The organism is Nitrospirota bacterium, assembly GCA_016207905.1.
Classification (GTDB): Bacteria; Nitrospirota; Thermodesulfovibrionia; order Thermodesulfovibrionales; family JdFR-86; genus JACQZC01.
The window spans coordinates 1-53754 of sequence record JACQZC010000019.1 but is presented as its reverse complement, the minus strand read 5'-3'; the positions used below and the strand labels follow the sequence as shown (position 1 = coordinate 53754).

At 44.4% G+C, this 53754-nt stretch carries 52 protein-coding genes and 1 tRNA gene; 40 read left to right on the top strand and 13 right to left on the bottom strand.

Translation table 11 applies throughout. The features are described 5' to 3' along the window. Window positions 1-17 precede the first annotated feature (17 nt). Window positions 18-374, top strand: a complete 357-nt coding sequence (locus HY805_02465) for a hypothetical protein (protein ID MBI4823079.1) — start codon at window positions 18-20, stop codon at window positions 372-374. Window positions 375-869: 495 nt separating this feature from the next. Beyond that, window positions 870-967: transfer RNA gene (locus HY805_02460), tRNA-Cys, on the top strand. 281 nt (window positions 968-1248) lie between these two features. Here HY805_02460 and cydB read toward each other — a convergent pair. Together cydB and HY805_02450 are read right to left on the bottom strand one after the other, a co-directional pair. Beyond that, complete coding sequence (gene cydB / locus HY805_02455; protein ID MBI4823078.1) at window positions 1249-2277, bottom strand: cytochrome d ubiquinol oxidase subunit II; 1029 nt, start codon at window positions 2275-2277, stop codon at window positions 1249-1251. A gap of 1 nt (window position 2278) precedes the next feature. Continuing rightward, window positions 2279-3646, bottom strand: coding sequence for a cytochrome ubiquinol oxidase subunit I (locus HY805_02450; GenBank protein MBI4823077.1), 1368 nt, complete (start codon window positions 3644-3646; stop codon window positions 2279-2281). Between the two features lie 325 nt (window positions 3647-3971). Here HY805_02450 and HY805_02445 point away from each other — a divergent pair, with 325 nt between their 5' ends. The 6 genes from HY805_02445 (at window position 3972) to coaBC (ending at window position 7964) form a co-directional block, all read left to right on the top strand. Further along, on the top strand, window positions 3972-4307 hold the full coding sequence (locus HY805_02445; protein ID MBI4823076.1) for a hypothetical protein: 336 nt from the start codon (window positions 3972-3974) through the stop codon (window positions 4305-4307). Between the two features lie 158 nt (window positions 4308-4465). Further along, on the top strand, window positions 4466-5317 hold the full coding sequence (locus tag HY805_02440; protein MBI4823075.1) for a YicC family protein: 852 nt from the start codon (window positions 4466-4468) through the stop codon (window positions 5315-5317). A 156-nt stretch (window positions 5318-5473) separates the two neighbouring features. Continuing rightward, window positions 5474-5773 carry a DUF370 domain-containing protein gene (locus HY805_02435; GenBank protein MBI4823074.1) on the top strand — a complete coding sequence of 100 codons (300 nt, stop codon included), beginning with the start codon at window positions 5474-5476 and terminating at the stop codon, window positions 5771-5773. Further along, window positions 5760-6392, top strand: a complete 633-nt coding sequence (gene gmk / locus HY805_02430) for a guanylate kinase (GenBank protein ID MBI4823073.1) — start codon at window positions 5760-5762, stop codon at window positions 6390-6392. The genes HY805_02435 and gmk overlap by 14 nt, the downstream gene beginning before the upstream one ends. Then, window positions 6392-6796 carry a DNA-directed RNA polymerase subunit omega gene (gene rpoZ / locus HY805_02425; GenBank protein MBI4823072.1) on the top strand — a complete coding sequence of 135 codons (405 nt, stop codon included), beginning with the start codon at window positions 6392-6394 and terminating at the stop codon, window positions 6794-6796. The genes gmk and rpoZ overlap by 1 nt, the downstream gene beginning before the upstream one ends. After that, window positions 6774-7964, top strand: a complete 1191-nt coding sequence (gene coaBC / locus HY805_02420; GenBank protein ID MBI4823071.1) for a bifunctional phosphopantothenoylcysteine decarboxylase/phosphopantothenate--cysteine ligase CoaBC — start codon at window positions 6774-6776, stop codon at window positions 7962-7964. Before rpoZ ends, coaBC begins: the two co-directional genes overlap by 23 nt. Here the strand turns inward: coaBC and cobA are convergent. The 5 genes from cobA to HY805_02395 form a co-directional block, all read right to left on the bottom strand. Further along, window positions 7948-9465 carry a uroporphyrinogen-III C-methyltransferase gene (cobA, locus tag HY805_02415; protein ID MBI4823070.1) on the bottom strand — a complete coding sequence of 506 codons (1518 nt, stop codon included), beginning with the start codon at window positions 9463-9465 and terminating at the stop codon, window positions 7948-7950. The genes coaBC and cobA overlap by 17 nt on opposite strands. A 30-nt stretch (window positions 9466-9495) precedes the next feature. Continuing rightward, entirely contained in the window at window positions 9496-9705 is a 210-nt protein-coding gene (locus HY805_02410; protein ID MBI4823069.1) for a zinc ribbon domain-containing protein, read from the bottom strand. A gap of 211 nt (window positions 9706-9916) precedes the next feature. Continuing rightward, entirely contained in the window at window positions 9917-10234 is a 318-nt protein-coding gene (locus HY805_02405) for a GIY-YIG nuclease family protein (protein ID MBI4823068.1), read from the bottom strand. A 325-nt stretch (window positions 10235-10559) separates the two neighbouring features. Continuing rightward, window positions 10560-11285 (bottom strand): hypothetical protein, encoded by a 726-nt coding sequence (locus HY805_02400; protein ID MBI4823067.1) that lies wholly within the window; start codon window positions 11283-11285, stop codon window positions 10560-10562. 217 nt (window positions 11286-11502) lie between these two features. Then, window positions 11503-13182, bottom strand: coding sequence for a tetratricopeptide repeat protein (locus HY805_02395; GenBank protein MBI4823066.1), 1680 nt, complete (start codon window positions 13180-13182; stop codon window positions 11503-11505). Window positions 13183-13610: 428 nt separating this feature from the next. Here HY805_02395 and HY805_02390 point away from each other — a divergent pair, with 428 nt between their 5' ends. The 26 genes from HY805_02390 to HY805_02265 all read left to right on the top strand — a co-directional run bounded on the left by HY805_02390 (window position 13611) and on the right by HY805_02265 (window position 45385). Next, window positions 13611-13919 carry a DUF1670 domain-containing protein gene (locus tag HY805_02390; GenBank protein ID MBI4823065.1) on the top strand — a complete coding sequence of 103 codons (309 nt, stop codon included), beginning with the start codon at window positions 13611-13613 and terminating at the stop codon, window positions 13917-13919. A gap of 12 nt (window positions 13920-13931) precedes the next feature. Further along, the gene (locus HY805_02385) at window positions 13932-14270 is read left to right on the top strand and encodes a DUF1670 domain-containing protein (protein MBI4823064.1); all 339 of its coding nucleotides are present in this window, start codon (window positions 13932-13934) and stop codon (window positions 14268-14270) included. After that, window positions 14267-16372, top strand: coding sequence for a hypothetical protein (locus HY805_02380; GenBank protein ID MBI4823063.1), 2106 nt, complete (start codon window positions 14267-14269; stop codon window positions 16370-16372). Before HY805_02385 ends, HY805_02380 begins: the two co-directional genes overlap by 4 nt. 55 nt (window positions 16373-16427) lie before the next feature. Continuing rightward, on the top strand, window positions 16428-17393 hold the full coding sequence (locus HY805_02375) for a peptidylprolyl isomerase (protein ID MBI4823062.1): 966 nt from the start codon (window positions 16428-16430) through the stop codon (window positions 17391-17393). Next, entirely contained in the window at window positions 17390-18421 is a 1032-nt protein-coding gene (locus HY805_02370) for a hypothetical protein (GenBank protein ID MBI4823061.1), read from the top strand. The genes HY805_02375 and HY805_02370 overlap by 4 nt, the downstream gene beginning before the upstream one ends. A 30-nt stretch (window positions 18422-18451) precedes the next feature. Further along, window positions 18452-19552: a hypothetical protein gene (locus tag HY805_02365; protein ID MBI4823060.1), complete on the top strand. Its 1101-nt coding sequence runs from the start codon at window positions 18452-18454 to the stop codon at window positions 19550-19552. A gap of 150 nt (window positions 19553-19702) precedes the next feature. Beyond that, the gene (locus tag HY805_02360; GenBank protein MBI4823059.1) at window positions 19703-20488 is read left to right on the top strand and encodes a hypothetical protein; all 786 of its coding nucleotides are present in this window, start codon (window positions 19703-19705) and stop codon (window positions 20486-20488) included. Window positions 20489-20946: 458 nt separating this feature from the next. Then, complete coding sequence (locus HY805_02355) at window positions 20947-23631, top strand: SBBP repeat-containing protein (protein MBI4823058.1); 2685 nt, start codon at window positions 20947-20949, stop codon at window positions 23629-23631. Window positions 23632-23644: 13 nt separating this feature from the next. Beyond that, the gene (locus tag HY805_02350; protein ID MBI4823057.1) at window positions 23645-30724 is read left to right on the top strand and encodes a CxxxxCH/CxxCH domain-containing protein; all 7080 of its coding nucleotides are present in this window, start codon (window positions 23645-23647) and stop codon (window positions 30722-30724) included. 257 nt (window positions 30725-30981) lie between these two features. After that, complete coding sequence (locus HY805_02345) at window positions 30982-31308, top strand: hypothetical protein (GenBank protein ID MBI4823056.1); 327 nt, start codon at window positions 30982-30984, stop codon at window positions 31306-31308. Beyond that, window positions 31280-32758, top strand: a complete 1479-nt coding sequence (locus HY805_02340; GenBank protein MBI4823055.1) for a WD40 repeat domain-containing protein — start codon at window positions 31280-31282, stop codon at window positions 32756-32758. Before HY805_02345 ends, HY805_02340 begins: the two co-directional genes overlap by 29 nt. A 667-nt stretch (window positions 32759-33425) precedes the next feature. Then, a complete protein-coding gene (locus tag HY805_02335; protein ID MBI4823054.1) occupies window positions 33426-33884 on the top strand; it encodes a hypothetical protein in 459 nt (152 codons plus the stop codon). Continuing rightward, entirely contained in the window at window positions 33884-35146 is a 1263-nt protein-coding gene (locus HY805_02330; GenBank protein MBI4823053.1) for a hypothetical protein, read from the top strand. Before HY805_02335 ends, HY805_02330 begins: the two co-directional genes overlap by 1 nt. Window positions 35147-35180: 34 nt before the next feature. Further along, a complete protein-coding gene (locus HY805_02325) occupies window positions 35181-36470 on the top strand; it encodes a radical SAM protein (GenBank protein MBI4823052.1) in 1290 nt (429 codons plus the stop codon). Then, on the top strand, window positions 36463-36942 hold the full coding sequence (locus HY805_02320) for a hypothetical protein (GenBank protein MBI4823051.1): 480 nt from the start codon (window positions 36463-36465) through the stop codon (window positions 36940-36942). Before HY805_02325 ends, HY805_02320 begins: the two co-directional genes overlap by 8 nt. Then, window positions 36942-37547: a DUF4382 domain-containing protein gene (locus HY805_02315; protein MBI4823050.1), complete on the top strand. Its 606-nt coding sequence runs from the start codon at window positions 36942-36944 to the stop codon at window positions 37545-37547. Before HY805_02320 ends, HY805_02315 begins: the two co-directional genes overlap by 1 nt. A gap of 133 nt (window positions 37548-37680) precedes the next feature. Next, entirely contained in the window at window positions 37681-37875 is a 195-nt protein-coding gene (locus HY805_02310; GenBank protein MBI4823049.1) for a hypothetical protein, read from the top strand. Window positions 37876-37908: 33 nt separating this feature from the next. Continuing rightward, window positions 37909-38658: a cytochrome c biogenesis protein CcsA gene (gene ccsA / locus HY805_02305; protein MBI4823048.1), complete on the top strand. Its 750-nt coding sequence runs from the start codon at window positions 37909-37911 to the stop codon at window positions 38656-38658. A 9-nt stretch (window positions 38659-38667) separates the two neighbouring features. Further along, entirely contained in the window at window positions 38668-39492 is an 825-nt protein-coding gene (ccsA, locus tag HY805_02300; protein MBI4823047.1) for a cytochrome c biogenesis protein CcsA, read from the top strand. Between the two features lie 5 nt (window positions 39493-39497). After that, window positions 39498-40064 carry a hypothetical protein gene (locus tag HY805_02295; protein ID MBI4823046.1) on the top strand — a complete coding sequence of 189 codons (567 nt, stop codon included), beginning with the start codon at window positions 39498-39500 and terminating at the stop codon, window positions 40062-40064. An 8-nt stretch (window positions 40065-40072) separates the two neighbouring features. Then, window positions 40073-41392: a B12-binding domain-containing radical SAM protein gene (locus tag HY805_02290; protein ID MBI4823045.1), complete on the top strand. Its 1320-nt coding sequence runs from the start codon at window positions 40073-40075 to the stop codon at window positions 41390-41392. A gap of 90 nt (window positions 41393-41482) precedes the next feature. Continuing rightward, window positions 41483-42814, top strand: coding sequence for a B12-binding domain-containing radical SAM protein (locus tag HY805_02285; protein MBI4823044.1), 1332 nt, complete (start codon window positions 41483-41485; stop codon window positions 42812-42814). After that, on the top strand, window positions 42798-43157 hold the full coding sequence (locus HY805_02280) for a hypothetical protein (GenBank protein MBI4823043.1): 360 nt from the start codon (window positions 42798-42800) through the stop codon (window positions 43155-43157). Before HY805_02285 ends, HY805_02280 begins: the two co-directional genes overlap by 17 nt. A gap of 59 nt (window positions 43158-43216) precedes the next feature. Then, window positions 43217-44674: a cobalamin B12-binding domain-containing protein gene (locus tag HY805_02275; protein MBI4823042.1), complete on the top strand. Its 1458-nt coding sequence runs from the start codon at window positions 43217-43219 to the stop codon at window positions 44672-44674. A 142-nt stretch (window positions 44675-44816) separates the two neighbouring features. After that, complete coding sequence (locus HY805_02270) at window positions 44817-45074, top strand: hypothetical protein (protein MBI4823041.1); 258 nt, start codon at window positions 44817-44819, stop codon at window positions 45072-45074. Then, the gene (locus tag HY805_02265; protein ID MBI4823040.1) at window positions 45071-45385 is read left to right on the top strand and encodes a type II toxin-antitoxin system PemK/MazF family toxin; all 315 of its coding nucleotides are present in this window, start codon (window positions 45071-45073) and stop codon (window positions 45383-45385) included. Before HY805_02270 ends, HY805_02265 begins: the two co-directional genes overlap by 4 nt. Before the next feature lie 136 nt (window positions 45386-45521). Here the strand turns inward: HY805_02265 and HY805_02260 are convergent, their stop codons facing one another. The 5 genes from HY805_02260 to mdh are packed head-to-tail and all read right to left on the bottom strand — an operon-like array spanning window position 45522 to window position 48512. Next, window positions 45522-45767, bottom strand: a complete 246-nt coding sequence (locus tag HY805_02260) for a type II toxin-antitoxin system HicB family antitoxin (protein MBI4823039.1) — start codon at window positions 45765-45767, stop codon at window positions 45522-45524. A 15-nt stretch (window positions 45768-45782) separates the two neighbouring features. Beyond that, a complete protein-coding gene (locus HY805_02255) occupies window positions 45783-45971 on the bottom strand; it encodes a type II toxin-antitoxin system HicA family toxin (protein ID MBI4823038.1) in 189 nt (62 codons plus the stop codon). Window positions 45972-45984: 13 nt separating this feature from the next. Then, window positions 45985-47142: an acyl-CoA dehydrogenase family protein gene (locus HY805_02250; protein ID MBI4823037.1), complete on the bottom strand. Its 1158-nt coding sequence runs from the start codon at window positions 47140-47142 to the stop codon at window positions 45985-45987. A gap of 8 nt (window positions 47143-47150) precedes the next feature. Then, on the bottom strand, window positions 47151-47567 hold the full coding sequence (ndk, locus tag HY805_02245) for a nucleoside-diphosphate kinase (protein MBI4823036.1): 417 nt from the start codon (window positions 47565-47567) through the stop codon (window positions 47151-47153). Between the two features lie 18 nt (window positions 47568-47585). Further along, window positions 47586-48512 carry a malate dehydrogenase gene (gene mdh, locus HY805_02240; GenBank protein ID MBI4823035.1) on the bottom strand — a complete coding sequence of 309 codons (927 nt, stop codon included), beginning with the start codon at window positions 48510-48512 and terminating at the stop codon, window positions 47586-47588. A gap of 296 nt (window positions 48513-48808) precedes the next feature. Between mdh and HY805_02235 the strand changes: the two genes are divergently transcribed. The 6 genes from HY805_02235 (at window position 48809) to HY805_02210 (ending at window position 53266) form a co-directional block, all read left to right on the top strand. Continuing rightward, window positions 48809-48961 carry a hypothetical protein gene (locus tag HY805_02235; GenBank protein ID MBI4823034.1) on the top strand — a complete coding sequence of 51 codons (153 nt, stop codon included), beginning with the start codon at window positions 48809-48811 and terminating at the stop codon, window positions 48959-48961. Window positions 48962-49066: 105 nt separating this feature from the next. Next, window positions 49067-50035, top strand: coding sequence for a tetratricopeptide repeat protein (locus HY805_02230; GenBank protein MBI4823033.1), 969 nt, complete (start codon window positions 49067-49069; stop codon window positions 50033-50035). Beyond that, window positions 50035-51051, top strand: a complete 1017-nt coding sequence (mltG, locus tag HY805_02225; protein MBI4823032.1) for an endolytic transglycosylase MltG — start codon at window positions 50035-50037, stop codon at window positions 51049-51051. Before HY805_02230 ends, mltG begins: the two co-directional genes overlap by 1 nt. Next, window positions 51041-52117 carry a flavodoxin-dependent (E)-4-hydroxy-3-methylbut-2-enyl-diphosphate synthase gene (gene ispG, locus HY805_02220; protein MBI4823031.1) on the top strand — a complete coding sequence of 359 codons (1077 nt, stop codon included), beginning with the start codon at window positions 51041-51043 and terminating at the stop codon, window positions 52115-52117. The genes mltG and ispG overlap by 11 nt, the downstream gene beginning before the upstream one ends. A 3-nt stretch (window positions 52118-52120) precedes the next feature. After that, a complete protein-coding gene (locus HY805_02215; protein MBI4823030.1) occupies window positions 52121-52984 on the top strand; it encodes a pantoate--beta-alanine ligase in 864 nt (287 codons plus the stop codon). Between the two features lie 144 nt (window positions 52985-53128). Further along, the gene (locus HY805_02210) at window positions 53129-53266 is read left to right on the top strand and encodes a hypothetical protein (protein MBI4823029.1); all 138 of its coding nucleotides are present in this window, start codon (window positions 53129-53131) and stop codon (window positions 53264-53266) included. A gap of 25 nt (window positions 53267-53291) precedes the next feature. On the opposite strand, the gene HY805_02205 is transcribed toward HY805_02210, so the two are convergent. Continuing rightward, window positions 53292-53621 carry a hypothetical protein gene (locus tag HY805_02205; protein ID MBI4823028.1) on the bottom strand — a complete coding sequence of 110 codons (330 nt, stop codon included), beginning with the start codon at window positions 53619-53621 and terminating at the stop codon, window positions 53292-53294. Between the last annotated feature and the right edge of the window lie 133 nt (window positions 53622-53754).

Sequence of the window (53754 nt, the reverse complement as noted above, 5' to 3'; positions counted from 1 at the left end):
GCCGAAGCAGGAGTAAAATGAAGGGCTATATCCTTAAGTGTTTTATCCTGTCAATCACCTTTCTTTTAACATTGCCCTATATTGCCTCTCCATTAGAACTTAGTGCTGAAAATACCTGTAATTCCACTCCTTCATCCTATCTTCAGGTAGCATCAGGAGGAGGAAGTAATACCTGTTCTTTATCCATCTCAGGTCCTGATGGGGTCACAAAATCAGGAACTTATCAATATAGCATTGCTAATGCAGTTGGAGATATTAGGTGGTGTGTGGAAGGTTCAGGTGTGAGCATTAATGCAAATGGAGTAATTAGTCTAAGTAGTTCTGCGTGTGGTGCATTCTCTGTAAGTGCAACTGACTCCTGCGGAGGGAACTAAGGTGGAATGGGGTTTCAATGACAGATGAGGCAAGGGCAATCCTTGCAGGGATAAGGGCATCAAAACTTGAGGAAGCTGCTTAATTAGAAGCTATAAAAACCATTGGGAATAAATGCCCTGAGAGAATTTGCAGAAAAGACTTGACAATATCTGGTATAATCCATCCATACTTAAAAAGGGAGGTGAATAGGTGACCGCACTGTTTATAGCAGGGCTATTCAAATCCGCTTTTGGCTGAAGTAGTCCCACAGGAACCTGGTCGAGGTTTACCGGGGAGTGTGCGGTCAATTGCCACCCGAGCCGTTGATGATTTTCCTTAGCTAAGATTCTCTCCTACCGCATCTCCTCAAAGTAAACACTTTTCTCTCTAAAAACTTAAGGGTTTGTAATCAGGCATCGTGGATTCCCCACAATGCGGATTCGACTCTTAGCATTGCTATTTATGTTCAGGAAGAGTCGTGGAATGACAATAGGTTCGATAAAGTGAAGAGAAATGGGGAGCAAGGGGACTGGTGTCCCTCCTGGTCTGCAAAACTTGTGACCCGGCGAAAGAAGTAGCTGGGTGTGGGTTCGATTCCCACTACCCCCCTCCAATAATGCGTAGGGAAGGAGGCGGTGGCTGCCCGATGCAGCCAAAAGGGGTTGTATAGGATTTCAGCTATTACAGGATTGACTCAAGAAAAGGAGGTAACATGATGAAGTCAGGAGGATTGACCGGGTAACGGCAGATGTGGCGATGAAGACAGTCATGCTCCTGAATGACTGGAAAGACGGGAAGTTCAAATCCGACCGCTAAAAAGCATTTCATCCGTTACGGGCGAGATATGAGACGCACCTTATCGTATAGTCTCTCCCGCGTTATCTGCATCTTCCGTCAGTAGGACTCCTCCTCTGTTATATCCTTTGCCGTTATCTTATTTCTGAAGACCCGGTAGACCCATATCTGGTAAGCGATAACGATGGGCACGAAGATAAAAGCGACGGCTGTCATTATCTTTAGCGTATAGGCGCTCGATGAGGAATTGAATATCGTCAGGCTGTACTCCGGGTTCAGGCTCGATGGAATAAGGTTAGGATAGAGCCCTATCACTCCAGTAAATGTGACTGAGAGTATCGTAGTAGCCGAGGAGAAGAACGCTTTAAGATAAGAGCCCCGCGCGGCGAATATCTTTGTTCCTAAGAGTGCGAGCACCGCGGCAAAAGGAACAACAAAGAAAGCGGGCGTCGCAAGATAGTTGGCGTAGAGCTTGGTAGCGAATGCCGTAAAGACAAGAAAAATAACGGCAACGGTCAAAAGAGCGTACCAGAGCTTGCCCGCGACCTTGGCGGCCCTCTCGCTTAGTGGATTATCTATCTTCACGGCAATATAAAGCGCCCCGTGCTCCACAAATAGAAGGACGAAGAACACCCCCGTAAGAAGCCCGTAAGGGTTAAGAAGGGAGATTAGCGAGCCGTGGTAACCTTTATCGTCCATCGGAAGCCCCTGAAAGATATTGCCGAAGGCCACCCCGAAAAGAAGAGAAAGCAGAAAACTGCTTATGCAGACCGTGTTGTCCCATGACCTTTTCCAGCTCGCGGACTCAGCCTTTTCCCTGAACTCAAGCGCTATGCCTCTGAATATCAAAGAGAAGAGTATGAGCAGAAGGGCCGAGTAGAGGTAGCTGAACATTAAAGCATACGCTGTCGGGAATGCCGCGAATGTTGCTCCTCCTGCCGTGAGGAGCCAGACCTCGTTTCCGTCCCAGACCGGGCCCACGCTCCGGCTGATCATCCGTTTTTCGTCGTCGCTTTTGGCTATGAACTTCTGGAGGATGGCCGCGCCGAAGTCAAAGCCGTCGAGCGTGAAATAGACCGCCCAGAGCGTTCCCCAGAGGACAAACCATATCACCTGATAGAATTCCATCTTACACCTCCCCGGCAGGGGTTCCTAACCCCTCTCCGGCATTTTCTGCGACCCGTATGGCCGCGGGCCCTTTCTTTGAGTACTTTGTAAGGAGATATATGTCTATGACGGCAAGAAGGCCGTATATGACAGTAAAGCCAGCGAGGGATGCCATTACCTGAGAGGCAGATACAGCACCGGATACTCCGCTTGATGTCTTAAGCACGCCGTAGACCAGCCACGGCTGTCGTCCGACCTCGGCCACTATCCAGCCGATCTGGGTGGCTATGTACGGAAGCGGAATCGCATAGAGCATAAGCCTCAGGAATAGAGGGCTTGTCTCAAGCCTATTCCTTCTTGCCTTTATAACCGCAACTAAAGAAAGGAGGATAAAGAGAAGCCCCAGCGCTATCATCACCCTGAAGCTGAGAAATACGGGCATGACGGGCGGCCTCTCGTCAACGGGGAATTCCTTGAGTCCCTTTACCTCGGCGTCTCCGCTATGAAAGGCGAGGAAGCTCAGCATCTTGGGGACGCCGATGGCCTCGACCACGTTCCTTTCGTTTGCGGTGTCGGGTATGACTATCATGTTATACGGGACGGATTTTCGGGTCTCCCATACGGACTCCATAGCCGCGAACTTTGTGGGCTGTACCTTCGCGACCTCTGCCGCGTGGAAGTGTCCGATTACGAAGAGCATTATCGAGCTTGCAAGCCCCAATGCGGCCGCCATCCTGAAGGAGCGCCTGAAAAAATCAGGACTGCTCTTTTTAAGGAGATGATAGGCCGAGACACCCATGACGAAGAATGAGGCGAGCACATAGCCGGACGTGAGCGTATGGGTGAACTTTAGCCATCCATAGCTGTTAGTGAGAAGAGCAGTAAAGTCAACCATCTCGGCTCGGTTGTTTCTGAGCACATAGCCCACGGGCTTCTGCATCCAGCCGTTTGCGAGCAGTATGAAGAGCGCGGAAAGGTTTGTGGCAATCGCCACGAGCCACATGGCGAGGGCGTGAGTCCTCTTTGAGACCCTGTTCCAGCCGAAGACCCAGAGCCCTATGAAGGTTGACTCGAGGAAGAATGTCACCGTGGCCTCTATTGCGAGCGGCGCTCCGAATATGTCTCCGACATATCTCGAATACTCCGACCAGTTCATCCCGAACTGAAACTCCATAGTGATTCCTGTCACCACCCCGAGGGCGAAGTTTATGAGGAAGAGCTTCCCCCAGAACTTCGTCATTCCGAGATAGGTCTCGTCTCCGGTGCGGACATATCGCGTCTCCATGTAAGCTACGAGAATAGAGAGCCCCAGAGTGAGGGGCACGAAGATGAAGTGGAAGGCGCTTGTGACCGCAAACTGAAGTCTGCTCAAAGTCACCACATCCATAATCTTTGCCTCCTTTTTGAGGACTTAATCAGTTCTCTTTATTTAAGACCATTTTATTCCTCTTTATTATAGATTTCAAGAAGTTTTATTTGCCATCCCACAAAGATTCCTGATGTGATAAGATGAACCTGAGTTCAGGCGGGGGCTTAGCCCCCGCCTATCTTACTGTGGAGGTAATAGCTAATGCCCGATAAAAAAGTATTATTCAGGAATGCCGGGCGGTTCACTGTCGGTCTTTGCCCAATGTATTTCATTCAGTTCTCTATAATTAGGTAAGATAAGCCATTCTTTTGATGGCGCAGTATAATCGGAACAATTTAAAAAAGTAGTGCTGAAAGCAATAAGTCCTAAAGCCCCTCCTGCTGATTTTAAGCCTTTGGATTTCCTCAATTACATTATTTCCCTAAAGCACGAGGCATCGTCTTTAGGCTGGATAACAAACAAGGGCATAGAGATGAGCTTAGATGCAAAGTTGGAAGCCGCAAAGAAGAAACTTGAACAGGGCCAAAATGGCACAGCTAAGAATATTTTAAATGCTCTAATTAATGAGATAGAGGCACAGGGGTGTGAGACATATGATAATTGCCCTTCTGGCAAACACCTTCTCCCCGAGGCATATGCCTTGCTAAAGTATAATGTCCTTTATTTGATAGAAAGACTGTAAAAGTCGAGAGAAAACAATAGGCACAACGGTTCTAATTATTAGACATCCCCCTCTATGAGCCTTCGGCTGAGAGAAAAATAGGACATTTCTAAATTGGCTTGACATAGCACCACCTTTTTATTGACTAAACTGTTTTTCTACATTATTATTCTAAGGTTATGGCAATACAGGGCATGACAGGTTTTGGAGGGGCTGAAAAAGGAGGCTTTAGGGTTGAGGTCCGCAGTTTAAATCACAGGTTTTTAGATATAACGGTAAAGATGCCTCCAATGCTCGGAAGGCACGAAATGGCATTAAGGGAGATGATTAAGGAGAGGTTCCTAAGAGGCAGATTCGATGTCTTTGTCTCTACTACAGGAGAAGAAAAAGTAAGGTTCAGAATCAACGATGCCATGGCAAAGGAACTCCTCGTCAGCCTCGATAGCCTCAAAGAACAACTCAAGATAACAAAAGAGATAGATATGACTGTGCTTTTGGCATGGAAAGAACTGCTCATTCAAGAGGAGCCATCGTATGATATAGATTCGCTTTATTCTGCATTCAAAGTCAGCCTCGATGAGGTTTTGGCAATGAGGGTGAAGGAAGGCACTGATATAGAAACCGCAATACTTAAAGGCGCAGAAAGGATTCGGAGGATTAATGACGAGGTGCAATCCATTCTCCCACAGAGCATTGAATCTGCACGGAAAAACTTTAGGGAAAGGATAAAGGCATTTCTCGTGGAGGAATGTGCAGACGATACGAAACTCATCCTCGAGGCATCGAAGGCAGTTGAAAAAGTAGACATCGTTGAGGAGACTACACGCATAAAAAGCCATTTAAGTTTTTTTGCTAAAATCCTCGAAAACAGTGGTAAAATAGGAAGAAAGCTCGATTTCCTTCTTCAGGAGCTTTCGAGGGAGGCAAATACGATTGCCTCAAAATCAGAGGATGAGGAGATTATTAAAAAGGCAGTGGATATGAAATCCGAGATAGAAAACATAAAAGAGCTGATTCAGAATATCCAGTAGGCAAGGATAACTATTGAAACCTGTAATATTATGTCCTATACCCTTAGGATTAAGGTCATTCTGGCTTGTCCAGAATCTTTCTTACTTCAAGAAGGATTCCCGACAAGCGGGAATGACAGCGAAAACGGACATTATTATGCAGGGCTCAATAATAATATGACGGAAACTAAGATAAAAAAGTCTTCTTTGCCACCGCTCATAGTTAACATTGGCTTTGGTAATGTCATTGCCTCCTCCAAGATAGTAGCTATCGTGACACCCGGCTCATCTCCAATCAAGAGGCTGAGGGATGTGGCAAAGGAAAAGGGAAAACTCATCGATGCCACATCAGGAAGAAAAACCAGAAGCATAATCGTCACAGACAGCGACCATGTGATATTAAGCGCCCTACAGGCAGAGACCATCTCTCAGAGATTAACCGAAAGCAAGTCCATGGGCAAAGGTGAAGAAGACTAAGCCCAGGGGAAACCTCTTTGTCGTCTCTGCACCATCGGGTGCAGGAAAGACCACGCTCTGCCAGAGGCTTACAGAGACACTTAATGGCATAAGGCATTCCACCTCCTACACAACGAGACCGCCAAGAAAAGGAGAGATAAATGACAGAGACTATACCTTTGTAAGCAAAGAGGAATTTAAAAGCATGGCTAAAAAGGGAGAGTTTGCAGAATGGGCAAGGGTTCACGACTCCCTTTACGGCACATCCAGAGAAAGGCTCGAGGCAATGCTCGATGAGCCGGTGGATGTAATATTAGACATAGATGTCAAGGGTGCATCGAAGATAAGAAACCTCTATGAGGATGCAGTCTACATATTCGTTCTTCCACCCACCCACAGAGACCTCAGGAGAAGGCTCGAGCAAAGGATGTGTAACTCTTCGGAGGAGATACAGGTAAGACTCAAGACAGCACTAAGAGAGATAAAGGAGTATAAAAAATACGATTATGTTATAGTAAATAAGGTATTTGATGAGGCGCTCAGGCAGTTACAGTCGATTGTGATATCCGAAAGACTGTGCTCGTCGAATATAGACCCCTCGTGGGTCAGGAGAAATCTTACCATAAAGGAGAAGGGCTGATGGATATTGTTTCGCTTCCAATAGAGTTTGACAAAAAAAAGATAGACAGCAGGTTCAGGCTTGCGACAATAGCCTCTCAGAGGGCAAAAGAGCTTGCCTTAGGTGTCAAGCCAAAGATTAAGGCAAAGGGCAAAAAGCCAACGACGATAGCTATGGAGGAGACAATAGAAAATGTCTTAGAGTTTCTCGTAGGTCAGGAGGCAATAACTGCAACGGAAGAGGCTAAGAAATTCGACTACAGGAAATTCTTAGAGGAAAGAAAAAGGGAAGCTGTTCCAGAGGACCTCTCTGAGCTCGAAAAAGACCTCAGGGTCTACCTCCATGAAAAAGAAGAGGTAAGCAGGCAGGCATTAGAGGAAATCTTCAAAGAGAAACAAAAGGATGCCTCAGAGCCTGAAGAATAGCTGTATCCTTCTTGGCGTTACAGGAAGCATTGCGGCTTACAAAGCAATAGACCTCTCAAGAAGGCTTAAAGAGGAAGGCGCAGATGTCAGGGTCGTAATGACCAATGCCTCAAAAAACTTCGTAACCTCTCTTTCCCTCGAGATAGCATCAGGCAGGAAGGTTTACTCTGACATATTCGGAGACCCAATGGCTCATATAAGCCTTTCAAAGGATGCAGAGCTTATGCTCATTGCACCTGCCACTGCAAATATCATTGCAAAGTCGGCAAACGGCATTTCAGATGACCTCCTAAGTTTGTGCTTGCTTTCTTTCAAAGGCAGGGTGGTTATGGCACCTGCAATGAACTGGAGAATGTATGAAAGCAAGGCACTCCAAAGAAACCTAAAGCAGGTCATCGGAGATGGGGTAATTATCGTAGAGCCTGTTAAAGGCACTTTAGCATGCGGAGAGCAAGGCATAGGCAAGATGGCAGACATAGAAACCATAATCCATGCAGTTAAATCCGAACTCAGGAGAAAAGACCTCTCAACAGAAAAAATACTTGTCACTGCTGGTCCAACGAGGGAATACATAGATGAAGTCCGATTCATCTCCAATAGCTCAACTGGAAAGATGGGCTATGCAATAGCAAATTCAGGGCATGCAAGGGGTGCAGAGGTTACCCTTATAAGCGGTCCATCCAACCTCAAGCCTGTATCGGGAATAAAGCTCATCATGGTTGAAACGGCACTTCAGATGCGGGATGCTGTAATTAAAAACCTAAAAGGCATAACTACCGTTGTCATGGCATCTGCAGTAGGAGATTTTATGCCTGTGGTAAAGCAGAAAGGGAAAATTCCAAAGGCAGGCGGCATCTCATCTCTTAAACTTAAAAGCACACCTGACATTCTAAAGGAGCTTGGTGGGATGCCTCAAAAGCCTCTTATCATCGGGTTTTCTGCTGAATTTGGCTATAACCTCAAAAGAGCAAAAGAAAAACTCATTGGGAAGGGTGCTGATATGATAGTCTTTAACGATATAAGCAGACCTGATTCTGGTTTTGCAGTTGATACAAACAAGGTGGTGCTCATTTCTAAAAGGAAGACAGAAAAGCTTCCCCTTATGAGTAAGGATGAGGTGGCAGATGCCATCTTAGACAGGATTCCTATGATTAAAGCACAGACTTAATCTCTTCGACCAATGCCTCGATGGTTGCCTCATGAGGCATAATATCCACTTTGAGACCTGCCTTTTCAATTGCCTTCTTTGTGACAGGACCTATAACTGCAATCCTGACACCTCTAAGAAGAGGTGATGCATCTTTGCCCATTAGGTCCATGAAATTATTGAATGTGCTTGGGCTGGTAAATGTAGCGATTGTGATTCTGCCTTCCTTGAGAAATCTCCTTAGTCTTTTGCCTGTTCCTTTGGGCTTGACCGTTCTATATGCAACAGGGACATCTATATGACCGCCAAGGTTTCTAATTGCATCAGGGAAAACATCACTTCCAAGCTCAGCCCTCGGAAGGACAATCCTAAGACCCTTTAGACCTTCTTTTTCATAAAGCCTTTTGAATGACTCTATTAAGCCTTCTGCATGGAATTCGAGAGGCATCAGGTCTACATTGATTCCAAATTTCCTTATAGAGGAGGCGGTCTTTGAGCCAACGGCACAGACCTTTATTCCCTTTAGATTCCTTATGTCTTTTCCAAGCTCAAAGAATCTTCTAAAGAAAAACTCCACACCATTTGAACTCGTAAATATTGCCCAGTCGTAGGAATCTATTCCCTCTATTACACTGTCAAGCTCATCATAGCTTACAGGTGGCTGGATTTCTATTGTTGGAAACGAAATGACCTCTGCGCCAAGCTCCTCAAGTGCCTCAAACCCTTCTACGGTCTCTCGGGTTACAAGAATCCTCTGACCAAAAAAAGGCTTTTTCTCATACCAGTTAAGAGTACTTCTTAGCCTTACAACATCTCCTACGACCATGACTGCAGGTGGCAATATGTCTTTTTCTTTAACCAGAGCTACGATGTTGCCAAGTGTGCCTACAATTGTCTTTTGCTCTGCCCTGGTTCCCCACCTTATGATGGCAGTAGGAGTGTCAGGGGAGAGACCGTTTTCAATTAGTTTTCTCGTAAGGTCTGCTATGTTTTTAATAGCCATCAAAAACACCAGCGTGCCGATTCCTTTGAGCCCTGACCAGTCTATAGAGGATTTCTCCTTTGTTATATCCTCATATCCCGGGATGACTGTAAAAGAGGATGAGTAATGCCTGTGGGTAAGCGGAATCCCTGCGTATGCAGGTGCGGCTATTGCAGAGCTTACACCCGGGACAACCTCAAATGGGATACCTGCCTTTGCGAGGGCAGATGCCTCCTCTCCTCCTCTTCCAAAAACAAACGGGTCGCCGCCTTTTAGCCTGCAAACTATCCTTCCTTTACCTGCCCTCTTAATAAGGATGTCGTTTATCTCCTCCTGTGTCATTGTATGATGTCCACCTCTTTTCCCTGCGTATATGAACTCAGCCGAATGATTGATGTAGTTTAGGACCTGTGCATTAAGGTGGAAATCGTAAACAACTACCTCTGCCTTTTTAAGGCAGGAGAGACCCTTTATGGTCATCAGCCCGATGTCACCAGGGCCTGCTCCAACAAGATATACCTTGCCAATATTTTCAACCATAGGGATTAATTTTAACACATGAAGCCTTGCTCAGTGACAGGTAGTGCAGGTGCTCTTACTGCAAGATGTGCAGGTGGATGTTCCAGAAAAGGGCTTCTCTACACCGCTCATCCCAAACAGAGAGAGCTTTTTCTTTATATTGGATGAATTGCAATGAGGGCATCTCACTACTTGAGAGCCAAAAACAAGCTTCTCAAAGTCTTTTTCGCAGGCAGAGCACCTATACTCATAAATAGGCATAAATTATTATAACATATATATCCGATTCCAAATAAGTCGGAAGGACTCCTGACAAGCAGGAGTGACAAAAAGAAGGACTCCCGACGCGCTTCGCTTGCGGGAATGACATCTACGATAGAGACAAGCTAATGTGCTGTCCCTAACGGTCATTTACATTTTCCTCTGTCATTCGGGCTTATCCCTCGATGTCATTCTGGCTTGTCCCTCGATGTCATTCTGGCTTGTCCAGAATCATTCTTTCTGTGATATCTTCATATAAATCTTTTATTGTAGGATTCACCTGTCTGATAAGCTCTATCTTGCCTTGCCTGCTCATATTCTTAATCTGTTTTTCTCTGACAATAGCACTATGGCTGTTGTCACAAAACTCATAATACACAAGCCTGTGCAGGTAATATCTGGCCGTAAAGCAATGCGGATTGAGATTGTGTCTATGCTCATAGACTCTTCGTATGAGGTCATTCGTTATACCGACATAAAGAGTTGGCCTTGCATTTGCCATAATATACACAGCAAAGCTTTTCTCCATAATACAACTATTATATCCGATTCCGAACAAGTCGGAAGGACTCCTGACAAGCAGGAGTGACAAAAAGAAGGACTCCTGACAAGCAGGAGTGACATCTACGATAGAGACAAGCTAATGTGCTGTTTCTAACGGTCATTTACATTTTCCTCTGTCATTCGGGCTTGTCCCTTGCATGTCATTCTGGCTTGTCCAGAATCTTTCTGAAGAAAGATGCCGAACAAGTCGGCATGACAAAGGAGAGGTAAGCGGGAATGACAACTATGCAGAAAGGACAATAAAAAAAGGGGAGTTTGCACTCCCCTTTTTAAATCCCGAATAATCGGAATTATTTTGCGGTATGACAGTCACGACAGATCTTGCTCGCTGTGATAACTCCGCCTGAATATGCGACGCCAGCATCGTCGAGCTCTCTCATGAACTGAATACCAACTGCCTCGCCTCTGTGGACATCATGGCATGTTGCACACTGCATTGTGGCATTAGAGCCATCATTGTAAAGTGGATACTTGACTGCTGTAACATTTCCGATAACCTTAGGGTCAGTGGTGCTGGCATCTTTTGCCTTTATGTCACTACCTGTTGCGTTTGCGTATGTGAAGTCAACTGGATGGTCATCAGCTAATGTTGAGCCTAAGTTGGCAGTTGCATCGTTGATTGTCAGTGAGCCTAAGGATGCTGATGCACCGGCTTCCTTTGTTCCTTTGATGAAGCCGCCGTCTGCAACTGTACCATCATGGCATGTCATGCAAAGCCTTGAGTACTGTGCTGCATCAGATGTGCCGAGGTTAGTGTCTCCACCCAGAGGTGCCGTTGGTGAGTTGTAGGTCGGAAAGTTTGTGGCTGCTGAACCGTTGATGTTCCAAAGGAGGATCCTCGAGGTGCCATCAGCCGCAACTCCTCTGTGAGGATGGTGGCAGAATACACAAATCTGTGTCGTTGTATTGCCTGTGACTCTTGACCTCATGTCATGCTTTGAACTCAAGACAGTTGCCATTGCAATGCCTGCTACTACGAGGCTTATTGCTAATGTCAAAATTAAAACCTTCTTCATAATTTCTTTTCACCTCCTTTCTGTTTCTTATTTGGTTCCTATCTGGTCCTTTTTGTTCCCCTTCTCTTAAGAAGAAACCTTTAGGTTACTGATTTATATGCAAAGGCTATGCCACGGCAAAAAGACCCTTTAATGCTTGATTTCAAAGGCAAAATTAAGTAAGTTTGACATAAGGTTTGAGAGTAAAGGCATAAATATGCGTGAAATAAAACACCTGTTAGTGAAATGACTCACTACCATATAATGCCTTATAATATAGCAATGCCTCTTTGTTTTCAGGCTCTAAAGACAATGCGACCTTAAATGCCTTTAAAGCATCTGCCTTCATGCCCATCTCTAAATAAAGCACACCCAATGCCACATAGTTTTCAGGAGCTAAAGGAGATGCCTTTATATTAGAAGAAATCAGGAATGTCAGAAATTCCCATATACGGGTCTTGTTTATAGGGTTTTTTGCAAGCTCTGTCCTGACAAATGCTATGCTCTGAAGGTCCCAGTAAACAGGGCTCCATGATTGGTCTTTCAAAAGGCAGAGAACGATTTGCGGCACCCTGCCTTTGTATGGCAGTAATGCCCAGTAAATCACTGTGTTTACTTCATGTTTTTTAAGGGTCTCTTTCCATGAAGAGGTGCAGGTTAGCACATCTAAGTAGTCCTTCATAAGGCCTAATGCCCTTCCATCGATAAAGACCTTGTATTTAGGATGAAGCCTCCAGATTAAATATCCTCCCCATTCGTATGGATGAAAAATGTTTTTAGGAGGAGCTGACGAGAGCATGAAATTCACAGTCTTAACAGGCAGTAGCCTTTCAGGTAAAATAGAGTTTTTTAGTATTGTTCTTGGATAGATAAGGAAAAAACCAGCTATAAGAAAAACTATTAGCATAGCCAATTCAAGCAGGACACTGCGTGCCCTTATGAGCTTTAAGCCCTGCGTCAATGGGGCAAGGTTTTTGCCAATAAAGGCAGTTGCAATTATCGAAAAGAACATGCCTGCCCTGAATGTGGCAATGGATGCAGTCCCTAAGCCAATGAAAAGTATTAGATGGGTAAGGTCAATCTGGATTCTGGGTTGCTTTTCTTTGATGTTAGAGGCAAGCACAGGGATAAGGCTCAGGATGCCCAGTGCTAAGAGGATAAGGATTGAACTACGAAGGTTTCTCTGCCCTGTAAGAGAGGTAAACTCTATAAGTCCGAGATGCTCGTGAATTACCTGAGCGCCCTTTATAGAGCCTAAAAGCATGTTCCATGTCCATGACACCGCTTTCAAGCCATTGGGATTTAAAGCACTTGCGAGAAGAGATAAGACATATGCGAGTAGATGAGACCACTTCTTCTTAATTGCATCCCTTAAGCAATAAAGGACAATCAGCGTAACCCCTGACACATACCCTGCGTGCATGTTAGACCAAAGGAGCATGACAGGAGGAAGAAGTAAGAAAAGCCACTTAGACCTTTTCCTTTCAAGAAGATAAAAAGTGAAAGTAAAAAAAAGGAAAGACACTGTCTGGGGCCTTATTTCATCATAGTAGGTGGCAATAAAAACCGTAGGCAAAAGTAAGATGTATCTTTCTGCCTGAGTCATTCCATAGTCCTTTAAAATGGCATTAAGTAAAAGGACACTGCCGCTAAAAACTAAAGCCTTTAGATATACAAGCCCAGAGATGCCCAAAACACTATAGAGTCCATAAATTATTAGCTGGAAAAGCCAGAAAGGCGTAAGAACTTCTTTGTCAACAGGCGGTGCCAATGAAAACGGGTCGGATGAAGGAAGTTCCTGATTAGCCCATATCAATGAACCTGTTTTAAGATGCCACCATACATCGCCAAGCTCCATTGGAGTAAGAAAGACACTAAAGAGGCAAATCGTAAAGAATATAAAAACCAATTTCTTCATGTCGAATATTATACTTTATTTTCCCATATCTGAGGTCAAAGAGGCTCTGCCCTAATCTCTGGCATACTTTTTGTTATAAGTTAATAGGAAAATCTTTCTAAAATGCCTTCCAAACATAGGCTCATATGAGCTTATGTTTTCAAAAGAAAACCTCAAAAACCTCCTTTTTATCGTATTTGCCTTAGACTCGCTTAAGTCGGGTTGTCTACGAACAATGGCTGACAATAACGGTTTGGTAAGCCTTTAGTATGGCATGATATTTGAATAGAGGTATAAAGGAGTTGGTATGAGGTGATTTTTGCGTCTACTCTAAAGTGGGCTCAAATGAGCCTTTAGAAAGGCTTTGGATAGAAGGGATATGTTAAACAGCATAAGTCATATAACCCTATCATGCGTTATATGACTCACTTAAAGACAGGAGGTGTGTTATGAGTGGAACCCTAACTTACTGGGTTTTTGAGGGTGAAAACAGGTTACGCAGTTTGAAGTTGACTGTTTGCTCGGAAGATGACAGGCGGATAAGCAGACTTGCGGACACGAGAAGGATGAGACTGAGAAGGCTTTTGAGCGAGGCAGCAACTCAAGGAGCAAGGTTAAGCTACAAGGACCTGAGCATTATCACGCTTACTTCAAAGGCAACTCTGAAAAGGGATATCAGTTATTTAAGAAAGCAGGGAGTAGAGATGCTGCTCAGGGGAAATGTCCGAAACCGAGGGATAGGGAGTAAGGCTTTTTAGGAGAATCAGAGAATGGATTTCGGAAAAGTAGAATATATATTCTTCGAGACAAAAAACGGCAATGGCAATGCCATGCGAAAGCTAAAGCTCACCCTTATTGGTCAGGCAGATGACACTGCCCTTCGGGCTGGAGGGCTTGCTAACCTGAGAAGAGAAAGGATACTGAGGCTAACAAAAGAAGCCGAGGAGCAGGGTTGCCTTTTGAGCTATGAAGACATTGCCGGACTTCTGCTGACATCCTTAGCAACACTCAAAAGGGATGTGAGCTGGCTTGAAAGACATGGCTATCGTATTTCACTTCGTGGCAGGAAAAAAAATGGCATGCAGGCAGAAGAGGTGCATAAGCAATGAGGCATAGGTTTGGCATTAAATCCGTCTTTTTATTAGCCCTCATTTTCGGTTTTGCCCTTTCGTTCCTGCCAGAAAATGCAGAGGCACAGAGATTAAGGAACAGAAACCAGTTTTACCGAAATTATACCCTTAGTGCTGGCGTAGCGTTTCAATACAACACTGAATGGGGCACTGCAGGGAAGGGCTCTTCGTTTATTCAGACCTACTCGGCAGGCTTGTCGGGATATGTCTTTGACCCAAGACTGGTATCTTTTGGTTTAACTTCCTCTTTCTCAAATAGGCAAAGCGGATCTTCAGGTGCTAGTGAGTCTTACTCTATAAAAGGACTCAATTTTACTATGAGCTTCTTGAATGCCATAAACCCAAACAGGGGAGTTAAGCTCTGGAATTATGTGCCAAGACCTATTATTCTCAGATTCTCCTACTACGAAGGCACGGACTTCACCAGTTTTGACTATGGAGTAAGCACTTATTATACCCGTCCTGGCTATGTAAGGGTATTTCGGGATAAAAAATTCCTGAGTTATTCTGAAAAAGAAGAAAAGTATGAACCTGACCTTAATAGGAATAGAAATAATGATAACAACAATAATAAAAAGAACCGTTACAGGGTTAAATATCAAGTAAATAATCAAAACGGTAATGGTGATGGCAATGGAAATGGAAACGGAAATGCCAATGCAAATGGAAACAACATGAACCTTAACCGCAATCTGAACAATACGGGAAACAATGCGAACTGGAATAAGAATATAAACAGAGGCAACAGAAACAACAATAACAACAATAATATCAACCTGAACCTACAACAACAGCAACAGGAAAGAGAAAGAAGGAGATTTGTCTTTAAATTCCCAATGGTCTCTTTAGACATATCTAAAGGCACATATACAGATACGAAAGACTCAGAAAGGAAATGGATAACAACCACAGGCAGGCTTTCTGCAGCCATTCAAAACCCAACTGTAAAAACAAAAAAAGGCACTTATGTGTCTTCTTACAACTTTGGATATATCTTCTACGAAACCGAGACCAAGGGCATGATTGCCACTGAAACAAGACGGCGAGATACCATCACCATATCTACCCGACACAACTGGAGCAGATTCAGTCTCAGTAATAACCTCACTGACGAGAAACTTAATGGCAGGGAAGACATTAACTTAAGCTCAACCATTGGCTATGCCAATATGTGGAAAATTCTCAAATACAGGGTGAACGCAGGGGGTTCGTATCATAAGGCAGAGGATGTTTCCTCAACCAATTACGGCATTGGCGGTTCTGTAAGCACTGCATTGGGAAGAGGTCTAAGGGTCAAGCCCACGCCTAAACTAACCCTTGAAACACTTGCCAGTCTGAGTGTTGGCGCATCAGGAGGAAAAAGCAAAGATGACCCTGTGGCAAAAGACTATGGCTATACGATTTCCCTAACACAGACGGCGCTCTCAACCCATTTCAAGAGAGCAACCATAAATGGACATGCAACAGTAAGTTATAATAAAGACGCCACTGCTTTACCATTTAGGGCTGACCTTACTATAACATCTGTTGGCTTCAGGAAAGTAAGCCTTATCGGAAACTATATATTTTCTAAGATATATCCAATAAAAGAAAAAGGCAGTAGGGCATCCCATATCTTCAGAGTTTCAATGAACTGGAGGGTTTTCAGTAGTGTGCAGTTTAACGGCTCGGTTACGCATACCATAACAGAGGTTCAAAACGGTCACGGTTATAAAGACAAAACATCTTCTGCGGATGGAAATGTTTTATGGAGGGTCTCAAGAAGGGGAAAACTTGAGTTCAGTGGGAGAGGAGACTTTTCCGAATCATCCAAATCATATAGTCTTTCGAGCATATATACCGCAAGCATATTTTTGAGAAGCTCTCTTTCTGTGAGTGCCTCAACCTCATGGACCGAGCCCTCAGGTGGTTATACCCGACAGATGAAGGTCTCATATGGCTGGAGATATAGAAAACTGTTATTCGGTGCAGACTATATGCATTCAATATCTGGTAACAAAAACTCGGGCTCAGAAAGCAAAAACAATGTGCTGATGCTGAAGGTTTCAAGGTCATTTGGAAGGTCGTTTAGAGGAAGGTAAGTTGAGATTAATGGGTGAATAGGTTAAAATCTAAAGAAGGGGTGTTAAACCAAAGATGAAATTTACTAAAGCAGTTTTCGCTATAGCTCTTACGACGCTTTTATTTATTTTTCATAGTCTGTCGGTACTGGCAGAGGATAAGCCGGTTGTAAAGGTTAATAACACTGTTTTGACAGAGATGGACTTAGAGGAAATCCTGAATGAGCTTATTCCATCGGTCAGTGTGCATCGCGGCATGAGCCCTGAAAGGAGGGCGTCTTTTATTCCAAAGGCAACGGAGCTTCTTATAGAAAGGGAACTCCTTTATCAGGAGGCATTAAGAAGAGGGATGAAGGTAGACAAAGACAAGGTTGATACCTCAGTAGAGGCAATTATAAAAAAGCTTGGCGGGAAAAAGGCATTCAAAGAGGCACTCAAAAGCCGGGACATCTCTAATGAGGATTTCAGAAGAAGGGTCGAAAAGAAGTTTCTCGTTAATGACCTCTACAACATAGAAGTAGAGCAAAAGGTAGTTGTAACTGTCGAGGAAATCTCTCGGTATTATGAAGACAACAAGGCAGACTTTATGAGGCCAGAGTCAAGGAGGATAAGACATATACTCATAAAGGTCGACCCTGCATCCACTCCAAATGACAAACAGAGCAAAAAGAAAGTGGCAGAGGAGGTCCTCCAGAAGATAAAAGCAGGCGAGGACTTTGCCCAGCTTGCATGGGATTATTCGGATGACCCATATAGGGTAAAAGGAGGAGATTTTGGCATCATCCACAGAGGAAGGCTCGAGAGCCCGCTTAATGAAATTGCATTTAGCCTTCCAGTTGGCTCTGTAAGCGATGTAATAGAGACCATATACGGCTATCACATAATTAAAGTCGAGGAGGAAAAACAGCCCGAACAACTGAGTCTCGAGGATGTCTCCCAGAAGATACAAGGACAGCTTTTAGAGAAAAAACTAAAAGCCATCCATGATGCATTTATAGGAGACCTGAAGGCAGGCTCGAAGATTGAGATTTATATAAAATGATAAGGATACTAAAAGTCATAAGCCTTACCCTGCTCGTTGGATTTGTGTTTTCGTGTGCACCATCGAAGGCACTGATAGATTACACCTTCACAGAGGGTATCGTCTGGCCAGGTCCTCCTCAAAAACCCCGAATAAAATACCTATGGAGCCTTCAGAGGATTAGGGGCGGAGAGACAGAAAGTCCATTTATAAGGCTTCTTACAGGCGAGATCGACTATGACATCGAAAACCCAAGATACTCGGACATACTTATTGGTCCATATGGAGTCTTTGTGGACAAAGACGATGTCCTTTATATAGCAGACCCCGAGGCAGCGAGGGTGAATGTTATAGATCTAAAAAACAACCATTCCTTTACCATAGACACAGCAGGCAAAACTGACCTAATAAGTCCAATGGCAGTGGTTGCAGACGGGGGCAGAATCTATATCACGGACTCGGACCTGAGAAAGGTCTGTATCTTCAATGGCAGAGGCAAGTTTATCAAATTCTTCGAGGGCGAATTTAAAAGGCCCACTGGCATAGCGATATCTTCAAATCGGATATATGTCTCTGACACATGGGCACATAAGATTTATATTTATGATAAAGATGGCAAAAGAGGAGACAGTTTTGGTGAGAAGGGCGATGCACCGGGGAGTCTTCACTATCCCACATTTATAGCAGTTGATAAGGATGGTTTTGTCTATGTTTCCGATACTCTTAACTTTAGGGTTCAGATATTCTCTCCAACAGGTAAGCTGATTAATGCATTTGGCGTGATTGGAGATTCATTTGGAAGTTTTGACAAGATTAAGGGTATATCGGTTGACAGAGAAGGCCATATATATGTGGCTGACTCTGCGCAGGATATGGTTCAGATTTTCGACAGGGAAGGAAGGCTTCTTCTTTTTTTTGGAAAGAATGGACAGTTTTATGGAGACTTTGTTCTGCCCACAGGGCTATATGTTGACTCTAAAAACAGGATATTCGTATCGGACAGCTTGAATATGAGGATTCAGGTATTTCAATTCTTAGGAGGGGACTAATCCCGACCATTCGGGACTAAGGAGGTGGCAATGAAATCTTTGCAGGGGATATTGTCAAGCTCGTTAATCCTTTGCCTTATAGCTGTCCTTGCATGGGCAGCTCCTCCGTGGATAGAAGAGGAATCCGCCTCCCATATGAGCGAGGAGAGGAACCCAGAAGGATGTGCGGGCTGTCATAAGGTCTCTGGAGTTCCAGGCACGCCTCTTCTTAAAAGGTCAAAAGGAGAGATCTGCTATGAGTGCCATGGCTTTTTCTCGAGAGGAAAGGCAAAGGCGGATGTAGAAACGGTTTTTACGAAGTTTTCAAAGCACCCGATACAGGAAACGACTAAATATCATTTTAGAGGAGAGGATTTGCCTGAGAAACTGCCTACTGCACCAAGGCATGTCTCGTGCTTTGACTGCCATGTCTCGCATGTCTCGACACCAAAAAAGCCATGGCAGGGAGCAAGGGGATTTTCGAGAACCCGAATGAGATTAAATAGGGCATCTTTTGAGTATGAGCTCTGCTATCTCTGCCATTCAGATAGTGCAAACCGTCCTTCAGGTGCAAAAAACAAAAGGCAGGAGTTTGACCCATTCAACGATTCATACCACCCAGTTGAGCTTACAGGAAGAAATAAATTCGTACCCTCCCTTATAAGGGAGCTAAATGTCAATTCCATGATAGCCTGCACAGATTGTCACGGAAATAACGACCCAATCGGAGCACAAGGCCCGCATGGCTCTGACTATGCACCAATCCTAAAGGCTGAATACAGGACATACGAGGGGCTTGAGTCCCCAAAGGCATACGAGCTTTGCTATATGTGCCATGACAGAAGAAGCATCCTCGGTGACGAGGGCTTTAGAAAGCACAGCCTTCATATCCTTACAGCATCTACATCGTGCTATACATGCCATGTCTCACATGGAATAGAAAGAGGAAAGCACCTCATAAGATTCAGCGATTACAACGACTATGTAAGAGACATCGAGGATATAAGTAGGCTCGTTGGCTTTTCAAATACAGGTAGTCCGATACAGTACGATAGCCAGAGCATAAGGTGCTACCTTAGATGCCATGACATTGACCATAATATCAATGGCGTCTTTAGAGCCGATGGCACAGAACTGCCAGAAGGATGGTAATTCGGCATAATAATTGCTTTTAAATATTATGGAGATTCTTAAAAATTTGAATTATCATAGGGTTTTATGAAAATTAGGTCCTCGATAGGGTTAATTAGTATTACAATTCTGTGCATTTTGGCACTCTATAGCGGCATTTCACACTCCGGCGTGTTTGAAAGTAAACATGACCTTTCTATTTCTGGAACTTCCAAATTTACATTTGAGACTGAGCAGGTATGTGTTTTCTGCCATACGCCTCACAGGGCAAGACAGAATATCCAGAATGCTACTGCTCCGGAATTAATAATAAGGACAGGGACTGTTTATAACACCACCAATCAGTACCAAGAAGGAACAGGCACACCTTCTCTTCTTCTCTGGAACAGGGGACTTTCAAACCAGACAGAGTTTTTACCTTATACATCATCGACCTTAAATGTAAATATCTATGAGATAAGGATATATTCCCTTCTTTGTCTAAGCTGTCATGATGGAATAAATGCACTCAATGTTCTTGTAAATAATCCCTCTGAGGTTGTGGATGGACAACCACCTTCATTAGAGCCTGTTGAGCCAGGAGGCCCAACAAGGTTTAAAGATGTGTACACCGGAGACTCAACCTATGGCTGGGGACCTAATATAGGAGAAAGGGTTAACCCCGGCGATACGCTTAATCTATCGAATGACCATCCAATAAGCTTTGACTATCCTTCTGACACTACTCATCCTGATGTTGATGCAAAATCTTTAAGAGCTACTGTCTCAGGTTCAGGTTATGTCAATCATACCTCTGTAAGGCTTTTCCCCAACCCAACAGACCCTTCTAAGCTAAACAGCATGGAATGCTCTACATGCCATGATGTGCATAACGAGTATGCAGACACTCCCCAGTATCCATTTCTTGTTATTCCAAACAAAGGAAGCGGTCTCTGCCTCAACTGTCATGTGAAGTAACCCGTTAATGTCCATCTCAATTTTGTAATATGGATGTGCATATTTTTTTCATGGTATCATTCCTGCTTACCTCCCATATGTCATTCCCGCAAGCGAAGCGCGTCGGGAATCCTTCTTTTTGTCACTCCTGCTTGTCAGGAGTCCTTCTGAGTTGTTTGGAATCAAAAGAAGGATTCTGGACAAGCCAGAATGACATCGAAGGACAAGCAAGAATGATGACATGCAAGGGACAAGTCGGAATGACATCGAGGGTTCTGGCACACCTTTTGCAATTATAATTTAGTGAAATAGAATTTATACCGCATTTATGCGGAGTTAGAGAGGCATGGATGGAGAACTTTGCGTCAAAAGCCACAAATATGACTATTATGTGGGTTAAAACCCCATATTGACATTTGTTATATAACATGAGATATTTGGAGAACATATGGTTTGGAGCAGTCAGAGAAGGGAATTTTATGGATAAAAGAGGGGCATTCATAACCGCATTTTTAATCCTCAGTTTAATTGTCACGGCATCTGCATCATCTGCAATATGTCCGGATGTGACTCCTCTTTCTTCCATCACTAATTTGACCGACCCATCCTCGATAGCCATTGACTCAAATGGCAATCTTTATGTTACAGAAGGTGTAAAGAACAGGATTAAGATATACAGCCAGTCAGGAAGGCTCATAGGCAGGATAGGGCACAGAAAGCCCCTCGGCATAGCAGTTGACGGCAATGGGCTTTATGTCACATCCCTTAGTGGAAAGCTAACGATATACGGGGCAGACCTCAAGGTAAAGAAGGTGGTAAACACAGGCATAAGATATGGCTCTTTGGTTGCTGTTTCATCAGGAAGGATTTATGTATCTGACCCCAAGTGGGGAAGCATTCGTGTGTATGACAAAGAGGGAGGGTATTTATCTAACATTAAGGCTGACGCTAATTTTTCGCCTATATGGCTTACAGTAGAGCCATCTACAGGCAATATATATGCAGTGTCAAAGGCACCTGCAGGTGTATATGTCTTTTCTCAAAGCGGCAGTCTAATAAGAAAGTTCTACTCGGATGCGGTTGAGACAGGCGGACTGATGGTTTCGCCGAGAGGCATTCTCCTTGATTCCTCAGATAGGGTATACATCTCGGATGCATTAGGCTTTCAGACATTTGTCTTTGACACTAACAACAGCTATGTATGCTCTTTTGGTGCAGGAGTTCAAATGAATAAGCCATTTGGGATAGCAATGGGCGGAAACAAAATCCTCTATGTGCTTGACAAGGAAGGCAGTAAGATTGCCACGATAGGGATAGATGATTTTGTGAAGATGGAGCTAAGCCCATTGTCGCTTTCCTTTAAAGGCTCTAATTGTGGAGCAGGAACTTCTTCCCAGAAGCTATTGATAGCCAATAAGGGCAAAGGGGTTTTAGACTGGACAGTAAGCTCCGATTTGTCATGGATAACTTTATCTCAGTCATCAGGGCAGATTTCTGGAGGTTCATTTGAGGATATAGGTGTCTCGGTAAACATAAGTGGCTTAAGCGTTGGCACTTACAGAGGCTCTATAACTGTTTCCTCTCAGGGTGCATCGGAAAGTATTCCAGTTACAGTTGAGGTTCTTCCTCCTCCAGTTCTTTCTGTAAATCCAACATCCCTTTCATTCCTCGTAAAGGGAAGCATCATACCCCCTTCTGAGTCTATAAACATAGAGCTTAAAGGAGATACGAGTAACCAGCTTGAATGGACTGCATCCTCAGACAGTAGCTGGCTAAAGGTCTCTCCTTCAAAGGGCCCATCAAACACCTTAGCGATGTCAAATGTATGGGTGGATGTGGCAGGACTTGCTGGTGGTCAATACACAGGCAATATTAAGGTGGATGCAGGTTGTGCCGAAGGAAGTCCTTCTTTTGTAAAAGTAGACATGACATATATAAAAGGCGGGACAGTGAAGGTTATATCGAATCTCGATGAGGCAACATATACAATCACAGGTCCTGCAACATACTCAGGTACAGGAACATCTTATATTGTTGAAGATGTTCCAGAGGGCACATATACAATTACATTTGGTAGGGTAATGGGCTTCAAGACCCCTCCATCATATAGTCTTTTTGTGGCAGGTGGTGGAGTTATTGAGTTTATAGGTAATTATAAGGACCTCAGGAGGCAATTGGAGATAGCAGCAGTAAGGGGCAAGGGGCCTGAATCCATAACTGATGAGGTCAGACTCTTTAGCCATAAAGGAGATCTCCTGAACTCATTTGTAGTAGAGCTTAAGGAAGAGGGTGAGGCAGGCTCACAGATAGTAGTTGGTGATGTTGATGGAGATGGAAAAGACGATATCCTGACTTCAGGCACAGATGGAATTATTAGAGGTTATAAGGCTGATGGAACTTCCATAGTAGGGCTTGCCTTTAAAGCATTTATCTGTAATGATAACTGTGATGATGATGAGATGTCCACTGACATAGCTCTTGCTGACCTAAATGGAGATGGTATAAAGGAGATTATTATTGGAAGGGCAGGGAAAGAAGACCCATCAGAGATCAGGGTTTTTGCCTTTAGAGGTGGTCAGGTCATAGATACAGGCGTTTATTTCCTTGCATATCCTGAAGGCTCAGGGGTGAATGTCTCTTCAGGTGATATAGATGGAGATGACATCTCCGAGATTCTTACTGTGCAGGGCAAGCCCTCTGATGATAATGAGTCTATGAATATTGATATAAGGATATGGGGAGTCAGCACCGAAAAAGGCATGGGTGCGTGGAAGATAGTTCAGAAAGGCTCAATCAGCCCTGTAGATAGCAGAAGACCAGTTGATATCACAGGAGGCGATATTGATGGAGATGGAATTGATGAGCTCATAGTTACTTTAACACCTGAGCCTTCAGGAAAAACCGTTACAGTCAGGGCATTGAGGGCAGATGGCTCATTGGCAGGTGAGTTTACTATATCAGCAGGCAAAGACCTCGTTATATCAGCAGGTGACACTGATATGGATGCTATAGCAGAGCTCGTTATTGGTGACACAGGCAAGCAGAACCCATCGAGGGTAAGGGTATACAGTGCAGTCGGAAGTCTTCTTGAGGAATTTAATGCATTTGGCAATAAAAAGAACATCTCAGGTGTTAAGGTTTCATTAGGCGAGCTGGGGTATTGAAAGGGGGTCTTTGATGAGGCGATATGAGCTAAAGGCATTTTTGATTATAAGCTCATTTCTGCTTTTGCTCTCAGCTCAAGTATATGCGATTGACCCACCGCACATAACTAATACAACAGGCTTTAGCACTGATAGATGCCTAAGATGTCATGATTCGAGCAAGACCCCTGGATTAGTCGCCAATATTGGCACAAGCATAGACAATACCGCCACTAATTTAATATGTAGAGGCTGTCACGAGGGTGTAGCCGCCTTAAATGCAATGACCCATTCAAGCTTGACAACAGACAACTCCTATGGCACATGGACAAGCCAGTGCATAACATGCCATGACCCTCATTATCAAATGCAGTACAGGAAATGGAAATCAGATTCATTTCTTAAAACAGGAACTGTTTTATCGATAAGCTCTCCATCGAACACAATAACAGTGAACACCAGCTTGGTGGCTGGGAACTGGGTGGATTATATCTTAATCCCAAATACAAGATATATGGGATTCAGCTATAGGATTATAGGAAACACAGGAGATACCATAACTGTTCAAAGGAATATGAATACTCGGTATGCAAGGGTAAATGGGACATTTGCCCTTGTCTATGGACAGCTTGTCAAATCCTCTGTCGCTTATAACGGAGTAGCAAACTCAGTAAAGCTTTTTAATGGCTCAGGAGACTTCGGTCCCGGCTCTTCAACTAATAAAAGCACCAGTGTCTGCTATGTATGCCATACCAAGACAACCAAGTGGAGTCCTGATGGAGTTCTTCATTATGACAAAAAGCCATGTCTTGACTGCCATGAACATGCACAGGGTCTAGTTGGTAGCTGTGACGAGTGTCATGGAAACCCACCAGAGTCAAACACCCCTGAGGTAGGGGGCCTTGTATTTTCTCCATCTGTTACAAACTCAAAGACAGGTGCGGCACATATAAAGCACTCATCAGGAGGGACGAATCATAGCTATGTATGCGGGACATGTCATTACAATGGAATGCCTGCCACTCCCGTAGAAGACAATAACAAGATACAGATTGGTTTTTATCTATTTAACGGTGAAAGGAAAGGCACAGGGACCTATTATAAAGGACAAATCCTAAATGACCCTTACAGCTATGAGTTTACAAATGGCACTGCAGTGGGTGGAACTGAGCTTCAGTGCTCTAATATATATTGTCATGGCTCTATTGATAGCTCTGCATGGGGTGGTGGTGCAAATATAACTCCTCTATGGAATGCAGTTGGCCAGGTGGCATGTGGTGACTGCCACAAGGCAACTGCCTCGGTGCCTCCAACCCTCGGAAACCACCCAAAGCATTCAGGTGCAAGTCCGAATCTTAATTATGCATGCTCGCTCTGCCACAGCACATACACGAGTCCATCTGTTCATGCCAACAACCGTGCAAATGTAAGCTTCTCAGGAGACCAGAGGGTTTCTGATGGAAGCTATAGTGGAACTACAACGATGCTCGATGCCTATGGAAACTGCTCTAATATTTATTGTCATAGCAATGTTCAGACATCTCCTCCTGGAGGCTCTGTTACATATAAAACTCCTCTTTGGGGCGGGAGTGTGGCTTGTGGAGACTGCCACAAGGCAGATGGCTCGCCAACCCTTATGAATTCGGGAAGCCACACAAAGCATGTCTCGGATTATGGAGCAAGGTTTAAGACCTGCTCAACCTGCCATACAGATGCAGGTACAGGCACAACAAAGCATGGCGACAGAAGCATAGATGTATCTATAGATTTAACATACAATGGCTCATACTCAGGCTCAAATGGGCCAGGTGATGCTTATGGGAACTGCTCGAATAACTACTGCCATAGCACAGGAGGCACATCACCGACTTATAAAGTACCTACATGGGGCGATGCAGGCACAGGTGCATGTGGAACCTGTCATGGCGCAACTTCAGGCACGCCTCCATCTACAGGCAATCATGCAAAACACGCAGGAAGCACTGAGGTTTATCAGTATAAATGCTACAAGTGTCATACAGATGCTGTAAACAACAATGCCCCTGCAACTATATCAACAAAAGGCTTTAGCACATATCATGTAAACACGACCTCTGATGTTACAATAGAAGCTTATACAGCAAACTCGGTGCCAGGCGGAGGGATCTATAATACGACTGCTGACCAATGCTCTAATAATTATTGTCATAGCAATGCAAAGGTCGAAACCTCGGCAGAGGTATATAATGTTCCTACATGGGGTGGCACACTTTCATGCACATCCTGTCATAGCACTCCTCCTTCTTATACAAACGGAGGGGCAGGAACATCTACTGCAAACAGTCATCCAACACATGGCACAGAGTGTCAGAAATGTCATAACCAGACAACATCTAATGGCACAAGCATCAGGACAGATATTTCTCCTACAAAGCATGTAAATGCAAATATACAGGATGTATTCTTTAACTCTATGAATCCAGATGCAATATATACTGCTGGGACAAAGTCCTGTTCAACGACCTACTGTCATGGAACAGGCACTCCTCAGTGGGGTGGTGTAGCAGACTGTGGAAGTTGTCATAAGGCAAAGACAGGTGTCTCGGGCCAAAGCCTTGCGGCTGAGCATGCTGTTCACTATAACAGCTCAACGAATGCAACATCGAGGGATGCTCAAAACCTTTCGAGTGCCACGAATTATATATTTAACTGTGGCACCTGTCATGATGTCCAGCCTACAGTAGAGCATTTAGATGGCAGTAATCAGGGCAAACTTGGAACTAATGGATATGTGGTAGATGTAATCTTCAATGTCTCGTGGGTATCACTTAAAACAGGCGCCTATAGTAATGGAAGTAGTAGCTCCTCGGCAACAGGGGACAGTGGGCTTAAATACTGGACAAATGGAACATGCTCTAATCTTTACTGCCATAGCGATGCAAAGGCATCACCTACATATCAGTCCGTTACATGGACAGGCAGTGCAATGACATGCAAGTCCTGTCATGGAGGTCCTGAGCTAAATGCGTCTGTTACGCTAAGCGTAAAGCATGCAAAGCATGTGGCAACAGATGCCCTCGCATATGGCTTCAGGTGCATAGAATGCCATACAGGAACAGTTGGACTTAATAATACATCTATAACTGTTTTTTCAAATCATATTGGGATTAAAAATGTAGTATTTTATTCCTCTATGAGAGACTCAGGGGTGGACCAGAGTGGAGGCACATATACATCAGGCACAAAGACATGTTCATCGTTATATTGCCATTCAAATGCTAATCCTCTTGGAGGAGGTAATGCATACCAGAGCCCTGTCTGGGATACGACTACTACAACCTGCTCAAGCTGTCATGGAAGCCCAGGTGGGTCTATTGCATGGAGTCCTGCACACGACAAGCACACAGAGACTTATTGGGCAAACTACACATGCAATAACTGTCATTCCACAACTGCTTCGAGCAATACGGTCATAATTAGTAATGCAGTTCATGTAAATGGCTTAAAGAATGTCTCAATGAGCTCATTCTCAAGTGGAACATACACTGCAGAGACATACTCCTGCTCCAATGTATACTGCCATAGTGCTGGCACAAGCATATCCAATTCAGGAGGTCAGATATACACTGTGCCTGTATGGAGCGGAGGTGCGCTTGCATGTAATGGCTGTCATGGCAATCCACCTGCTTATACGAACAAACAGCCAAAAGGCAATAGCCATGCAAAGCACACGACCTGCGAAAAGTGTCATTACACTGTTACGACAAATGGCACGGCAATAACGAGTCCGTCACTACATGCCAACAACGGTGCATCTTATGATGTAAAGAACGCTCCGGGTGTATCGAACTTCACATATACATTTAAGAATATGCCCGCTTTAAGCACATGCTCTAATACATACTGTCATGCCTCATCCATACCAGAATGGGGTGGGGCATCTATGACCTGCTCGAGCTGTCATAAGGCTCACACAGGTGGTGGTGCAGGCACAAACCTTGCGGCATCCCATGCTTTTCACTATAACACTACTACAGATACAACTGCGAGAACCGCTATAAATAACTCTGTAAATAATAGATATATCTTTAACTGTGGAGTATGCCATGATGTTGACCCGACAAACGAGCATTCCGATGGCAGTAATCAGGGCGCATTGGGAACTAATGGATATACGGTGGATGTTATATTCAATGTTCCATTTGCACCTTCTGGATATAAGAGTGGCAAGTACAATGCAGGCACTACGACAGCAACAGGAGACAGTGGGTTTTTGTATTATGACAACTCCTCATGCTCATCGGTTTACTGTCATAGCAGTGTTCAGGGCACAACAGGAGGAGCGGGACCAGCTTCATATGGTGTTCCATCGTGGCCAATGACCACACTTGCATGTAATCAGTGCCATGCAAATCCTCCTGCAACAGGCAACCATACCACACATACCTCTGCTCCTTTAAGCTATGCCTGCACAGTGTGCCATAAGAACTTTTCTTCACAGAATGTGGGGCATGTAAATGGCATAATAAATGTGACAATAGATACAACGAATTATGGCGCCGCAGCCAATTACACACAGGGCAATAACGCACCGGGCAATGGATATAGCGATTGCTCATCGGTTTACTGTCATGGTGCATGGGGCTTGTCAGGAGGTACAGACAACACACCTGTATGGGGAGATGCAACGACTGGTGATTGTGGGGACTGTCATGCGGCGACGGCTGCAAGCCCGCCTCCGGGTGGCTCTCACACAAGGCATGCAGGTGCAAGTGTTCCGCCTAACCTGAATCTTTTATGCTTTGACTGTCATGGTGCAAATGGAAATGGAGCTATTGGGCATGAAAATTTAAGTGTCTCGTGGGTGATGAATACGGCAAATACAAAATTTAGCTCATATGCGACATACAACGGCACTATAAGTGGACAGACAGGGCTGAAGGCACCAAGTGCCTCATACAAGACCTGCTCAGGCATATACTGTCATAGCAATGTTCAGGCACCAGGCGGACTTGCAGCGCCAACTACATATGGAACTCCAACATGGGGTGGTGCGGTTACCTGCTCAGACGGAGGCTGTCATAGCTCAGTAGACTCTGGAATGCCTGCCTCAGGCAGTCATGGAGCGCATGTCAATGCAACTACATATGCCTATGTATGTAATGACTGTCATAACGGATATGGGGATGAGACCGCTTCGCATGCAAACAGGACGATTAATTATAGTTTCTCGGCAGCCAATGCAGGCACTATTACAAACTACACAGGAGATGGAATACCTAACTCTGGTGCATATGGCAGTTGCTCTAATACGAGATGTCATGGCAAGGTCTTTGGTGCATGGGGTGCTGCGTCTTTAGCACCTTATGATGCATGCACAATCTGTCATGGGACGAAATCTGGGCCATCGGCTGATGGCTCAACTCTTGCGATTCTGAGGGCTCCTGGAGGCAATAATACAGGTGTTGACACAGCAGGGTCGTCTTTGGCATCTGATGCAAATGTCGGTGCTCATGATATACATCTGGACACTGCTGGGCTTTACAACTCCTTAGGTGTGGCTTGTACGGAGTGTCATCAAGTGCCAGCAGTAACAAATGTTGGCATCAATGGACACTTTGGGCAACTGCCTGCGGACATTACATGGGGAACTAATGCCGCAGGAGGCACGGAGTTTCCTCAGACGCCTTCATATGCACAAGCTACCCTTACATGCTCAGGCACATATTGTCATGCCAAAGGGAGCTTTGGCGGCACAGGTCTAAGTCCTGCGTGGAACAACACTGCTTATCTTTCAAACTCTTCCTCACCTTTTTCCAAGGCAGATTGTGGACAGTGCCATGCCTATCCGCCGGGCTCACACGGTGCCGGTGATACGGACTGTTCAGGTTGCCACACTCATACGGATGCGGATGACTACGGCTTCTCAGGCGTTGCAAACAGGGCGCTTCACATAAACAGGATAGTAGAGGGTGGAGACTGTGTGGCTTGCCATAAAGATATTAAGGGCTCCCGTCGAATAATCACAGGCGCAAGTGGTGAGTTTCACCTTGCATGGGGACATGTCAATGCCACGCGCCAGTCTGCTGGCAAGGATGTCAAGCCGGATGACTGCTGTGTTTGCCATATGGAGGGTATTGTGTCCACAGGTGCAATAAATGCGACCCTGCATAAGGACAACAAACTGCAAATAAGGAACGCTGATTCGGGTGATACAATAAGCACTATTGTGACAGGCACTTTTGAGCGTAATCTCGGCAGTGCTACCCTCGAGGCTTTTGCCTTAGCGGTTCAGAACGAGCATTGCCTCAGCTGTCATGATTCAAATGGTGCAAGCTCTACAGGAGCGCAGGTTACGGGTGGCTCGGCTAATGACCCGTTTTTCTCAGGACGAACTGAGGCTATCTTAGATGTGAGAGCGGAGTTCAGCAACACCAATGCCTCTTTCCACCCAGTCTTGTTTAATGGAAACAACGACTACTGCGATGTAAGCACGATGAATACACCGTGGAATCAATCTGCCAAGACGCCCAAAGGGTCGCTTAAATTAGGCAACAAGATTACCTGCTTTGACTGCCATGCCCCTGCAAACTCAACCGGTAACATTACCAAGACGCCAGTAGCACATGGTGCCGCCCAGACCACAAGGAGGCCTTATGATGCGCAGGATAAAATAGCTACACAGCTCTGTATCGTCTGCCATAAGGTTTCGATTTACTGGACTAACACTACACATGTACGGCCCAATAGCGGTAGCGCTTTAACATCAGGTACGAGCAGCGATAGCAACTGGGATACTTACCATCCTCTTACCCGTGGGGAGTATGATGGCTGTACAGTTTGTCACGGAGCTACTACTTTTAATACTACCACTGACGTTGGTGGCACATTGCCTGTCCGGCCCAGGACCCCGAATGTTCACGGCTCTAATGTACTGACTACAGGAGAGACTACTTGGCCTGCAAGCGGTCTAACGGGTGGTCAAGCAACAAAGCCATATTCTTTCTTACGGTACACCAGCTACTTCTGTGACTACTGGAATATCGGAACAGGGTCAGGCACAGCGAGGGGGTTATGCGAGAATATGTGTAATGGTGGCAGGGATTATACCTATGGACCAGCAGGCAGGTATTAATTCATCCTCTGTGTCATTGCGAGGAGCGAAGCGACGAAGCAATCTTAATGCTTTAAACTGAGATTGCCACGCACCCTTTGGGTGCTCGCAATGATAGTGGTCTTTGTCATCCCTGCTTGTCAGGAATCCTTCTTAAGAAAGACTCAGGACAAGCCGGAGTGACAATATAAGGAAATCCTATCGGCAATTTTAGCTGTCCTCTCGATGTAGGAAGATTTTGTGGTATAATCAATCATAAGAGTAAAGGTTGGATTAAAATGGATAAAGACAAGGTAAAAGACATAACAGTGGAAATATTGATCTCCATTAGGGACGAGATTAGAACCCTCAGAGAAGATACGAACAAGCGATTCGAGCAGATGGACAAGCGATTCGAGCAGATGGACAAGCGATTCGAGCAGATGGACAAGCGATTCGAGCAGATGGACAAGCGATTCGAGCAGATGGACAAGCGGCTTGAGCATATGGAGGCTGACATCAGGGCAATAGTAGCCCACTTTGAGAGAGATTATATATTGCTTGCCAATAAGATGGGCACTATAGAGGGAAGACTCGATGCACATTTGCAGGAAACGCACCAGTAGTAGCGGACATTTTGCCCTCCTTCTTCTGTGTCTACTCCTTGTCATCACCAGTTGTAAAGAAAAAGCCCCTCCTAAAGAGGTTCCAAAAGAGACAAGTTTAGAGAAAACCAAAGGGATAAAACTGGAGGAGACAAGGTTAGCCACTATTTCAGAAGACTATGACAGGTGGGGCAACATTTCCTTTAGTGCCGATGGACATCTGGTTTTATATACGGCAAGAAAAAGGGATAAGGAATTTTTGGTAGCTGTATCAGCAGACAGCGAAGATATAAGCCCAGCATATGAGAGTGTTAGTTGGTTAGTCAGGAGTCCTGATGGACGGAGATTTGCTTTTGGCGGTAAAAAGGGAGAAAAAAAGCATCTCGTAATCGACAATAAAGAATTGAAAGAGCCGTATTATGAAGAGGTTGCCCCCGGCTCTTTCAGTCCTGACGGCCGTCTGGTTGCATGCGAAGTGGGGGGCTTAAAGGAAAAGAAATGGTTTATATTTGTCTCTGACGGAGAGAAGGAGGTTTATCGCAGTAAGGTTTACCCCGATACCTATCGTGCGCCATCTTTTAGTCCTGACGGCCGTTTACTTGTTTACGAACTTGGCGATGATAAGCGTGAAGCAGGGAATAAGAAGAGAACCGTCTTTTTTCTTGATTTGTCTGCCGGGAAGATAATCAAGGAACGGCGTTATACGGAAGGCGAAGAATCGGGAAGATTTGCCTTCAGCGCCGATTCTTCGCGGGTCATATACGAAGTTGGAAAAGAGGGCAAAATCTCTCTTGTTTTGCACGATTTTTCCTTGAATGAAGAAAGAGAGATGGAACTTCCTTACGCCTCGATAGGCCGGCTTGCTTTAAGCCCTGATGGGAAAAAGATTGTATATATTGCAACCAAAGAGGGGAAACATTATTTAGTGGAAAGTCTATGGGAATCTCCGGCACAGGGAAAAGAAAGGGGACCCTATGAAGGGATTGGTCCTGCGGTATTTAGTCCTGACTCATTGACAGTTGCCTTTCTTGCAATGGAAAAAGGCAAGTGGCAGAGTGTAGTCGGGGATAAGGAAGGCGCGGCGGTCTACGACGGTGTCGGAAATGCCCCTGTCTTTAGTCCTGATGGCACAATGATAGCTTATCCGGCAATGAAAAAAGGCAAGTGGGTCATGGTCATCTCTCCTGTTGGCAATCCTTCTCTGGTAAAGGAGGGCTCAGCCTATGATATGGTGGTTACGCCTGTGTGGAGCCCGGATGGCAAATATATTACCTATCGTGCAAGGACAGGGACGATGGAGGAAGCCAAGCGATTTATTGTCATTGCGGATGCGAAAACAGGAAAAGTGATTAAGGAGGGGCCGGTATGCGACGAGGTCTGGCCGCCGGTCTTTAGCCCTGACGGAAAATCAGTTGCTTACGGAGTGCGGATTGGAAGTGAATTGTGGTGGAAGGTAGAGCCAGTGCCATAGAGGAATCGTTTGACTTTTATCTCAATTTTTTTGTAAATTAAAAATCTATGATAAATAAGATATTCGGTCTTTTTTGGTCCACAAAAACCGCCTTAGTCTTACTGGCATTAATCCTCATTTCCTGTGTTGTTGGGGTAAGTTTGCCCCCTTATGTGGGCAAGGAGGCTGTTTTTTCTTCCTTATGGTTTAATCTTTTATTAGTCATCTTGATAGTTAATATCGTTTTCTGCACATTCAAGCGGATAAAGGTTTTCCGTTTGTCACGAATCGGAACGACAGTCTTTCATTTAAGCCTCGTTATGCTCTTTGCCGGCGTGGTTTACGACCAGCTTTTTTTTTTGAGGGAGCGATTCGTCTTACCGAAGGGGAAACTCTAAGTTGTGCCGAGCGGTCAAGTTATGATTGGGCAAGAAATGGCAGTTTCTTTAAAAACCCGAAACTTAAAGAGCTGGGCGAGATTTATCTTCATAAGGTTCATACTCCCCCCTATGTGGTAGAAGGGAAAGAGAGGGGGGTCGCCTACGAGATTGCCGTCGGCTCGGATGGCAATCAAGGGAAAAAAGAAATTATTTATGTAACCCAGCCCTTGAAGTACAAAGGGGTTGAGTTTTACCGTGATAAAGAGGGTTATTCTCCATTATTTGTGATACGGGATAATGGGGGAAGGGTGCTTTATGGTGCATATGCGCCTTTACAGAGCATCAAACAGGAAGACGAAACTTATCTTTATACCAGTGGAAGCGCAGATGCCCCAGGGAGCTTCTATTTCCCTCAAGAGCCCGGGCTTCCCACCGTTTTCAGATTGCAGACGGCATATTATCCTGACGAGGAAAAAAAGAGGGCTGGAGAGGTTTTTTTTCAGGTCTGGCGTGCCAGCCCCAATGCAATGGAACCCATGGAACCCTCTGAGGAGCTTTTTAAAGGGAAGGCGGTATTAGGGGAGATGGTTAAGGCAGGGGATTTTTTCCTCTCCATGGATGAGGTGCGTTACTGGACGAGTATGAAGGTAGTTTATCATCCGGGCTTAGGGATAATCTTCAGCAGTTTCTGGGTTGGACTCGGAGGAATAACCTTGACCACTATCTTGAAGGTGGCAAGGGGCAGAGAGAAGGAAGAGAAACTTTAATGAATGAAAACAACCATGAGTTGAGTTTTAAGGAAGTAGCCAAAGGACATCCGGATTTTCCCCGCATAGTAATGTGTAAGATAGATACGGCATTGCGCGGGGTTACTCTGACCAGAAGGGCACTAAAAAGGGCGAAAGAGGAAGGCGCCCTGTATGATGTCTCAGCTGACTTTGGGCTTAAGACCCCTAAGTTAGTGCTTGGTGGAGCGCTCTTCAGAGACGGAACAGTTGTCTTGGGCTTGGAAAACATGTACCTACAATTCCCCGAAAAATTCATAAGAAGAGGGAGCCCTTATACCCTCGATGCTGTTGACGGCGGGTTATGGCTTTTAGACGGAGGCGAGCCTGTGGAAGAGGTCTTTTTTGTGCCTTATCCCGAATATTTTGGCAAGAAGACCAGCAGGGGAACGCCGATGTTGAAAGTGGTGACACCCAGGTTTCCCAGTTGCCTATTCGTCCGTCTTTATAATTATTGCTATTTCTGGGAAGGAAAAACTCCCTGTAAGTATTGTAGCTTCGTCAAGTCCGAGGGGGAACCTGCCTTTACGCAGGAAAGCCTCGAGGACCTCCGCGAGACAATAGAGGAGGCTCTGAAAGAAGAAGGCAGATGGACGGTGCTGTTCTTAAGCGGTGGCTCTGACCCGCGAGGGGATTCTCCCTATGAAAATACAGCGGACGAGTATGTCAAGGCATTAAGGACTCTTCAGAAGTCTTTTGGCACGGAAAAGGTCTATGCAAGGGTAGTTGCCAACGCTTTTCCGAGAGAACAACTGCTCAGGCTCAAGGAGGCAGGGGCAGTGACTTACGAACCGCACATAGAGGTATGGGACGAAAAACTCTTTGAATGGATATGCCCTGGAAAGGCAAAGTATTTTGGCAGGCAGTACTGGATAGACAGCGCCCTGTCTGCTGTGGAGATATTCGGCAGAGGCAATGTATGCACCCAATTCGTAGGAGGGGTCGAACTGGCACAGCCAAATGGATTTAAGACGATTGAGGAAGGACTAAAATCCACACTGGAAGGCGTTGAATTTTTCGCCCGTCATGGGGTTGCCTCAAGTTTTTTTATCCTCTGGGTCGTGGGAGGCAGCATACTTTATGCACAAAAACAGAAACCTGCACCTCTTGAATATCATGTGAGGCTGGCAAAGGGCGTCCGCGATATTCAAAGAAGATATAAGTTGACTATGGACTTTAACAATTACAGGTGCTCTTCGGGCCGTCCTGATGTTGATTTAGCAAGGCTCGATTATATAAAATAAAGAAATGCACCAGTTGGTTGCGAGTGAAAAAAAGGTGAATGAAAATAATTACGAATTGGGTTTTGGGGAAGTTGTAGAGAAGTATCCTGATTTTCCGCGTCTGTTAATTCGTAAACTCGATGCAGAGCTGCGCGGGGTTTCCCTGACCAAGAGGGCATTGGAAAGGGCAAAAGAGGAGGGCTCTCTGTATGATGCCTCGGAGGACCTCGGACAAAAGACTCCCAGGCCGGTGCTCGGCGGCGCATTATTCAGGGATGGAAGCTGGGTTTTGGGCATGGAGCCCATGTACCTGCAATTCCCCCAAGAGTATGAAAGAAGAGGTAGCTCTTATACCATCGATGCGATTAACGATGGGTTATGGCTTTTAGACGGAGGCGAGCCTGTGGAAGAGGTCTTTTTTGTGCCTTATCCCGAATACTTTGGTAAGAAGACCAGCAGGGGAACGCCGATGTTGAAAGTGGTAAGCGCCAGGTTGCCTGGCCTTCTGTTTGTCTATCTGTATAACCGATGCCATTTCTGGCTGGAAAAAAAGCCCTGTAAATATTGCAGTTTCCCCACACGCGTACTCCGCAAAAAGCATGGCTATACACAGGGATGTTTAGATGACCTCTATGAAACGATGAACGAGGCATTGAAAGAAGAAGGGAAATGGATGAATATCGTCTTACTTGCCGGCTCCGACCCAACGGGAAACTCTCCGTATGACAACGAAGTTGACGAGTATGTCAAGGTATTGACGACGCTGAGGAAGTCATTTGGCACGGAAAAGGTCTATGCGAAAATGGTTGCCAGCGCTTTTTCCAGAGAGCAGTTGCTCAGGCTTAAGGAGGCTGGTGCCACCACTTATCAGCCACACATCGAGGTATGGGACGAAAAACTCTTTGAATGGATGTGCCCTGGAAAGGCAAAGTATTTTGGCAGGCAGTACTGGATAGACAGTGCCCTGTCCGCAGTGGAGATATTTGGCAGGGGATATGTTTGCACCCAATTCGTAGGGGGAGTCGAGCTGACACAGCCGTATGGGTTTAAGACTATTGACGAGGCATTGGAATCCACATTGGAAGGTGCTGAATTTTTTGCCCGACACGGGGTCGGCCCGATTGCCATCATCCACCGTCTCGAGAAGGGCAGTGTGTTTTACAGGGAAAAACAGAAGCCTGCGCCCCTCGAATATTATGTGAGGCTAATGAAAGGCATAAGCGATATCCATAGGAAGTATGACCTGAGCGTTGATTTCAACAATTACAGGTGTCATCCAACAGGTGACCTAGACAGGCTTCACTGTAGCAGGACCCATTCGGAGAAAAGGTATAATAGTGCCTGAAAAATTGTCGAAGGAAATAGTCGCTTTAATTAACGATTCCGAATCGGTCAAGGTTCTCGCAACCACTGATGAGGAAGGCAATCCATGTACTGCCTTCAAAGACGGACTGACTGTAATTGAGAACGGAAATTTAGCCTTTGGCGAGGAATTCGAAGGTTCTCAGACCAATGTAAATTTAGTCAGAAGCATATGGTTTAATAAGAGCGTGGAATTGACCGTGCGGGATAGACGCGGCAGGACATTGCAGATTAAAGGAAAACCTTACAGGTATGTCCACGCAGGGCCTTTGTTTAAGAAATTTTATCTTGCGGAAAGGGAGAAACGGGGTCCGGACTCCGAACTTGCCGGGGTATGGATTATTACTCCGGAAGAAGTAAGGGAGGAGACTTATGAGGTAAGGAAAAAACAAGAGGACGAAAGACATCCTTTCTTCAGGCACTTTGACCGCGCATCGGTAAGAAAAATAAAATAGTGCGGAAGTTAAGCAAGATATGGCTCTTTGTCCTGATTGCGGCGGTTGCCGTAGCAGGGGTCGCCCTTTTGGCAAAGGTATACCTGAGTGCAACAAGTCCGTCGAGCGTAAAACTAACCGTTCACAAAGTGGAATTTATGGCCGACGCATCGGACACAAACCCACAGGTAGTTTTTTCCAATGCCACAGGCAAGGAGATAGACCTCACAAAAGACACGGATGCAGTTATCGAGCAGGCGCAGATACAGGCAGGCACATATAAGCGGATAAGAATGACCGTGACGAATGGGATTAAACTAAGCATTGCAAATGCGGTAGACAACCCATGTGGCAGAAAAAGCGGAACCTTTACCGACAGTGTCTTCTCTATAGCCGATGGGACGGACCTGAATTGGCAGGTGCAGATAAACTTTGCCACCTATGACGACCGCGGTGGGACATGGGCAGGCTCTCGGATTACGCATATTCTGCTTGGCCCCGTAGCGATAAGAGAAAACCAGACCGAACCGCTGAAATTCAATTTCATCACCGCCAATACGCTTTTCTGTTCAGGCGGAGCAGTGAAGATGCGGTCCCCATGGGCTGTCTGGGTTAACCCTTTATAACACCACAACCAATCCCGACATAGAATAATCGCATTCCTAAATTGGCTCGACAAAAGGCGAAAAAAAACTTGACAAGCATTATGACATATGATATTGTTATAATTGATATTATGCTTTAAGAAAGGGGGGAAAAATGGAACCAGCAGTTGTTTATTTCTGGACTGCGACAGCCTTTTACGGAGTAGCTGCCACCTTACAAATCCTGGCTTTTGTTCAGAAAAAGGAGAGACTTGCACACTTAGCAATGAAACTCGTGTGGGCAGGTGTTTTCGTTCACGCACTCAATGTTTTCTGGCCAGCGATTAGACAAAATTACACTGGTATATGATCGTTTGACAAGGTAGTCGGTGGGACTACCTGGATGGGCATGATGGCATTTGTCGGTGCTTCGCTGGTTTACAGAGCAGTAAGACCTGTGGGGGTGCTGATTCTGCCGGTTAGTTTCGGTTTGATGGTGTTAGGAGGTTTACTTCCATGTCATCCTCTTGGACCTTCGCCGGTATTCAAAGGTTGGCAACTCTGGGGGCATGTTATGGGTGGAGGTTTCAGTTATGGATTCGCCTTACTTGCGGCAGCAATGGGATTGTTTTATTTGCTTAAAGCAAAGGGGAAAACTGGTTATCCCTATGACCAACTGCCTGAACTGGAGGTCTTAGACCGTTTGAATTATCGGTTTGTGCTGGTCTCGTTCATTTTAGCCACGATAATGGTTCATTTTGCTGTTCTTTGGGCTCACATGAAATTACCCAGCGATTATGTAGCACGGGCGGGAAACTCGATAATAGCACTTGTCTGGGGATACTGGATGGTTTATGCGGTCTGGTTAGGCTTGCGTTGGGGGCTTCGTTGGCGGGGAAGAAAACTTGCCTTGTATTCTCAGCTTGCTTTAATCCTTGTGATGGTGTTCACATTCTATATGGCACCTTTTCGGGAAAAGAGCTACCATACCGGACCTTTTTTCCCACCTTATGATTCGCCAGAGCACATGAAGCCATTCCTGAAGAATAAGGAATCCGGTGTCAAACCTAATAAGCCAATCGACCAGAGCAGACCTGTTCCCCTTTCCGATAAAGTGGATAAGGTGGCAAAAATACGGGAAATTAAAGAATAAAAAGAATAATTGGAAACGATTCTTATTTTCTTTTGGGCTGCGGTAGGTCTTTATGGAATAAGTGCTCTTTTTTATCTTTTCAGCTTTATTTATAGAAAAGGGCACTTACTCCGCAGGGGAGTATTTTTTGCCGGGTTGGGTTTTCTTTCCCAGACACTTTGTTTATCTTTCTATTGGACACGACCGTCATATCTTTCCTTCTCTACTTTCCAAATAATCAATGATGCTTCATGGGCAGGAGTGTTTATCTTTCTTTTGATTTTTTTGTTCGCCAGATTTATGCGTCCGGCAGGAATTCTAATTATGCCTGTTACGATTTTTCTACAAATCTGGGCAGTGATTTCCGAAAAAGAAATCGGGATAACTCCGCCGGAATATAATACTCCGTGGTTCTGGGTACATGTAATTACTTCCTCGATTGCTTATGGATTTGTCTTACTTGCCGGAGCAGTAGGACTGCTTTACCTATTTAAGACGAGACATACAGGTGACGCTTTTTATGAAGAGCTACCGGAGATGAAGAAACTGGATAATTCGAATTATCTTTTTATTAGTATTGGATTTGTGATGCTAACCTTGATGATTATTTCCGGTGCTCTCTGGACAAAGCAAGTCCACGGTAGTTATTGGGCTTGGGACCCGCTGGAGGTCCAGGCGCTAATCTCATGGCTTGTCTATGCAATATGGATGCATCTGCGTCTAACCTTTGGTTGGCGTGGTAAAAAACTTGCGTGGTATTCTTTATTAGCTTTACCAGTGATGGTAATTACTATATGGGGCATACCTCTTGTTCCGGATATGTTCCACCGCGGTTTCCGGGTTACACACTTTTAAAGAAGATGAAAAAAATATTGAGAACCTTTATCGGGCATGGGCACAATTTTGCCACGAGGTGCTGGGCAATGACCGTGCTGGCAATCTACTGGTTCTATCGACTGTCTCTCAAAAATACAGAGCTACGGTCCTCGCTCATCGGACTGAATAAGGAACTTTTTTATCTTGGACTGGTATGCACAACAGTTATTCTCCTTGCCGGGACTGGGAGAACTTTTTACCCTACGGATGTAAAAAAGATTTTTGACAAAAAACGCGAGAAACAAAGGTTAAAGCAGTTGCTGAGGATGTATCTCATCCTTTTTCTTGTTCTTTTCACGGGAATTTATTGGAGATCCGGTATCGCCGAATTAGGAAAAGAATTATTTTATCTGGGGCTTGTTTGTATACTGGTTCTTTTGCCTTTTGAGATTGAAAGGTCTCTCAGGTTTAGATACATAGGGAATACCTATGGCAATGACCCAGAGAAACTGCAGCGAATCTGGAAAAAGATGATGTTTGTGTGGCATATCGTCCTTATTTCCGCTCTTACTGCTGGAACTTATTGGCAGTATACCATGGCATTCAGGTAGAATTTCGGATGAAGGTCTGCCTGATTTCTCCACCATTTCCTTTTTCCGGCAGGGTGCCAATGGCGCCGCCAATCCTCGAATACCTTGGGGCATTGACACTAAGGGCAATGCCTGATGCCAAACTTACCCTTATAGATGCAAATGTCCGTGAACCTATGCCAGAAGATATAGATGCTGACCTCGTAGGTATAACCTCCATGACCGCTACTGTTACATGGGCGTATCGTTTTGGAGATGACTTAAGAAGATTCGGTAAGAAGGTCGTGCTGGGCGGGATACATCCAAGCGCCCTTCCGGATGAGGCAAAAGGGCATGCGGATTCTATAGTTGTGGGAGAAGCCGAATCGGTATGGGCAGATGTTCTGAATGATGCGTTAAAAGGGAGACTAAAGCCTTTTTATCGGGGCGAAAGACTTCCATTGGATGATATACCCTTTCCTCTTGCAGGGGTTCTAAAGGGAAATTATAAGTTCAGAGCAGTTTTCACTGCAAGGGGATGTCCTTACAGATGTACCTTCTGCTCCGTGAGAAAGTTTTTTGGCGATACCATCCGTTACAGGCCTATCGATAAGGTTGTGGAAGAAATAGAAAGGTGTACGGGGAAGGTTTACTTCAATGGGGATGATAACATCTGGGGTGGAGATATAAGAAGGTCCATAGAGCTTTTTACGGAGATCTCTAAGGGCACCAGGAAGTGGTGGTATGGGTTTGGAGACCTCAGAGCGACTCAAGAACCCAACGGAGATAGGCTTTTAAAGGCGGCAAGAGATAGCGGACTGTTTTCGGTATGGGTTGGATGGGAGACATTATCTCAAAGAATGCTTAATATGTATCGTGCCTCTGCCAAACAGGGCAAAAACAGGGAAGATGCCGTAAAAAAAATAAAGGGTTATGGTATCGATGTCACTCTCTTTGTGGTAATAGGCGGAAGGGAAGATACTACTGCAGATTTTGACAGGATTATCGAGCTTGCAGAAAGACTTGGAGTGGGAATCCATCCTGTACTGCTTACGCCTCTGCCTGGCACGGAACTTTACGAAGAATATAAACCTTATCTTTTTAAGGGTAAAGGATGGGAATATTATGCGGGCGTCCATGCTGTCTTTGAACACCCTACGATGACCCCAAAAGAGAGAGAGAGTATGTTTTATAAGGCATCGCTCAGATTGTTGAGCAAAACAAGGATAATGAAACATCTATTCGACATCCGATTAAAAGGTTTCCCTATGACACACCTGCTTTCTCTTATGAAACAGATTCCAATGAAACGTGCCATGGAAAAGGCATATAAAAACTGGAAGGCGGAGAATTATCGATTTACTAAATAGCTCTCCTCTGTGTTTTTAAGAGGGATTCTTAGTGCGATTTGCTTGCAAAACTGACAAATGCTGATGTAAGCTATTTAGATGCCCAGAGTAATGAAAGTTTGTCTTATTATGCCACCAATGCCCTTTGGCAAGGCACCAATTGCACCCTTGACTTTAGAATATCTTGCTGCTCTTACAAAGAGGACGATGCCAGATGCAGAAATCCAACTTGTGGATGGAAATTTTTCTTCCTTTTCCCCGAAAGATATAGATGCCGACCTAGTGGGTATAAGTTGTAAAACAAGTACAGCCACATGGGGATACAAGCTTGCCGATGCCTTAAGGAAAATGGGCATCCATGTTGTTTTAGGAGGGATACATCCGACTGCCCTGCCTTTAGAGGCAAAGGCACATGCGGATTCGGTGGTTGTAGGCGAGGCGGAATCGGTCTGGAGCGAAGTTCTACATGATGCACAAAGAGAAAGCTTGAAATCCTTTTATTACGGCGAACCTCTCCCTTTAGATAATGTACCATTTCCTTTGAAAGGTCTTACAAATCATCCATATAGAATCAGTGTTATCTTTACTGTGCGGGGTTGTCCTTATAGGTGTAGTTTTTGTTCGTCAAGAAAGTTTTTTGGAGACACTATTCGTTACCGTCCCATAAAAGATGTAGTCGAAGAAATAGAGACTTGCCAGGGGAGTATTTACTTAAATGCCGACGAAAATATTTGGGTAGGCAATATCCAGAGAGCCATAGACCTCTTTAGTGCCTTAAAAGGTTCGAAGAAAAAATGGTTTGGTTATGGCGATTTGCAGGCAGTGCAGACTCCATTGGGTCATAAACTCCTTAAGTCAGCAAAAGACAGTGGACTTATCTCACTATGGGTAGGATGGGAAACATTTTCCGATGAGGGGCTTAAGGCGTATTGTGCGGCAGAAAAAATGGGTAGAAATCGGGAAGATGCGGTTAAGATGGTAAAGGATTACGGCATCGATATAACGCTGTCGGTGATGCTCGGTGGAAGAGCGGATACCCTTGATGACTTTGACCGAACAGTAGAAGTTGCAGACAGACTGGGAGTTAATGTTCATCCTGCGCTTTTGGTCCCCTATCCAGGTACAGATCTCTATCAGGAATATAAACCGTTCTTATTCAAAGATAAAGGCTGGGAATTTTATGACGGTGCACATGCTGTTTTCGAACATCCCTTGCCCGAGATGAGCCCTGAGGCAAGAGAAGAAAAATTTTATCGGGTTTCTCTTAAATTACTAAGTTTAAAAAAGTTATTTGGGCATCTGTTCGATATTCCCCTGACTGGGTTTCCCACGACCCATTTAGCCTCTTTGATGCGACAATTACCTGTTCGTCGTGGGATGAAGATAGCCTACCAAGAATGGCAAATGAGGGTAAAAACTATTGCCGATGGAAAAAGCGTTTAGGAAAAAAATATTCACCATCTTCGTGGGATTCGTCCACGATTTTGCCGCGGGATGTTGGGCGGCAACGGTGTTTGTGGTCTGGTGGCTCGAGAGGGTGCAGGATGAAGCCCTTGTGCCTCTTATCTCTGAAATTCAGAGAGAGTTCTTCTATATCGGCATAGCTTGTATTGCCACTGTGCTTGTTGCCGGCGTGGGCAGAACCTTCACCTATGCCTACATCGGAAGCGTATATGGAGAGGAATCAGAGAGGTTCAGGAGAAAGATGCTTCTGGCAAAGCACATAATCCTTTTTTCCATCTTTGGCCTCGGCACTTACTGGCAGTACACGGTGATATTCAAATGAGGGCAAAGAAGAGATTTAAAAAGATACTCTTCGTATAATCCCTCTGGTAAAATATAAAAATGAAAATTAAAAGAATCATGCTTATAACCCCTCCTTACCATTCGGGCGTGGTTGAATCTGCCGGGGTCTGGCTCAATGTGGGCTTCGTATATATAGCAGGCTCTCTGAGGGGCGCAGGCTATGAGCCTGAAATCTACGACGCCATGAGCTTAAGGCATACTTACGAAGACATCGAAAGGCGCATCATGGACTCAAAGCCCGATGTGGTTGCTACAACTGCCTTTACAGCAGAAATCGTAGATGCCCTGAAGGTTTTAAAATTAGCCAAGCAGGTCAATCCTGAGGTTGTCACTGTCATAGGCAATGTCCATCCTACATTCTGCTACGAGGAGGTGCTCACGGAGCAACATGGCTATGTGGATTACATCGTAAGGGGAGAGGGCGAGGAGACCATGGTTGAGCTCATGGACTGTTTGAGTGCAGGCGATAATCCTGAAAAAGTAAAATCAATAGCATTCTTAAAAGGTAGCACGGTAGTTGTAACAGCCATGAAAGCCCTCATAAAAGACCTCGACGGACTTCCCCTTGCATGGGACCTCATAGACTGGCATCACTATACATATAAACCTATGGAAGGCTCTGTCCTTGCTATTGTAAGCTCCTCGAGGGGGTGCTCCCAGCAGTGCAGTTTCTGCAGTCAACAGCTTTTTTGGCAGAGGCGATGGAGGGCAAGAAGCCCTGAAAATTTCATAGCCGAGCTTGAATATCTAAGAGACAGATATGGCGTGAATGTCGTAATGCTCTCCGATGAGACACCAACGCTTTCAAGAAAAAGGTGGGAGCAAATTCTTGACCTTAAGATGAAACGGGGGCTTGATACAAGGCTCCTTCTTGAAACGAGGGTCGATGATATTCTGAGGGATGAAGACATTATGTGGAAGTACAAAGAGGCAGGGGTTGACCACATATATGTGGGTGTGGAGTCCACCTCGCAGACGACCCTGAATATATTCAAGAAAGACATCAAGGTGGAGGAATCCAGAAGGGCACTGGATTTGATAAATGAACAGGACATCGTCTCAGAGACCTCCTTTGTCCTTGGAATGCCCGATGATACAAAGGACAGCATGAGGCAGACAGTTGAGCTTGCAAAGCACTATAACCCTGACCTTGCATTCTTCCTTGCCATAGCCCCCTGGCCTTATTCGGAGATATATCCTGAGCTTAAGCCCTATGTAGAAGTACGGGACTATAGCAAATATAATCTCGTTGAGCCTGTAGTAAAGCCAAAGAATATGACACTAAATGAGGTAAGGGATGAGCTTGGAAGGGCATCTATGGAATTTTATATGCACAAACTCGAAACCCTCGATAAGATGAGCAGTAGGAAAAGGGACTTCATGATAAAGGTGATAAAGCTCATAGCAGAGGACTCTTACCTGGCAGGAGACATGAGGACAATGCCAGAGGAAATCAACAGGGTGCTTAAAAAAGCAGGAATCCCAATGCCTTCTTAAACGCCTCCAACTGCCTTTCTGGATTCCCTGCTAAAGATAGAACCTTCCCTGCCGATTGGCTCGGCAGGAGATAGTAGTATTGACTTTTTATTTCGAGATTAGTCATACTTCAGTATGAAAATAATCATACTGGAGGTTCCTAATGTCAAAGGCAGTTAAACTGGCAATAAGCATAACTGATGAGGACTTCAAGGCAATCGAGACTGTAAGGAAAAAAGAGGGTATCACAAGGAGCGGTGTTATAACTGAAGCAATCAGGCTTCTTAGAGATAAAGCAGAAAAGGAAAGGCTGATAAGATTATACGAAGAAGGCTATAAAAAACATCCAGAAAAACTGCCTGAGATAAAAGCTATAGAAAAAGCATCCATTGAGATTCTGTCTAAAGAGGACTGGGATTGAAGCAGGGTGAGATCTGGTGGGCTAATCTTCCGCTTCCGGTTGGAAAGCGTCCTGTAGTGCTTCTTTCGAGGGACGAGGCATATTCTATAAGAAATGCAGTAACAGTAGCAGAGGTTACAAGAACAATAAGGGGAATCCCCGTTGAAGTCCTGCTTGGACCCGAAGACGGCATGCCGAAAAAGTGTGCGGTAAATCTTGATACAATCATGACCATCCGTAAAGAACTTCTTACCGAAAGAATCACATTGCTTAGGAGCGATAAGCTGACAGATATAAAAAAGGCTATAAAATTCGCACTGGATTTGGGGTAGGCTAAAACCCCTTCTATTTCTTCCTCGCCGCATCTTTAATCAAAGCCTGTGCTATGACATTCCTCTGAATCTGATTAGTTCCTTCATATATCTATAAAAGAACTGTCAAGACCTGAGGTTCATTCTAACCTACATTTCACGCAATCGCCATCTTAGGTTCATTCTGAACAATAATCTTAGGGTTCGGGTTTTTTGAAGGAACAGGAAGTCCCTTTTCCTTCAAGAGATTCACATGCTCAATCATCCCCCATTTTGCTTTATAAAGGCAGTCCTCAATTGAATGACCGATACCTGAGAAACCTTCCAGCTCAGGAGAATAAAATCCGAAGTAATCAGGCTCTTCGGTTGCCTCTATTACGAGGGAGTATTCCAGTTCAATCATCCTGATAGCTCCTTTCTATCTCTTAATGTCTGCCGATTTAAGTATAGCATGACAGGTGCCTTTTGGGACTTCTTTTGAACCATGATAATCAACTCTGATTAACTTATCCCATCCCGGCTTGCCATAGTATCTTACAGAGCCTTTCTCCTTTAAAATTCTAAATCCATTTTCCTCTAATAACCTAATAAGCTCACTGAATTTCAATCCATCACCTTTGTTATTTCTTCCTCGCCGCCTCTTTAATGAGTGCCTGTGCTATGACATTCCTCTGAATCTGGTTTGTGCCCTCGTAGATTTGAAGAATCTTTGCATCCCTCATCATTTTCTCAACAGGGTATTCCCTCATATATCCTGCACCACCCATGACTTGAACTGCATTCGTTGTAACCCTCATTGCAATGTCAGTGGCAAAGAGCTTTGCCATTGCAGATTCCTTTGTTATGTCCTTTGCACCACTGTCTATGTATCTACAAACCGAATAAACTAATGCCCTTCCTGCCTCTATCTCAGTAGCCATATCGGCAAGCATATGCTGAATTGCCTGAAAGCTGATAATTGGATGTCCAAACTGAATCCTCTGCCTTGCGAATTTCACTGCCTCATCGAATGCACCCTGTGCAACCCCAACACCCTGTGCACCGACTCCTGTCCTTGAGTTATCTAATGTCCTCATAGCTACAATAAAGCCCATTCCTTCCTTTGAGATAATGTTTTCTTTAGGGATTTTGCAATTATCAAACACAAGCTCCCGAGTTACAGATGCCCTTATACCCATCTTCTTTTCCTTTTTCCCAAATGTAAAGCCTGCTGTGCCTTTCTCAACTATGAATGCAGATGCACCTCTTGTGCCTTTAGATTTATCAGTCATTGCGATGATTGTATAGATTTCAGCCTCGCCGCCATTTGTTATCCATTGCTTTGTTCCATTAAGGACATATTCGTTTCCATTTTTTTGGGCAGTTGTCTGTATACCACCTGCATCAGAGCCTGCATTTGCCTCTGTCAAGCCAAATGCAACGAGCCTTTTGCCCGATGCTATGTCAGGAAGGTATTTCTTTTTCTGCTCATCTGTGCCATAAAGAAGTAGTGGATATGTGCCTAATGCATTTGCCGCATATGTTGTTGAAACCCCAAGACATGCCCTCGAAAGCTCCTCAACCGCAATACAAAGCTCTAAAGAGCCTTTGCCAAGACCACCATATTCTTCAGGTATGAAAAGCCCCAAAAGGTCTGATTGGGCAAGGACTTTCATTATCTCCCACGGGAACTCTTCTTTTTCATCAAGCTCATGCCTTTGAGGTATGACCTTTTCACTTGCAATCTGCCTTGCTAAGTCCCTGAGCATCACCTGCTCTTCTGTTAAAAAATAATCCATAAAACCTCCTACTCCATTATTTCAATTGCTGAAAAGAAAAACGGTATCTCATATTTTGCAGACTCCAAAGAATCGGAACCATGAACAATATTCCTGTCTATACTTTCTGCAAAATCAGCCCTGAGTGTCCCCTTCTTTGCATCCTTTGGGTTTGTAGCACCCATTATGTCCCTTACCTTTGAAATGGCATCTTTCCCCTCAAGCACCATTACCACTATGGGTCCTTCTGATATAAAATCAGTAAGGCTTTCATAGAAGGGCTTATCCTTATGGGCGATATAAAACCTTTTTGCGGTTTCCTTTGTAATCCTAAACATTCTAAGGGCAGATACCCTGAGCCCTGCTTTTTCAAACCGTCCAATTATTTTACCTATCAGGTTTTTCTTTACAGCATCTGGTTTTACAATAGAAAGAGTCCTCTGCACTATAAATCCTCCTTGGTATTATATGTTGAGCTTTTCTATCATTGCCCTAACAGAGGCAATGGAACTTTTAAATTCCTCAATTTCAGGATCATCTAATTTAAGTTCTATGACCTTTTCAACACCTTCTTTTCCTATGATGGCAGGCACACCTACATAGATTCCCCTTACACCATACTCGCCATTTAAATAGCAAGAGCACGGAAGAAGCCTTTTTTCATCGAGTAGTATTGCCTTTATCATCTCAAATGCCGACTGTGCTGGAGAGTAATAAGCACTACCTATTTTAAGAAGCCCGACAATCTCAGCACCTGCTTTTTTAGTCCTTTCTTTAATAGCATCTATCTCGGACCGTTTAATTAGCTCTGTTACCGGGACACCCTTTAGGGTTGTAAATCTCATGAGTGGGAGCATCTCGTCTCCATGACTTCCAATTACCATTGCCTCTATATCCGATGGAGAGACCCCGAGGTTCCATGCAGTAAAAGTCCTTAGCCTCGATGAATCCAGAACTCCTCCCATCCCTATTACCCTTTTATGCGGAAACCCCGATGTCTTCCATGCAAGATATGCCATTGCATCCATAGGGTTTGTAACCGCTATGATAACTGCTTCAGGCGAGAGCCTTGAGACCCGAACTGCCACCTCTTTTATAATCTTTGCATTTGCAAAAAGAAGGTCGTCTCTTGACATGCCCGGCTTTCTTGCAAGTCCGGCAGTAATTACGACAATATCGGAATCCTTGGTGTCCTGATAGTTATTTGTGCCTTTTATGGACGAAGCCGAGCCCCAGAGGGGACATGCCTCTGATAAATCCAATGCCTTTCCCTGAGGCATACCCTCAAGGATGTCAAAAAGCACAACATCCGAAATGCCTGCTTGTGCAATAAACCCAGCAGTTGTTGTGCCAACATTACCACAGCCTATAATGGAGACCTTGTTTTTCATGGAGTGCTAATTATACCCATATAAAGAAGATAATCTCAAGGAGGAATTTCTGTTTGTCTTGCCAATTTAGAACAGGAGTTGCCCCAATTTTTTGGCATTCGGTTTCGTTGATTGTCATTCTGGCTTGTCCAGAATCTTTCTTTCGATTCCGAACAAGTCGGAAGGATTCCTGACAAGCAGGAATGACGGGATGTGGAAATGTCTTAAGTGAAACATTTCAGGTGAAATACTTCAGGTGAAATACTTCATCTTGACTCCTTCATCTCCTTTTGATTTAAGCTATGACAGGCCGACATATGAGCAAAAAGATTTTGTGCAAGGTTATTGCCTCTGCAATCCTCATGGACAAGGCAAGGCTCATAGAGGGTGATGAAAAAGGCGGCAATTTGAACAAAATGAAAAAGATTGAACACTCTAACGATAAAAATGAAGATAATTCAAGCACTTAGGGAATTCAACTTGAACCTATAAAAAAAGGAGATGGCAACGATTTTTATTTCATCAAGATTTTTAAATGAGGCAACAGGGGAAGGAATTTCTGTTAAAATATAGAAGTGATAAAAATTTTGCTTATATCTGTAGCCACTTTGGTTTTATCCCTTTCATTGGCATCAGGAGGAGTGCTGAATGCGACTTCCGAAGAATATATGTCAGGCGAAATCTATTTTCTTCAAGGCAAATGGCAAAAGGCAATCAGGGCATACGAGGCTTTAGATTCAATCGAAGTAGAAGAACTGCTACGGCTTTCCGATGCCTATATCTACTTAGAAAACTACAAATCCGCAAAGGAGACACTCGAAAGTACTTTAAAGGTTAAAGACAATCCTGACTTCAGGGTCTCACTTGCCATGCTCAAGGCAATCGAGAAAAAGAAATACCTCAAGGAGCTCGATAAGCTCTTTAAGCTCTATTCGGATAACCCAAGGCTCTGGAGGTCAGCAGGCATTGCATACATGAAGCATGGCTTTGATGAAAAGGCACTTTCTTATTTCAATGTCGCAGTCGAAAAAGACCCCACGGACTATATGTCGTATTTCTTTATAGGCAATCTATTTGAAATCCATTATGCATTTGACGATGCGATAGAGGCATATAAGAAGTCCCTTAAGATTAACCCTGATTTTGCACAGGCACTTAATAACTTGGGCTATAACTACAAAGAAAGGCACTACTACACCTATGCAATACAAACATATAAGAGGGCAATCGAGGTCGACCCGGATAACGCAGGGTACTATTACAATATCGGCAATGCCTACTCCCATAAAGACATGACAGAGGAGGCGTATGCCTCTTATAGAAAAGCCCTCGAACTTGAACCAACCTTTGCAAAGGCACACTATAATATGGGAAGGACCTATTTGAGAATGAACATGCTTAAAGAGGCACTCGATGAATTCAAGCTATATGTAAAATACTGGGACCCATCGATTCCATCTCAGGATGCGCCACATCCTGAATCCTTCAAAGAGGAGATAAAACTTCTTGAGGAGGCACTAATGGAGCAAACAAGAGAGAAGTAATGAAAAGAGCAATACTATTTGTCATCTTTATCATCGTAGGGTTTTTCTTCATATATGTGCTTTCAGCAGTATTTATTCCAATTCGTCTCGATAAGCCAATCGAGGTAAGGATAAAAAAAGGCATGAGCTTTAAAGAGGCGGTTGACACACTTTACAGTCAGGGCTTAATACATGACAAAAATATCTTTATTGCCTTAGGAAAAATAAGCAGGCTGGATAAACGCATAAAGCCCGGCTACTATCCCTTTATGGGAAGCATGAATGCATGGAATGTTTTCAAGGCACTCAAAATGGGCTTTATCATCCAGAGCACACTGACCATTTTGGAAGGCGACAGCCTTCTTGAGATTAAGAAAAAGCTCTCCTTAAACGAGATAATAACCGAAGAGGTTTTTGATAGACTTTCAAATGACAAGACATTCCTTATGAGCCTTAATATATCTGCGCCCTCCCTTGAGGGGTATCTTTTTCCGGATACATACGCATTTCCAAAAGGGCTCGAGCCAGAAGAAGTCCTAAGGATTATGGTTCAGAGGCTCAGACAGAAATTTAGCGGTGATTTAATAACTAAAGCTCATAGCCTTAGACTAAGCGAAAGGGAAGTTCTTACCCTTGCATCTATAATAGAAAAGGAGGCACAGGTAAATGAGGAAAGGTATATTATCTCAGCAGTGTACCATAACAGACTTAAAAGAAGGATGCTACTTCAGGCAGACCCAACTTCGATATACGGGATAAAGCCACAGGGCGCAGGCATTAAAATAAAAGACTTAAAGCGAAAGACTCCATATAATACATACCATATAAAAGGACTGCCTCCTGGGCCAATAGCCTCTCCGGGTATTAACTCTATAAAGGCAACCCTTTATCCGTCAAAGGTTCCTTACCTTTACTTTGTCTCAAATGGGGATGGAACTCATACATTCTCCATTACCCTTTCAGACCACCTGAAGGCAATAGAGCTTATTAAAGAAATGAAGAAAAACTCCGAGGGGGATATAAAAAATGACATTTAAAAGGACAGACACAAAAAAGCTCTTCGTTGGCAATGTCTCTATAGGAGGGGGAAGCCCTGTAAGGGTTCAGACGATGACAAAGACAGACACCTCTGATATTAAATCTACCCTAAGGCAGATAAGGGCGCTAACGAGGGAAGGCTGTGAGATTATAAGGGTTGCTGTGCCTGATATGAATGCCGCACAGGCAATTGGAAAACTCACCAGTGCATCGCCAATCCCTGTTATAGCAGATGTGCATTTTGACTGGAGGCTTGCCATAGAGGCTGTAAAAAGGGGTGTATCGGGCTTGAGAATTAATCCCGGAAATATCGGTGCAAGATGGAAGCTCAAAGAAGTAGTCAATGCACTCCTTGACAAGTCTATACCCCTTCGGGTAGGCGTAAATGCAGGCTCTTTAGAGAAAGACCTTTTGAAAAAATACGGTCATCCAACACCCGAAGCACTCGTTGAGTCTGCAGAAAGGCACATATCCATGCTTGAGGATATGGGGTTTTCTTCCATCAAGGTTTCGCTTAAGGCATCCAATGTGCTATCCACAATCCAAGCATACAGGAGCTTTGCAGAAAGGTATAGCTATCCGCTTCATATCGGCATATCAGAGGCAGGACCTCATTTTTCAGGCATTATCAAAAGCTCTGTTGGACTTGGAATTCTCCTTTCAGAGGGAATAGGCGATACAATCAGAGTGTCTTTAACAGAAGAGCCCATAGAGGAGGTAAGGACTGCTTATGAGATTTTGAGGTCACTTGGGCTTAGACAAAGAGGCCCTGAGCTTGTGTCCTGTCCAACATGCGGAAGATGCAGGATTGACCTCAAAGGACTTGTCCGAAAGGTCGAAAAAAGGCTTAAGGGTATCGAGAAGCCTTTTAAAGTTGCAGTAATGGGATGCGTTGTTAATGGCCCTGGAGAGGCTAAAGAGGCTGACATTGGAATAGCAGCTGGTAAAGGCACAGGCATTCTTTTTAGGTCAGGCAGGATAATAAAGAGGCTAAAGGAAAAAGACCTTCTCGATGCACTTATGAAAGAGATACAAGGGCAATTTAAAATAACTATCCAAAGGTAAAACATGCAGATAATACGGATTCCACGAATAATGCAGGATGAGGTAAAAACACAAAGGATGCATGGTAAAAGCATTGGTTTTGTTCCAACGATGGGTGCCCTTCATGAAGGCCATAAGAGTCTTTTAAGGACCAGCAGGCTTGAAAATGACATTGTTGTTTCAAGCATTTTCGTAAATCCGCTTCAGTTTGGACCAAAAGAGGATTTCCAAAGATACCCAAGGGATATAGAGAAAGACACAAAGCTCTTAAGAGAGGCTGAAGTAGACATACTTTTTTTGCCTGATGCCTCTTCCATGTATCCAGATGGCTTTTCAGTAAGCATAGATGTAGAAGGGCTTTCGGAAAAGCTCTGTGGTCAATTCAGACAAGGACATTTTAAAGGGGTTGCCACTGTCGTTACAAAGCTTTTCAATATTGTATATCCCACAAGGGCATACCTTGGACAGAAAGACTACCAACAGTACCTTATCATAAAGAGGCTCGTCAATGACCTCAATATGGAAGTAGATGTAGTCATATGCCCAACACAAAGGGCGGAAGACGGTCTTGCAATGAGCTCAAGAAACCAGTATCTTAAGCCTGAGGAGAGAAAATCCGCAGGCATAATTTATAGGGCACTTAAATCAGCCTCTGAAAAAATTAAATCAGGCACAATGGATGTAGCGAAAATCAAAGGGCTTATGTGGGACATCCTTAAACCCGAGCCCCTTATTGCAGAGGTGCAGTATGCAGGTGTATATGATGTAGAGAGCCTCGATGAGCTCACTGAGATAAAAGACAATGCCCTTTTGGCAGTGGCAGTGAAGTTCGGAGATGTAAGGCTGATAGATAATATGCTCGTGGTATGTAATAAGCCCTCCCAATGAGTCTTACGCTTAGGGTATTTTTACCTTAACTTTTGCCTGTTCTTTATGTTTTTAATATAAGCAGGTTTCTTATAGACAGGGGGATTTGCACTTCTGCACTTCCGTACTATTGCGATGATTCTGCTCTTCTGCTTTACCGCTCTTATGTTCGCCCTGCCTGTAGAGGCAGTGGTAAAGCCCCAGATTTCAGCAGGAGGTTATCACACCATAGCCCTCAAATCAGACAGGACATTGTGGGCTTGGGAGGTTATGGAGGAAAAAATAAGGAATCATGGATTTTAAGGTTTATAAAAGATTCAGGAGGGAGTTATGAATATGCTTTATCGTGAGGGCCAAAAGTGAGGAAAACTATGGTGTCTGAACCCATTTTTTCACAGAGGGATGGTGAGCAACCGACGAGTTTCTGGAATCTTTTTGCCATGCACTCCTCACAGACCGAGAAGATAGCTCTAAATGACTTCGTAATTCTTGCGGAACGAAGCCCTTTAAGTTCGCCCACAAGCAGTTCGCTTTTACAAATTACATACGGATTTTCTGCCAATAGCTTTATCTTATTGGCAATTACCTTTTTAAAATGGCTATATCGTGTAGTTTGTTTTAGAAACTCAGGAGAAAAGTATGTTTTATAAATCTCCAAATACCTCTTCAAAAGATAGCAATCTGGTTTTAGTGCGTAACTGTTGTTTTGCCCGTCTAATGGATTGGATTAATTCTTTGCTTGACATAATCTTCAGCGTTTCGATTATTCTTTTCCAGTCTTCAAGGCTAAG

Excerpts from the sequence above, each read along its gene's own strand:
- HY805_02465 (MBI4823079.1), top strand. The coding sequence starts at position 18 with ATGAAGGGCTATATCCTTAAGTGTTTTATCCTGTCAATCACCTTTCTT.
- cydB (MBI4823078.1), bottom strand. The coding sequence starts at position 2,277 with ATGGAATTCTATCAGGTGATATGGTTTGTCCTCTGGGGAACGCTCTGG.
- HY805_02440 (MBI4823075.1), top strand. The coding sequence starts at position 4,466 with ATGGCAATACAGGGCATGACAGGTTTTGGAGGGGCTGAAAAAGGAGGC.
- HY805_02435 (MBI4823074.1), top strand. The coding sequence starts at position 5,474 with ATGACGGAAACTAAGATAAAAAAGTCTTCTTTGCCACCGCTCATAGTT.
- rpoZ (MBI4823072.1), top strand. The coding sequence starts at position 6,392 with ATGGATATTGTTTCGCTTCCAATAGAGTTTGACAAAAAAAAGATAGAC.
- coaBC (MBI4823071.1), top strand. The coding sequence starts at position 6,774 with ATGCCTCAGAGCCTGAAGAATAGCTGTATCCTTCTTGGCGTTACAGGA.
- cobA (MBI4823070.1), bottom strand. The coding sequence starts at position 9,465 with ATGGTTGAAAATATTGGCAAGGTATATCTTGTTGGAGCAGGCCCTGGT.
- HY805_02410 (MBI4823069.1), bottom strand. The coding sequence starts at position 9,705 with ATGCCTATTTATGAGTATAGGTGCTCTGCCTGCGAAAAAGACTTTGAG.
- HY805_02405 (MBI4823068.1), bottom strand. The coding sequence starts at position 10,234 with ATGGAGAAAAGCTTTGCTGTGTATATTATGGCAAATGCAAGGCCAACT.
- HY805_02400 (MBI4823067.1), bottom strand. The coding sequence starts at position 11,285 with ATGAAGAAGGTTTTAATTTTGACATTAGCAATAAGCCTCGTAGTAGCA.
- HY805_02395 (MBI4823066.1), bottom strand. The coding sequence starts at position 13,182 with ATGAAGAAATTGGTTTTTATATTCTTTACGATTTGCCTCTTTAGTGTC.
- HY805_02390 (MBI4823065.1), top strand. The coding sequence starts at position 13,611 with ATGAGTGGAACCCTAACTTACTGGGTTTTTGAGGGTGAAAACAGGTTA.
- HY805_02385 (MBI4823064.1), top strand. The coding sequence starts at position 13,932 with ATGGATTTCGGAAAAGTAGAATATATATTCTTCGAGACAAAAAACGGC.
- HY805_02380 (MBI4823063.1), top strand. The coding sequence starts at position 14,267 with ATGAGGCATAGGTTTGGCATTAAATCCGTCTTTTTATTAGCCCTCATT.
- HY805_02375 (MBI4823062.1), top strand. The coding sequence starts at position 16,428 with ATGAAATTTACTAAAGCAGTTTTCGCTATAGCTCTTACGACGCTTTTA.
- HY805_02370 (MBI4823061.1), top strand. The coding sequence starts at position 17,390 with ATGATAAGGATACTAAAAGTCATAAGCCTTACCCTGCTCGTTGGATTT.
- HY805_02365 (MBI4823060.1), top strand. The coding sequence starts at position 18,452 with ATGAAATCTTTGCAGGGGATATTGTCAAGCTCGTTAATCCTTTGCCTT.
- HY805_02355 (MBI4823058.1), top strand. The coding sequence starts at position 20,947 with ATGGATAAAAGAGGGGCATTCATAACCGCATTTTTAATCCTCAGTTTA.
- HY805_02350 (MBI4823057.1), top strand. The coding sequence starts at position 23,645 with ATGAGGCGATATGAGCTAAAGGCATTTTTGATTATAAGCTCATTTCTG.
- HY805_02345 (MBI4823056.1), top strand. The coding sequence starts at position 30,982 with ATGGATAAAGACAAGGTAAAAGACATAACAGTGGAAATATTGATCTCC.
- HY805_02340 (MBI4823055.1), top strand. The coding sequence starts at position 31,280 with ATGCACATTTGCAGGAAACGCACCAGTAGTAGCGGACATTTTGCCCTC.
- HY805_02330 (MBI4823053.1), top strand. The coding sequence starts at position 33,884 with ATGAATGAAAACAACCATGAGTTGAGTTTTAAGGAAGTAGCCAAAGGA.
- HY805_02310 (MBI4823049.1), top strand. The coding sequence starts at position 37,681 with ATGGAACCAGCAGTTGTTTATTTCTGGACTGCGACAGCCTTTTACGGA.
- ccsA (MBI4823048.1), top strand. The coding sequence starts at position 37,909 with ATGGGCATGATGGCATTTGTCGGTGCTTCGCTGGTTTACAGAGCAGTA.
- HY805_02295 (MBI4823046.1), top strand. The coding sequence starts at position 39,498 with ATGAAAAAAATATTGAGAACCTTTATCGGGCATGGGCACAATTTTGCC.
- HY805_02290 (MBI4823045.1), top strand. The coding sequence starts at position 40,073 with ATGAAGGTCTGCCTGATTTCTCCACCATTTCCTTTTTCCGGCAGGGTG.
- HY805_02285 (MBI4823044.1), top strand. The coding sequence starts at position 41,483 with ATGAAAGTTTGTCTTATTATGCCACCAATGCCCTTTGGCAAGGCACCA.
- HY805_02280 (MBI4823043.1), top strand. The coding sequence starts at position 42,798 with ATGGAAAAAGCGTTTAGGAAAAAAATATTCACCATCTTCGTGGGATTC.
- HY805_02275 (MBI4823042.1), top strand. The coding sequence starts at position 43,217 with ATGAAAATTAAAAGAATCATGCTTATAACCCCTCCTTACCATTCGGGC.
- HY805_02270 (MBI4823041.1), top strand. The coding sequence starts at position 44,817 with ATGTCAAAGGCAGTTAAACTGGCAATAAGCATAACTGATGAGGACTTC.
- HY805_02260 (MBI4823039.1), bottom strand. The coding sequence starts at position 45,767 with ATGATTGAACTGGAATACTCCCTCGTAATAGAGGCAACCGAAGAGCCT.
- HY805_02250 (MBI4823037.1), bottom strand. The coding sequence starts at position 47,142 with ATGGATTATTTTTTAACAGAAGAGCAGGTGATGCTCAGGGACTTAGCA.
- mdh (MBI4823035.1), bottom strand. The coding sequence starts at position 48,512 with ATGAAAAACAAGGTCTCCATTATAGGCTGTGGTAATGTTGGCACAACA.
- HY805_02235 (MBI4823034.1), top strand. The coding sequence starts at position 48,809 with ATGAGCAAAAAGATTTTGTGCAAGGTTATTGCCTCTGCAATCCTCATG.
- mltG (MBI4823032.1), top strand. The coding sequence starts at position 50,035 with ATGAAAAGAGCAATACTATTTGTCATCTTTATCATCGTAGGGTTTTTC.
- ispG (MBI4823031.1), top strand. The coding sequence starts at position 51,041 with ATGACATTTAAAAGGACAGACACAAAAAAGCTCTTCGTTGGCAATGTC.
- HY805_02215 (MBI4823030.1), top strand. The coding sequence starts at position 52,121 with ATGCAGATAATACGGATTCCACGAATAATGCAGGATGAGGTAAAAACA.
- HY805_02210 (MBI4823029.1), top strand. The coding sequence starts at position 53,129 with ATGTTCGCCCTGCCTGTAGAGGCAGTGGTAAAGCCCCAGATTTCAGCA.